The sequence below is a fragment of the Clostridium pasteurianum BC1 genome, from assembly GCF_000389635.1.
Taxonomy (GTDB): domain Bacteria; phylum Bacillota; class Clostridia; order Clostridiales; family Clostridiaceae; genus Clostridium_I; species Clostridium_I pasteurianum_A.
This window is the reverse complement of record NC_021182.1, coordinates 2,881,882-2,939,552: the sequence shown is the minus strand read 5'-3', so window position 1 is coordinate 2,939,552 and position 57,671 is coordinate 2,881,882. Positions and strand designations below refer to the sequence as shown.

Here is a 57,671-nt window from a genome sequence, read left to right as displayed (position 1 = left end):
GTAATCTCTCTATTAGATATAAATTTGCTTTTAGATTCAGAAAAAAGTGAAGCTGAGCAGCAAAGTGTAATAATATTAAAACTTGAGGATGAACTTATAGCTATTTCAGTGGATCAGGTAGATGAAGTTTTGGAAATAGATGAAGATATAATAGAAAATATTAAAGATGATACAAAAAAATCCTATGTAAAGGGAATTATAAATTTTAAAGATAGAGTAGTAACTTTTATTGATATTGATAGATTGATTGCTAAATAAGGCACATTCGAATAAATAACTAGTCAGTATGCTAGACTATTTTGAATCCTACTACGTCAACAGAACCCTCAGATAGCTCACTATCTTTGGAACCTGTTTCCTTGTAAGATTCAAAATATTCGTCGCATCTTTGACTTTATATTTATTTTCATATACCTAAAACTAATTTAGAGAAATGAGGGGAAAAAATGGCAGACGTTTTATCTCAAAATGAAATAGATGCTCTTTTATCTGCCTTATCCTCTGGTGAACTAAAACCAGAAGAAATTCCAAAGGAAGAGGAAAAGCAAAAGGTTAAGCTTTATGATTTTAGAAGTCCTCAAAAGTTTTCTAAAGATCATATAAGGACACTTGAGCTTATACACGATAATTATGCCAGGATTATTTCAAATTATCTTACAGCTCAGGTAAGAAGCAATGTGAAGGTTAAGATTGAATCTGTTGAACAGATAACCTATGAAGAGTTTATTCATTCTATACCAAATCCAACAATTCTTACGATTTTTAAAATGCCTCCGCTTAGCGGCTCTATATTGTTTGAGACAAATCCCCAGTTTGTATATCAGATAATAGATATTCTACTTGGTGGAAATGGCTATGGTAAATATAAATCAAAAGAATTTACGGATATCGATAAAAATATTATTACGAAAATCAATGAAGAATTAATATCCAATTTGAAGCTTGCCTGGGGAGATGTAGTAGAAGTTAAACCAGAAATAGAGGCATTGGAAACTAACCCGGCCTTAAACCAAACTCTAGCACCTCATGAACCTGTGGCACTCATAACTTTTTCTGTTGAAATGGCCGGTAGTAACAGTTTTATAAATATATGTATACCTTATTTGAGTATAGAAAAAGTATTGGATAAACTGGTAGTTCAATATTGGTATCAGGAAAATGATGAAACTATAGTTAATCAATCAAGAGAAAAATTAAAGGACAGATTAAATATTGTAGATGTTCCATTGATTGCGACTTTAGGAAGTGCCAGTATTACAGTAGATGAATTTTTAAAGCTTTCCGTAGGTGATGTAATTACTCTTAATAGTAAGTGTAGTGATCCGGTTTCTGTTTTCATAGATGGAAATGTGCATTATACAGGAAAACCAGGAGTCATAGGAAAAAGCATGGGAGTACAAATTTTAGATATTATTGATAAGGATGTGGAAAATTATGAGTGATGGTTTTCTTTCACAGGAGGAAATAGATTCACTTTTAAATGGTGGAGCTACTTCTCAAAATGAAGAAGAAATAGAGAAGAATGATATTCTTTCAGATATAGAAAAGGATATGCTTGGTGAAATTGGGAATATATCCATGGGATCAGCAGCAACAGCACTTTCTACCATAATAAATCAGCAGGTTAATATAACCACTCCTGTAGTTACTATTACAACTTTGAAGGAATTAAGAACTCAGTTTCATGTTCCAAATATTGCTTTAGATGTACAGTATACCAGCGGTATAGTTGGAGAAAATCTTCTTATAATGAAGGTTACTGATGCTGGAGTAATAGCAAACTTGATGATGGGTGGAGACGGCCATGTTAATACTGTAGAGTTATCAGAGATTGAACTCAGTGCAGTTTCTGAAGCCATGAATCAGATGATAGGTTCTGCGGCAACTGCTATGGCCACTATGCTTCTTAGAGAAGTAAATATTTCTCCACCAACTTCAGAAATAATTAATAGTGATACTCAAAAATTATCTGCAGGAATAACTGAGGATGAACAAATAGTTGAGGTTGCCTTCAGAATAACTATAGGAGATTTAGTAGACAGCAGTATTATGCAGATACTTCCAATATCTACAGGTAAAAAACTTAGTTCTATTATGATGGGAGTACAGTCTGGAGGTACAAAGAATGAGACTGCGGCTGATAATCAAACAGCAGAATTAAAAAGCCAGCCTTCAATGCAGCAGCAACCTGTAAATAATGAAAATTATGAGCCGATTCAAAATAGAATTGTAGAAAAACCAATTGAAACTCCACAGCCTCAGGTAGAAGTACAAAAGGCGAATTTTCAACCGCTGCAGGACAAATCTATTTATACTGAACCAAAAAATATTGACTTAATATTAGATGTACCTCTAGATATTTCCGTAGTTCTTGGAAGAACTAAAAAAAATATAAAGGAAATTTTAAATCTAGGTACAGGTTCCCTTATAGAGCTGGATAAGCTTGCAGAGGAACCAGTAGAAATACTAGTCAATGGTAAAAAGATAGCCTATGGCGAAGTGGTAGTAGTAGATGAAAATTTTGGAGTTAGAATAACCAGTATTGTGAGCAATGATGATAGAGTTAGAAGTTTGGGAAGATAATTTAGTTGAAAACATCTGTTAAGGCAGATGTTTTTTTATATAGGAAATTATAGAAAATGACGAAATAAAAGCAGTTGAGAATTGACAATGGACAGTGGATAGTTAATGGAAAATTGCAATTTAATAAGAAATTTGTTGATAAAGGTCTAATTAATTTAAAAGAGTAAAGCTAAACTTTTATGATATAATAACGATAATAAAAATATGATATAACAGAAAACGTAGGGAGTGTATTAATATGAAAATAAATGGAGTGGGCTTAGGAAAGGTTTTACAGATGTATAACAATAACAGAGTTAATAAAAATGTTTCTGAAAATAAAACCGCAGAAAAATCAACTAAAGACTCACTGGAAATATCAAAACTTGGTAAGAGTCTTAGTGCATACTCCACGGAAGATAATTTTGGAACCTCTAAGGCAAAGCTTGCTGAGATAAAAAAACAAGTAGAGAACGGAACTTATAATAGAGACTCCAAACTAGTGGCACAAAAACTTTTGGATCATATAAAGGGAAAAGGTGTCTAGTATGAAAGAACAGTTAAAGGATGTAATGGTAAAGGAATACAGAGCTTTAAAGGAATTACTTGAATCCTTAGATAGGCAGCATGAACTTTATCTGAAAAATGATATTTTTCAACTTGAAGATATAGTGAAAACTATAGAGAGCAATAACAGGGTTATTGCGGAGCTTGAGGTGGAGAGAAGAAAAATTACTGGTGCAAACTCCATGAATGAAATAGTAAGAGCTTTTGAGGATGAAGAATTAGAAAACAACTACAGAAATATAAAAAGGCTTTTGCAGGAAATTAAGGTTCAAAAAGAAAGTAATGAGCTTTTATTTAGACAGGGCTTAGTATTTACAAACAGAATATTAAATATATTCAGTCCGAACAAGAATTTAAAAACCTATAATTCTCTTGGAAGAATAGGTAAATAAGTGAGGTGTAGTAATGGCAGGATTATTTTCAACATTAAATATTGGAACCAGCGGTATGTCAGCACAGCAAAAGGCAATTGATGTTACTTCACATAATATAGCAAATGCAAATACTGAAGGGTATACAAGGCAAAGAGCTGTTATAGAATCTAATACTCCCTATGACATGCCCTCGGTAAATAATGCAATTAGTGGAGGACAGGTAGGTACCGGTGCTGCGGTAACCGCAGTGCAGAGAGTAAGAGATGATTTCCTGGATTATCAGGTAAGAGCGGAAACCAGTACAAAGGGAACCTATGAAACAAGAGACAATTATTTAAGTCAAGTTGAAAGTATATTCAATGAACCTTCTGATACGGGAATATCCTCTTTAATGGGAAAGTTCTTTAACTCCTGGCAGGATCTTTCAACTCAGCCACAAGATTCTAATGAAAGAACGGTTGTAGCTCAGCAGTCAGCTGCACTAGCTGATGCACTAAATCATTCCTATAATCAGCTTCAGAGTTTGAAGGCGGATTCACAATCCTTTTTAAAAGAACAGGTAATACAGGTTAATGATTATTTAGACCAGATAGATAAACTTAATCAACAGATAATGAGTGTTAAAATTGCCGGCAGTGAGCCCAATGACCTAATGGATAAAAGGGATTTGCTGCTGGATAAATTAAGTTCAGATTTTAACATTACCATTGATAAAAAAAATTATGATGGAATAAATTTAAAAGCTAGAAATAGTGATGGAATCAGCAATGCTTCATTGGTACAGTCGGAAAACAGTGATGATGTAAAGAGATTTTCCTATATAAGCGGCATTGAACAAGTAGGAGATTCCAATGAATACAAAATAACCTATTACAAAAATGGTGATATGACTAACGATGCAAATAAAGTAGAAGTATATGTGGCAAATATAGATGCAGACAAGCTAAAACAGTTGGATGAAAATAGGGTATTATGGGCAAATAAGGATGGATTGGCAATAGGTCTTTCTGCAGATGAATCTGGAGCACTTAACCTCCATGGAAAAAGTCAATATGATCCAGTGGATACTTCACAGATTAAACTGTTTAATCCTGATAGTGGTCAACTTAAAGGTGCCATGTCCGTGCAGCAGGATATTGATAATTATACTGACCAGTTAAATAAAATGGCAAAGGCTTTAGCTTTCACTGTTAATGCAATACAAAGTGGGAGAACTAGTGTGGGTAATCCTCAGAATCCATTGGGAAATCCACCAGATGCAGATTATATGCCGTTTTTTGTAAATTCTGATTCTGCATTATACGATACTGATAGCGATGGAAAAGATACTTTAAATAACTTAGGACAAACTTTAAATAATGAAGTAAATATAACTGCGGGTAATATAAGCGTTAATAGAGAAATCTTAGATGATCCTATGAAGATTAAGACCAATACTCATGACGATGAATTTGCCTATGCCAGTGAGAATGATGTAGATGGTAATGGTGATGGAAAAAGGGCTCTTGCTATTGCACAACTTAGGGACAAGATTATTACTATACAGAATATTAATTCCAGTACCTTAAGAAGCGATTTTATAACAACACTTTCTTCAGATGATAATGGTGTTGGAACTATTCAAAATAGTGCCAATGGCATGACTATGGATAGTTATTATAAAGATACTGTAGATAAGCTAGGCGTTCAGGAGCAGCAAGCACAGAGAGTAGTTCAAAATCAAACTTCCCTGCTTCAAAATTTTCAGCAGTCTAGAGCTTCTGTTTCAGGGGTATCCATTGATGAAGAGATGGCAAACTTAATACAATACCAGCATGCTTATCAGGCAAATGCAAAGATTATATCTACAGTAGATCAGCTGCTGGATGTAGTGATAAATGGATTGATAAAATAATCTAAATAATTTACTTTAGGCATCGTAAAGAAATAACTAGTTAGTAGGCTAGTATATTTTGTATCTTTAACTTATTATTTATTTTCAGATGTCTTAATACAAGAGGTGAAAATATGAGAATTACAAATAGCATGATAACCAGCAATTTTTTATCAGATATGCAGAATAATCTTCAAAATATGCAGAAGATACAACAGCAAATGACTTCAGGAAAGATCATAAGCAAGCCTTCAGATAATCCTTTTATAGCTTCCAGATCCATGCAGCTTAATTCTCAACTGGATGCAAATACTCAATACAGCAGCAATATAAAAGATGCTTCAAATTGGCTTGATACTACGGATACAACTTTAGGTCAGGTGGGAAATGCACTTCAAAGAATAAATGAACTTTTAGTTTCTACTGGAAATCCCGGATACAGTAATGATGAAAATCAATCTGTAAAAGATGAAATAAATCAGATAATAAGTGGTCTTTCTCAAACGCTGAATACCAATTTTGATGGAAAGTATTTATTTGGTGGAACCAGGGTTACTGTTAAACCACTTGGTACAACTACAGATGCAAATGGAAATACACAGTTGGTCTATAATAAGTCCGATGGGAATCCGCTAAATTCCAATGCAGCTTCAGATACTGTGGATGCAAAGCAGCTTAATATGATAAATAAAAAACTATCTACAGAAATATCTCAGGGAGTTACCATGGATTACAGTGTATCTGCTGCAGATGTTTTAAAATATAAAAGTGAACCATCTACTGCTGCTAAGCCTACGGACCTAAGAGATTTACTTCAATCCATTGTAAATCATTTGGATGGAAAAAATGCAGATGGTTCAACACCAGCATCAGGAGCTGCCAGCCCTACAAGTCTTTTAGTAACAACTGATTTACAAGGTATACAGGATGCAACTAATAATGTACTGAGACTTCGCTCTGAGGTAGGAGCAAAGTCAAATAGAATGAAAGATGCAGCTGATAGTAATGATGCTCAAACACAAAATCTCACAACGATACTATCTAAGACAGAGGATATAGATATAACTCAAAAGACTATGGAGTATGCTACGGCTCAAACTGTTTATACCGCAGCACTTCAAACCAGTGCCAGAGTACTGCAACCTTCACTTTTAGACTACCTTAGATAGAAGCAGTGGAGAGTTGAAAGTTGAGGGTGAAGGAAACTTTTTCTCCGCACTCCTAACTAACTATCAACTTTCCACTATCAATTTTTAACTTAAACAGAAGGGTGATTTTTATGGAGCTTATAACAAAATATCATGGAACAATTGAATACAAGGAAGAAGAAATAATATATTTTAAAAAGGGAATTCCAGGCTTTCAAAATTTAAAAAAATTTGTACTCCTTCCTGTAGAGGAAAATGACTTTTTCAGTGTGCTGCATTCTGTAGAAGATAATAATATAGGTTTTATAGTTGTATCATCTTTTAATGTAAAAAAGGACTATGAAATAGAATTGAATGACACTGTTTTAAAGGAACTAAACATTAAAGAAGAGAAGGATGTTTCTATTTTTAATACAGTTACTCTAAATTCAGAGGTATCAAAAATAACTTCTAATTTAAAAGCTCCTATATTAATAAATATAAAAGACAGATTAGGGGAACAGATAATACTAAATGATGAAAAATATGAAATAAAATATCCCCTATTTAAGGAGTGAGTTTATGCTCGTGATTACAAGAAAAAAAGGTGAATCCATACTTATAGGAGACAATATAGAGGTTAAAATTGTAAAAATAGATGATGGCTCCGTAAAGATTGCCATAGATGCCCCAAAGGAAGTAGTAATACTTCGTGGTGAACTCTACAAGGAAGTAGAAGAAGAGAATAAAAATGCAGTAGTTTTTGAAAAATCAATTTTAAAGAATATTAAAAAATAATTTAGGCATAGATAAGAATAGTAAGCAAAGCTAATAGTATACGACCCTTCATTTCTTTAAAGATGCCTTGTTAAATAGAGGTGTGATAATATGGATGTTAAGAGCATTAGTCAGGGAGGACTAACAACTTCAGGAGCGTCACAAACTATCAGTAGTGAAAAAAATACAACTTCAAATATAAATAAGGTTACTAAAAGCGATAGTGGTAATTATCAAAGCCAAAGACATGATAGAGTAATTACGGAAGCTCAAGTGAAAAATGTAGTGGAGAAAATGAGTAAGCTTTTGGATGAAGAAAATACCCATGTAGAATATGAAGCACACAAAGGTATGTGGAATGTAGTAATAAAGATAATGGATAACAAGACAAATGAAATAGTAACACAGATACCAGCAAAACAAGTAGTAGAAGCTATGGAAAATCTCTATAATTCAGTGGGACTTATAATGGATAAGAAAGCTTAGTAAATTGACAATTGACAGAGGACAATTGAGATAAAATTTTTATCATTAATAATTGTCAACTGTTGGCTTTCAATTGTTAAATGGGGTGTTTCTATGGAATTTAAAATAAATAAAATCGATATGGAAATTAGGCAGAGGATCAACGATAAGCGAAAAGAAGGCAAGGTACACAGCAACGGAAATGTAAAAATAAATAAAGTTAATTCAGATAAAAACGATAATAGTAGAAACGATAAATTTGAACAGATAATGTCAAAAATCAAAAAGGGTAAAAAGAAAATTATTGTGCAGGCTACCAAAAGTGAAACTTTAGAAGTAGAAGCATTTAAAGATAACAATATGAGTGATGATGAAAAAGGTAGATATCTGGATATAAAGAAATAGGAGGATGCTAATATGTATACAGCTAATGCTTATAATACCTATAAAAACAACAGTATTAATTTTGCTTCAAAAGAACAGTTATTATTGATGCTGCTGGATGGCTCAGTTAAATTTGCAAAAAAAGCTAGACAAGCATTATTGGATAAGGATGTAAAGGAAGCACATAAATATTTGGTTAAAACTCAAGATATATTTTATGAACTTATGACATCTTTAGATATAAAAAATGCAGGAAATTGGGGAGAAAGTCTTATGGTTCTGTACAATTTCATAGTAAGAAGACTGGCAGAGGCTAATATAAAAAAAGATGTGGGAATTTTAGATGAGGTAATGCCTTTTATTGAGCAGGTAAGAGATATGTGGAGTGAGGCTTATAAGGTGGCAAAGGGAAAACAGTAAAAAACAGTGGATAGTTGATAGTGGAAAGTTGAAAGTGTAGGATGATTTTTAGCTGTGCTAAAAATCTTAAATTAAAAATTTTTCAGAGTAAAACGTAGAAAAATTATCTATAATTGTCTACTATCCACTTTCAACTCTCAACTGAAGAAATGAAAGGAGGAACTATAATGAGTGATATATCTTCAACAACATCTAGTACGCCTAGTGGAATGACCGGTGCTGGCGGTGGACAGATGATTAGAATAACAGGCATGGCATCTGGACTTGATGTAGATGCTATTGTAAAAAAAATGATGACAGCAGAGCAGGTAAAAATTGATAAAGCAAAGCAGGATCAGCAAACAGTACAGTGGAAACAGGAAGCTTATCAGGGGATTATTAAGGATATTAAGGATTTGCAAAATACGTATTTTAATTCGTTGGATTCTACAAATAATGTTTTGTCATCTAGTAATTATGCGGCATTTGATTCCAACGTAACTGATTCTACGATTTTGTCTGCTACTCCAGGTGTTGGTTCGGCAGTTGGAAGTTATAAAGTTGATTTTACGGGAGGTCATTTGGCAGCAACAGCTTCTGTGATAGGGACTGATATTGTAAAGGATACAAGTGATACCGTTAATTTGTCTAATGTATCAACAAATTGGAGTGGAAAGTCTATAGGTTTTAGTATTAATTCAGGTACGGTTGTAAAACTAACTTTGGCTAGTGTAACTGGTAGTGAGAGTAATGTTACTGACTTAGCCAATGATATAAATAAAGATATTAATTCAAATGGAAATTTAAAAGGAAAAGTACAGGCAGTAGCTACTAGCGATGGTAAAATACAATTTCAAGCATTAAGCGACAGCAGTGTGAAAATAATTGATAGTACGGATACAACTGTAACCGAAATAAGTAGCTTAAAAGGTAGAGTTGTAAACCCAAGTTTATCAACTACATTAGGAGATTTAGGATTGTCATCAGCTAGTGATACATTTGATATAGTGTATAATGGAACAACAAAAACTATATCTGTAAAGAACACTGATAAATTAAGTGATGTGATTAATAATATTTCAAATGCCACATCAGGTGCAGTATCAGCTTCTTTTAGTCAATTGACAGGAAAATTTACTATTCAAACTTCCAATACTGGTAGTTCTGAAAATATACAGATTAATGGTGCAGGTACTTCACTTACGGCATTAGGTATAACAAATGGAAGTAGTGACACAGGTCAGGATGCTATTGTAAAGATAACACCACCGGGTGGAACAGCAGTTACAGTAACAAAATCCACCAATAATTTTACTATAGATGGAGTGACATATAATCTTCAAAGTGATAAAGATTCATCAGGTACAGCATTATCTACAACCTTTAACATAACTCAAAATACTCAAAAGGTTTATGATAAAATAAAAGGCTTTTTAGATAAATACAATGCTATAGTTGACGAAATTCAAACTAAATTAGGTGAGAAAAAGAACTATGCTTATCCACCGCTGACTGATGCACAGAGATCTAGTATGAGTGCTTCACAAATTACATCATGGGAAAATAATGCAAAACAAGGTATACTTAGAAATGATAACAATCTTGAAAATCTCCTTTCTTCTATGAGAAGTGCCTTTACAACAGCAGTTTCTAATGCGGGATTGAGTTTTGGACAATATGGTAGTAATTCTATAGGATTGGATACATCAGATGATGTAACCCAAGGTGGAAAGATAACTATTGTAGACCAACAGAAATTTAAAGTTGCCATAGCTCAGCATGGTGATCAAATATTAAAATTATTTACTAATGTTTCATCTTCTACAGATAAAACCACTCAATTTAATGAAAGTGGGATATTTCAAAGATTAAACAGTATATTTGTTGACAATGTTGGATATACAGGTACAACTTTAAATAGTGCAACATTAACAAAGTATGCAAATTATCAGGATAACTATAGCCTTTATGGGGGTGTTGGAAATAATACACTCCCAGATCAGTTATATCAACAAACACAGTTGCTTAAAAATCTTAATACTGAGTTTAGCACTAAACAGGAAGCATATTATCAGCAGTTTTCGGCATTAGAAACTGCACTAACACAGTTAAATGCTCAACAAGCGCAGCTATCTTCGTTAACTGGTTAATAATTGATTCATTAATTGAAAGTTTAGAATTGACAGTGTAGAGTTTAAGAATAAATTAGCAATGAACAATCATTAACTCTTCACCCTCAACTGCTTTTTAGATTGGAGAAGTAAAATGAACACATTAAAAGAATATTTAGATAATTATAAAAATATCACAATAGATCTTATAAATAATCTTTACTGTGATAATTTAGATAATATAGATGAGTTTATGCAGAAGAGACAGAATATTTTAGATGACCTAGGGCACCTAAATTCTTCTAAGAAGGAGTTTAATTCAATCAGTAATGAAATTGAACTAGCTGCTATTGAAAAAAGATTAAAGGATGTAATGATAGAAAAAAAAGAAAAGTTACGAATAGAGATGGAAAAAATTTCTCTATCGAGGAATGCTAATAACACTTACAATAAGAATTTGTATGGGAAGGCATGTGTGTTTAGTAAAAAAATATAGATTTTCTTGATTGACTAATGGATATGATAGGGTGCAATTAAAAACAATAAATTTTTAATTGCAACTCTTTTTTATTTTAAACTCTCAGCTTTCCACTTTCAACTATGTTAAAAGTGGAAAGCTGAGAATTAAGAGTTAAAAGTGAGAGGAATTTTCAAAAAAATTTATAAAGAACTATAAAGTACTAAAAAAAGAGTGCGATATAATAAGCATAAAACAAATATAAAGTTAAATTTAACTATTATATTTATAACTGACTAAATGTTAATTAATCTGTTAAGAATGCAGGTATATTACATTTAGGAGGTTAGGAGTTGAAAGAGAGCTTAGTTTATAAAAAGGCATTTAAGTTTGCTATAAAAAGATAGTTAACTTATACAAGTATTTGTGTAAATAAAAAAGTGAATACACTCTTTCAAAGTTAGTAAACTTCCAAATTAAGTAATAACATAACTACTGTTACTTAATGAAGGAGTTATCTATAAATCAAAACAGGACAAGGATGTCCGTTAACAATCAGGGAGGTAAATATTATGATAATTAATCACAATTTAGCAGCTAATAATGCTATCAGAAACATGAACATTAACTCAAACAATGCAAGTAAATCAATGGAAAAACTTTCTTCAGGTCTTAGAATTAATACTGCAGCAGATGATGCAGCAGGATTAGCTATTTCTGAAAAAATGAGAGGCCAAATTAGAGGACTTGACCAAGCTTCAAGCAATGCTCAAGATTCTATATCATTAGCTCAGACTGCAGAAGGTGCTTTAAATGAAACAAGTTCAATCCTTCAGAGAATGAGAGAACTATCTGTACAAAGTTCAAATGGAACTAACACAGATGATGATCGTACTGCTATTCAAAGTGAAGTTAGTCAGTTAAAGTCTGAAATAACAAGAATAGGTACTCAAACTGAGTTTAATACTCAAAAACTTTTAGATGGTAGCTTTGGTACAAATGTAACACAGGATGCAACAGCAACAACTGCTTTAGCCGTAACTGGAGTAGCTAGTGTAGTAACTAGCGGAGGCTTGGCTGCAGGTACTTATACTATCGCAGATGATGGTAGTGGTGGTTATGATTTAAAGAGTGGTGCTACAATTGTTGCTAAAGCAACAGATATAGCTGCTAATGGAGCAGGAACTATATCTTTTTCTGGATGGGATGCAACTAATGGAGTGGCTACAGGCGTACAATCCCTTACTATTCAGACAAATGCAGCATATACAGCTGGAGATTTAGATACCAAGGATGTTGTAATTGCTGGAACTCAAAACACTTTCCAGATAGGTGCTAATGAAGGACAAACAATAGGTTTATCTATTGCAGATATGACTACTTCTGGATTAGGATTATCTTCAGTAGATGTATCTACAGCTACTGGTGCATCAAGTGCAATAACTTCCATTGATGCAGCAACTAAGACTGTATCTGCTGAACGTGCTAAGCTTGGAGCTTTCACAAACAGATTAGAGCACACTATCAACAACTTAGGAACAGCATCTGAAAACTTAACTTCAGCTGAGTCAAGAATCAGAGACGTTGATATGGCAAAAGAAATGTCAACATTCTCAAAAAACAATATTCTTTCTCAGGCTGCTCAAGCTATGTTGGCTCAGGCAAATAATCAACCACAGCAGGTTTTACAACTTCTTAGATAGTTGATTATTTCAGGGTCTCTTAAAGGGTAATCTTTAAGCACACATTGGGTGAATTGCTGGAACTTCCTTAAGCTGTTTCTCTACAACGAAGTTCGAAAGGACAGGCGTGAAGGATTAAAAAGCAAACAGATTGGATAATCAGCAGCCAAGCTCCTGTACCGAAAGGTTGGAGAAGGTTCAACGACTAAGACGAACGGGTTAAACAGTTAAGAGTTAAAAATGAAGAGTGAAAGGTGAATGAAGAAATTCAATGAATTGAATTCTAACAATAAATATTAACTCTTAATTCATAACTTTTAATTGCAAGTCTATGAGGTCTGTAGGGATGAGGTTTCCCGAAGTGCCCAACCCCGAAACAGAGAACAAAGTATAAATAATAAAGTACAAATATCTCTGTTGGGTGAAGATATAGTCTGGCGATGATTGAAAAATCACTGATGAAACGCAAGCAAATCAGCAACCTCAACAGGTCCTTCAATTATTGAGATAATTGGAAAACTAACAAGAATAATAATTAGGAGTCAGGGTGAAAGCTCTGGCTTCTTTTCTCTAAATATTTGAGAGCTAACAATGGATATAGCATAATTATCAATGGTAATGAGTTAATCAAAGGTGAAAGAATTAGCGGGAATAGCAGTAATGAAGATGACTATGGATACTGATAAAGAAATTGCTACTAAGATGATAGAGATTACGGACAATGTTGCTGAACATCTAAATCTAGGACAGCATCTAGATACAAGAGTATAGACGCAGATGTGAGGGAAAAACTAAAGTAAAAAATGTAACAAGCAATGCTGTTGGAGCCTCAAATACTCTTAGGGTGTAAAATTTGGAACTTGCAAAATTTTACTTTAAGAAGAATAGATTAAAAGTCAGTCTATTTAAACAATAAACTAATTTGATTTTTCCTACACTTTTCCCACACGAGTTTCAGAAATCTTTAGTTTTTGGCAGAAGATAATAGTTAATAAATCTAGTAATAACAACAGTTACAGCAAATTATAGAAAGCTATTATATGCATTTAAACAAAACCATTGGTTAAAGGTTCAAATTAACTTACCATGCTATTTATGGGGTTTTCCAGGGTTTTGGAAAGCCTTTTTTGAATAGAAATAATATATTGGATATTTAATGAAAGATATTATTAGAATAATATGTAATATTGTGGCTGATAATGGTATAATTAACTATAATTATAAATTATGTTATACACACGTATTTTATCTAGGAAAATTATGTCTATAATGGGAAATTCGATAGTTAGGTATTTTATTAAGGTAGTTTACTTATTTGATTTATTTTATTAGAAATAGATACTACGCATTTGTAAAATATTCCGTCGGAACAGTTAGATATAATGATATAATAGATAGAAATATATTTAATTTGTATATTATTTTTTAATTATGTAAAATTGTTTGATTAATTAGTTTTGAAGGAGGTTTCTAAAATGTGCACAAGCTTTGCAGTATATAGTCAAAACAATCCAATTTATGGCATGAATTTTGATTCAAATGACATTGATTTAAAGCTAAATATTTATAATTATGCTGATAGTGATGTTTTTTACTTTTCAGGATTAATGGATAATATTTATAGAGATATTGCTGGTATTAATAGTAATGGCTTATTTATATGTACCCAAGCGCTAGAATATAGCCCAAATTTTCAACCATGTAGTAATGGAAATAATGTATTTGTTTTTGATGTTATTGAAGAATCATTAAGGGTAGGGGACAAAGTATCAGATTTTTTAGATATTCTAAATAATAGAAATGCTTTCTTTTCTACAAACCCTTTTTTTCCCAATATGGGCTTACATACTATAATTGCAGATAAATACGGTGATGCTGTAATTCTCGAAGAGGGAATAAATACTAATGTTATAAGTAAAATAGATGGCAAATTTATTGTTATGACAAATTTCCCAAATGGCAATTTTGAAAATCAAAAATTTGACGAAGTTTACGGATGTGGTGCTGATAGATATATAAAAGCATATAAGAATATAAATGATAAAATTAATAACTTTGGAATAAATGATGCTTTTGACGTCTTAAGAAGAACATGTCAGGATACAACTCTTTGTTCGATAGTATTTGAACCATTAAAATTGGAAGCATATATTTGTTTTAAAATTGATTTTGATAAAAAATGGAAAGTGTCAATAAAAGAAAAAACAATTCACTCTTTGAACGGATTTAATAATAACAATTCAATTATTTTTACGGCTGAAGGAGTAAGTGTTAAACAGCTTTATAAATTTTACGAATAAAGAATCATACCAAATTATTAATTCGTATTCTTCTAAAATGACGTAACTGCAGACATTTTAAAATTCCCATTATCCAACTACCAATTAGGCTAAGTGTGTCATGAAAGAACGACTGTGCAAAGAAAAGAATAGCGTAGCAGTCGGATGTGCTTTGAAAGAGATGGAGGTGGGCCCTCCGGAGCCGGCATACAGGTGCAGGTTTCAAACCACCATTGGGTGCTGCAACCAAAAGTTGTGGTGCTGAGCGCGTATGGAAAAGGCTGCGGTAGCAGTCAGGTGTGCATCGTGAAGCTGAACGAAAGTGAATAGCCCGTGAAGCGTCGTTAATGGGTTCATTGCAGTCAAAACCAGATGATTTAGCCACAACTGGGATAAATTCGGTGGGTGCCTGTTTATTGACCGAATGGCTGTCGGCGTAAAGGCTGCAGGAGCACGATATAGGCTCTTATAAGGAACAGGAGAAAGCTGAACCTTGATGATAAGCGAAAAATCCAAGCGCTGACACGACAAGGATGAAAGTAGCGATGCAAGGTTTAGCTGCGGAAGAATTCGTAGTAGTGATGAAAATGCTGTAATAGCAGTGGAGCGAAGGGATTCTGTTATCTGCACTTCGGAAAATAAACAACCAGAAATGGGAGGATTTAATGTATGCAATGGGATTATTAAATGCTTAGTCGATTATGATAGATACAGTATAAAGGAAGCATACGAGACATTTTTTGTCTTTATGGATCTGACGTAAGGACAGTAAAAAGAGAAAAATTAACATGGAATAAAGTAACATGAAAAAAAGGATAGAAAAAAACATAGCCAAGCCCTAAAATATAAGTTAAATTCGGACAAACAAACTTATAAAAAAGGAGAATTGGCTATGCTTAACAATCAAGAATATATTACCGCAGAATTAGGAAAAATGCTATATGAGATTTTACCCATATCATCCAAGAAACTAAAAAATTTAGTATATATTGTTTTGGGAATATTGTTATCAAAATCAGTTATAATCTCAGAAATATCAGAAAAGCTAAAGGATTACTATACAGAAGCCAATGAAGAAAGTAAAATAAAAAGAATTTATAGATTTTTTTCAAGTTCAACAATAAAGTCAGACTACCTATATTATAATTTTATCGATGAAATTATGATAAATTATATAAAAAGAAGTACCACTAATAAACTGGTTGTAATATTTGACCATACAACACTGGAAGATAAATTTTTAATACTTAAATTTTCGCTGAAAGTGGGAAAAAGAGCAGTTCCACTATGGTATAAAATATTTGAATATAATGAAAAAGATAATAAAAATTTCAAACATATAAAACAGGGAATAGAAGAGATTAAGGATCTTATAAGTTCATATAATTATGAAGTTGTATTGCTGGCAGATAGAGGTTTTAAGAGTATAGATTTATTTAAGTTTATAAATAAAATAGGATGGAAATATTGTATAAGATGTACCAATGATATGCTTGTAAATATAGAAGGGAAAGAAAAAATAAAATACCTTAGAGATATAAAAACTCTAAAAAAAGGCGTAAAAAAGTTTAATGGAATTTTACTAAGTGCTGAAAAATATAGATGCAATTTAGCAGTTTGTAAGGCAGAAGAAGCAGCGGATACCTGGTATATAGTAACCAATCTTGATAGTAAGAATGCTGTTAATGAATATAAGAAAAGATTTATTATAGAAGAAATGTTTAGAGATTTAAAATCCAGTGGCTTCAATATGGAAGATACATGGACAAACAGTCTTATATATTTTGAAAACTTATATTTATGCTTATGTATAGCATATACATGGATGATAATATTAGGAGCAGATTGTTCTAAGAATAAGAAGAGTAAGATAATAGGCGCAACTAAAAAGATAAGAAATAAAATAGTTAGAATATACAGCTTATTCAGCAGTGGATTGACATGGTTTAACAGATGTTATGATTCTAATAGAAAAAAATATGCCTTAAAATTTAATTTGATACTTTATGACATCTAATATGGCAAAAAAAGTAAATATATTCTTTAATAGTAAGGCACCAGTATACCCATTCTCTATTACATTAATTTCATGTTTATGATTATATTATCTTTATAAGCATATTATTGCATTATTACTATTTGGAAATATAATCTTGTAAATGATTTTTATGTTTATTATTCTTATTTAATGCAATTCACTGTCCGTAAGTCAGCTTTATGGATAGCGTTAAAGAACATTTGCTATTTTCGTATATTGAATATACATATCAATTTGAATCCAGCTATTACCGAATACGCCCTACAGAGGAAAATAAGGTTTATTCTTCACAGGAAATGCTTCATATCCCGTATGATAAGCGGCAATATGCAAGCCAAGGACGCTTCAGTTTACCTGGGATTCCATGTACATATATGTCAACTCAGCCCATATTGACTTGGTACGAATGTAATCTTCCTCAAAAATTTAATATTGTAAAGTATCATGTCAACGAAGATGAACACGGCAAGTATAAGATGTTATATCTTAATATCAATCCATTACTTTATTTTCATGATGTGGAATTAAGTATACTAAATCACGGCCCTAATATGGAAGCTTTCAGTGCTATCCGTCGAGCATGTAGAACTATTCCTTTGATTGCTGCCTGCTCACTGATTGTAAAAAACAGGAATGCAGGATTTGTCGAGGAATATATAATTCCCCAAATGTTAATGTCATGGGTAAGGCAAGATAAAGATTTTATTGGAATCAGATATAATACAGCCAATTTTATAGAAGAAGCTAAGTTGTATAATGCCCATAACATTGTTATTCCAGCAAAAGATTACGATGGGGATGGTTATTGTAAATTTTTAAAATCACTTTTTATTGCTAAGGGAGATGCCAAAGTGGTATGTATTGACACAGTGTCTAACCTTAATTGTATTACCAGAGATATAGAGCTTGTTTACCAATATTATGAGAATTTAAAATATGATTTTCAGACCAGTAAGGTTGAGTTACCATATGACGATATTCTAACTATATGCAGAACTCTTCTAAATTGCTGGGAATGCCTAACGCAAAATTATCAGGAAACAGCAATTCTGTCGTTTCAAGTAATGAAGAGTTTGCGGAAATATAGCTTTCAAACTATTAGATGCTTAAAAAGCCAATATGACAGTGATTATAGCGATTTCTTTGTATCTGATCACCAATCACATTTATTGACGTATGACATTAAACAAAGTGTTAAGGAGAAATTAAAATTCTTTGAAAATCATGTAAATTGTAAAGTGTTGGATGCTTTCATTATTTTTGAATCTATTACATTATTTGAGGATTTGTAAAAATACAACAATTCCCCAAATTGGGAATGAAATTTTGGAGGAAACCAAGATGGACTAGTTCTTTATTTCATTATATTTTCAATATGATTAGCTGTGTTAATCTCATAATTTTGAACAGCAAATTTATATATAGTTATATTCGCATTATCCATATAATGCGGAGGTGAAATGTGTTAAAAAAATAATGTATATATATAATTATATAAATTGAAAAAGATACATGTAATGTTAGAGCAATATCACTTTGTTTGCAAGGACTCTCCGGGGTTGTAAATAAATTATGAACCAAAAAGATAGCAAGCTCACTCCGTTCGCAAGGACCCCTGAGGATTGTGAACAAAGTATGAATGAAAAAGATAAGTTAAATAGAATAATAATAAAGGAGAATCATCATTTTCGTGGTGATTCTTTTTTATTTTTAAGTTTAAACTTCTAAAAAAGTGTTAAGAATTAAAGAAAATAACATTATGGGAAGGAAGATTAATTTAATGACTAGTGAGGCTAGAACATGGTATCCTAATGCAGCCTATCACATAACAGCTAGAGGTAATAGAAGTAATGACATTTTTAGAGATGAAGAAGATTTTCAGGTATATCTGACTATAATAGAAGGAGCTATTGAGTATTTTGGAAAACAGTATGAAATTATATGCTATTGTTTAATAAATAATCATGTACATATTTAAAAGGAGAAAAAAGTGGCTTTCTTATTACTGCTAAATTTGCAAAAGGACAAAATAAACAAGTATTTGCTGTTCCTAATAATATTTATAGCAGTGTAAGTATAGAAGATAATGAAATTAAATTGGAATGTATGAGTATGCTTTATGCGTTGCTGGATAAATTTGAAGATAAAATAACTAAGAAAAAGTTAAAGGAGATGGATAAAACTATGACTGAAATAGGAAAAACGATAAGAGAAGAGGGAATTGAAGAAGGAGTTGAAAAAGGATAGGTAAATAGAATTTTTAAAGGATTTAGAGCTTTTAAGTAGAATAATATTTATTGGAATAAAATTATGAATTGGAGTCTTAAATCTTATATTATTTGGATATAACTATCCTAAAAAGAAAGCCGAGGTAATGAATATGAATAAAAAAGAATTAGTTGATTTAAGAAAAGAATTTAAATTAAACAGCTATATGATGTCTATAAAGGAAGTATATAGTATATATTTAAAAAAAGATAATAATGAAATTATAAAGAAAGAACTTAGTTATTTTGATATGTTAGAAGTTGAAATAAAGGAACTTTATTTGAATAATTTCAAAAAGGTTCTTACTGGAACCATAGATACAAAAATATTTGAATTGAATTTTAATAGTGAAAATTTAGAAGAAAGTACACAAGATGTACTATATAAGGCATTGACTTCAGAAGAAAGGGTAGCAGAATATGCTGATAAAATAGTAGAAAAAATATCTGAAAACTATACATATGATACAGATATAGTAATAAACTTTGTAAAAGCTGAGTACTACAAAGGAAGCAAAAAAAGAAGAGAAGAAATAGATGAATCAGTAGAAGATTCGGTACAAGCTATCCAGTTTATTTTATGTAGTATAAACAAAGTAGATATTCCTAAAAGAGTTTTGAAATTTGACTATGAAGAAAGAACTTTTAAATCTAATTCTGCCTTAGATACTACAATAAATTTAAATTCACCTTTAGATGGATTTATGTTTCCCAGCTTTAGTGATGGAAATATGGATGTAAATAAAGTTATATACTATTCTTCAAAATCAAAACAATTGAATTTGAAATTTGTTGAAGAGGTTTTAAATTGTACTATAAAACATACTGCTATAGAAGAAAAAGAGAGATTTAATGCTATATTGAATGATGTAATTGGTGATAAAATAAAAGCTGATGCTATGCAGGAAATTTATGAAAAAATCAATGAAAAATTAGAAGATAGTATGGATGAAGAGGAACCTACTATGAATATGAAAGAAATTAAGAGGGTTTTAGAAGATAGTGGAATAGATAATACTGAAGTTTTAGAAAGTTCTTTTGAAGAAATTTGTGGAGGAGATTACGAGTTTAAGGTAAAAAATATAATTCCGGATTTTAGAAGTAAATCTATAAAAATTGAAAATGAAGAAACTAGTATAAGTATTAATCCAAGAGATTTAAGTTCAGTTAAACAAGTTGTTGATAAAAATGGTACTAGATGTCTTGTAATTGAATTAAGCGGAGATGTAGAGATAAATGGATTTAAGTTGGAAATGGAAGGTGAGGATAGCAGCAAACTCATTCCCTTCGCAAAGACACAGGATCCAGAAGTTGTGAATAATATTCAAAGAGCTTAGAATATTTTGGTATTGATGAATTTGCCCTAAAAAGGACATATAATACAGAAATAAAAGGTTTGGAGTTCTGATATCCTACTTGCACCAATAGAGTCTAATGATATATTACTGGAATATTATATTTTGGTATGTACATGTACCAATAATATTTTTACATAATATTATATTAGTAAAATAATTTTTATATGGAGAGCATCATGAAAATTTGTGTAGTTTATTCAAATGATTATAAAGAAAAACTAATGCGAAAAAATATGGTGGAAAGTGATTTTAGAATTAAGTACGAGAGATTAATTATAATGTTGTCAGTTATAAGAAACATACTTTACATAAATTCTACATCTTCAGCTATATGTATTGGTATTTATTCTATTTTTAAAATTTTGATTAAGTCTATAAATTATATGAATTGATAATATTGCTCATGGAGTTTAAAAGCTAGAAATTGTAGAACTAAGGTTTTGCAGTTTCTTTTTATGTTTAAATTCAGTTTGATATGGTAAAATACTAATATATAAGGGGCGTGAGAAGGCTATGGAAAAGAGATTTAATGTTACGGGTACATGTATACCTGAAAAGCATTATATGGTAGATATATCAGAAAAATTGACGAATATAATGAAACTCATAGAAAATGAGGAGTATTTTATAATAAATAGACCAAGGCAATACGGGAAAACTACAACTTTATACATGCTTGAAAGAAGCCTTGATAAAAATAATGAGTATTTAACTGTATCAATAAGCTTCGAAGGAGTAGGAGATCTAATTTTTCAAGAAGAAGAGCGATTTACTAGAGGCTTTTTGAATTTAGTTGAAAGAAGCCTTTTATTAGAGCATGAAGAATTATCAGAATTTATTGAAGAGCAAAAACCTAAAGTTGAGACTATGGATGATTTATCCTATGCCATAACAAAGTTTATTATAAAAGTTAATAAAAAAGTAGTACTTATGATAGATGAGGTAGATAAAAGTAGCAATAATCAGCTATTTTTGAGCTTTTTAGGTATGTTGAGAAACAAGTATTTACTTAGGAATTCGGGAAAAGATAAAACTTTTCATAGTGTAATATTGGCAGGAGTACATGATGTAAAAAGTTTAAAGTTAAAGATAAGATCAGATGAAGAGCATAAATACAACAGTCCTTGGAACATAGCTTCAGATTTTGATATAGATATGAGTTTTTCAAAGGAAGAAATAGGTACTATGCTTGATGACTATATAAAAAATAGAGGAGTAAAATTAGATAAGGAATATTTTTCAGAAAAAATTTATTTTTACACTTCAGGATATCCTTTTCTTGTTAGTAAGCTTTGTAAAATAATAGATGAAAAAATTATGGACATAAAACAACTAAAGTGGGATAAGGAATATATGGACAGAGCTGTCAAAGAACTTTTAAAAGATAGCAATACTAATTTTGATAGTTTGATTAAAAATCTAGAAAATAATATCACTTTAAAAGAATTGATAAAGAAGATAACCGTAGATGGTAGTGAAATTACTTATAATAAAGATAATCCTACTATAAAATTAGGCGTAATATATGGAATGTTTAAGGATGAGCAGGGAAAACTAAAGATTCATAATAGAATTTACGAACAAAAAATATACGATTATATGAGTTCTTTAATAGAGACTTCTACGAATTTAAGTTTTTACAATGAAAGATCAGAATTTATAAAAAGAGATGGAAACTTGGATATAGCTAAAGTATTATTAAAGTTTCAGGATTTCATGAAACATGAGTATTCAGAGAAAAGAGAAGGCTTCTTAGAAGAAGACGGGAGACTGCTATTTCTTGCATTTTTAAGCCCAATAATAAACGGCACAGGTTTTGCTTTTAAGGAAGTAAAAGGTGGAGAAGAAAAAAGGTTTGATATAGTTATAACTTATGAAAAGAAGATATATATACTGGAGCTTAAAATATGGCGTGGAGATAAGTATCATGAAAAAGGAATTGTACAGCTAGGTGAATATTTAGAGCAGTATGGATTAGAGAAAGGGTATCTTTTAATCTTTGATTTTAGGAAGGTTAAGGGAGTAATAGGAAAGGTAGAAGAAGTAATGGTTAAAGTTCATGAAAAGCAAAAGAAGATTGTGGAGGTTTACTGTTAAAGTTGATAGCAAGTTCTGTAGCTATGGTAACTATGACTTGGAAAATATGAATATTCAAGATGGTGCTTCATTTAGTTTTAAAATCATTTTTACAGAAGAGTCCATTCCTTTAAATGAAGAAATATCACCACTAATTATTTTACCAAAGGGCACCCCTGGAGAATCCATTTTAGGCTGACTTCCAGTACTTACTGGAGTTGGTCCAAAGAAAATACAGAGGGAATTTTCATGATACATTAATAGTTAAAAATAATTGTATTTTTATTAAAGTTTGATAATAATTAATCGATATAATATATATGTAATAGATTTCTGCAGTAGTCACAACTAAACTATTATTATGTTATTAAGTAATTGTATACTGTATGAATTACTTATCAAGGGGAGTGAATTTATATGATAGTAACTCATAATATGATTTATCTAAATACAGCAAATAAATTGACTAAAGATGAAAAAAATAGATCGGAATCAATGAGAAAAATATCTTCAGGATTGAAAATTAACAGAGCTGGTGACAATGCCGCCGGATCTGGTATCTCTACAAGTTTAAAAGCTAAAATTTTATCTTTATCAAGGGCACAGGTAAATGTTCAGGAGGGTTTAGGTGTAACAGGTGCTGTCACTAAATCTTTGGACAACATTGTAAATGATAGTCTTGGCAGATTGAAGGAGTTATCTATGGGGGCGGCTAATGCTACATCTGGACCTTTTGATAAACAAGCTGCCCAGGGTGAAATTGAACAGATTTTGAAAGATATTGATAGTACAGCTGCTGGTACAAAGTACAATGGTAAAAATCTATTATCACCGCCTTTAGAGTCTATATCTTTACAGGTAGGTTTTCGTACAGAAGATACTTTTAAAATAGATTTATTTGATGCTACTGTTGAAAATATTGGATTAAGTGGAATTAATGTACTTTCAAAGGAGAATGCTTTGTCGGCTATGGATAAGATAGATAAAGCAATAGATATGGTGTCAGGCTATGTTTCCAAGGCTGGAGCTTATGAAACAAATCTTTCTTATATGAGTAATTCACTTTCTGACTATGAATTAAAATTGACCAAGAGTGATTCAAATATTGAAGATGCTGATGTGGCTAAGGAATCGCTGGAATTTACTCAGTATAATATAATAACTCAAGCAACTCAAGCTTTGCTTGTTCAGGCAAATCAGAGTCCGGAATCAATTATACAATTGCTAAAGTAGCAAGCCCAGTCACTTCATAAGCAGCACTAAAGTCTTACACCTCTAATTGTGTATAGTACTATAGCAATTAAGAGGTTGAAAATTTGGAAACTGCAGAACTAAGGTTTTTGCGGTTTCTTTTTTGTTTGAATAATTGAAGAGTGACATGACTTTAATGAGAAATGATATACAAGAATTAAAAACAGGACAAAATGAAACTAATAAAAGACTTCATAATATAGAGAATAAACTTGATGCAATATATGATCACACAGCAGAACTAACAGAATTTAGAACTGAAACGAAAGATGGTTTAAAAGGTATAAAAGCTGAAAAATTTAAAATTTTATCCTAATGATATAAAGCTTCATTTAAATCCTTCGATAATTAAAAAAAGTAGAAAACATTTTAGTTGGAGTTGATAAAATGAGATTAAGTCATAACTTAGCATCATTAAATATATATTATGCATATACAAAAAACCTTAGTAATCAAAGTGGCGCTTTAAATAGATTGACTTCAGGAAAGAAAATAAATAGTGCAAAAGATGACCCCAATAATTTTGCTAAAAGTGAAAAAATCAATATGCAAATACGTGGTCTTCAGGCTGGAACGAGAAATTCACAGGATGGAATAAGTATGCTGCAGACAGCTGAAGGTGGACTTAATAATATAAGTGATGATATTCAGAGAATGAGACAGCTTGTTGTATCCTCTGGTGGACCAAGTTTGACAGATGAGGACAAGAAAAATATTCAGTTAGAAATTGATCAAATAAAACAAAATATTAATAGTACAGCAAATAATACTGAATTTAATGGTGTTAAACTGTTAAATGCCAGTCCATCATCAGTTGGAATCACTTATGATAATAAAAATCCATCTTCTACAATAACAGCGGCTGTAGGTGCAGAATCGGGTGATAATGTTGTTATACCTAAATTTAATGTTACAACAGCTATACAAGATTCCACAGGATACACTTTAGATAGTTTAGATGTAACTAAAAATTCTGTAGATGCAAATCTTAGTTTAGTAGATGCAGCTATGGATAATGTAGTACATGCTAGAAGTGTATATGGTGGAATAGAGAATAGATTCAGCGATAGTTTTAATAACACTAATGAAATAGCCGATAAAATTCAGGATGCAGACAGCAGTGTAAGTGATGCAGATATAGCTAACGAGATAATGGAATATTCTAAATCAGGCATACTGGTAGATGCAGGTATAGCTATGATGGTACAGACAAACAAATTTCCTCAGGATATACTCAATATATTAAGTCGAGTTAGATAAGTGTAGTTTTATAATCTAGTTTTTAGTGGGTAGATCACAAGTATCCTAAGGGTTTAAAAGCTTTATTAAATACAAGCTGTTTAATCGTTACTTACATATTTTTCTAAAGGCTTTTGCTTTATCACATAGAATTCTATTGTATAGAAAGGTGGTAATAACTATGCGACTAAATCCTGATTGTATAAGAGATATACTTTTGTACGTTGAAAAAAATACGACTTATTAATATCCATTTATATCTGTTGAAGATTTAATAGCACGTTGAAAAGAATATTATAGAGACACTATTAACTATCATGTTAAAATAGCCGCTGAAGGTAATTTAATAGATAAAGTAAATTATCGTAATAATTTTCCCGTAGATGTTTCGTCTTTATCATGGAAAGGCCATGAATATATAGATAATATTCGTGATGATAAAGTATGGGAAAAACTAAAAGATTTAACTAAAGATATAGCTTCTGTATCATTACCACTTTTAGTTAAACTAGCTGAGGATGTAATTAAAAGCTTTTTAAATTAAGACATTAACCTATTCTAATAATCTAAGGAATTTTTTATTTTCTTAACAAATATTTTACTCACGGGCCTGTAGTAATTTCTATACAGGTCTACCATTGATAGTCATCAAAATTTCCATATTGTATGATTCTTCTCTCTTATTTCTTAAATAAAGTTTTTTATACTATTTATTTTTAATAGTTAATTATAAAAAATAAAATGATTTTCAGCTCATAAAGTTCCACTAAATTACAAAAAATTACACAAAAATCATTAAAATGCCTTAATACGGTAAATTCTTTGTAAAATTTTATTTATATATATATAATTTTAAATAATTATGTAGAATAATCAATGAAAATTTACTATAATATTCCTATGATTTAAATTTTATAATTAAAAATATAATTTAATTTTGAAATCTGTGTGAATAATAGAAAGATTTATTCAATATATGGTGTTGTATTATTTGGTAATACAATTTATTATATAACTAAAGTTATCATATATTAAATAATTCAATCACAATAAATAATTTAGTGACAAAATAGGAGATGGTATTGTGACAATTAATGATATTTCACGACAACAATTTACATATGATTTGATTAAAAAATCATTGGATGCAGCAAGTGCAAGAGGACAGGTTATAGCTAATAACGTGGCAAATGTCAATACTGCAGGTTATAAAGGATATTATGTATCTTTTGAGGATACACTTAAGAACAGTATAGATAATATAAATATGAAAAAGGATAGTCCTTTACATATGGGTGATGGAAGTGGTTTTGGAGAAATCAGCGTGAAACAGGATACTACATCCAGTATGAAAAATGATGGAAATAATGTAGATATTGATGCTGAAATGGCTAATCAAGCGCAGAATACATTAATGTATGAAGCATTAATAAATAGAGCTAATACTATGATTTCCACTAAAAAATATGTAATAACTGGAGGTAATTAATAAATGGGAGCTTTCAGCGCTTTGAATATTAGTTCTAGTGGTCTTTCTGCTGAAAGGCTGAGAATGGATACAATTTCATCAAATATAGCTAATGTGAATACTACAAGAAGTGAACAAACAGGGCAGCCTTATAGAAGAAAGATAGCTGTATTTCAGGAAAATTTGGATAAAGAACTGAATCCAGGTAGCGGTCAATATGAAAATCAGCTAAAGGGTGTTAAGGCTGTTGGAATTGTGAATGATAATTCACCACTTAAACAGGTTTATGACCCAGGTAATCCAGATGCAGATGCTAATGGTTATGTTTCAATGCCCAATGTAGATATATTAAATGAAATGGCAGATTTAATATCTTCCACAAGGGCCTATGAAGCTAATGTAAGCGCTATAGGAGCAGAAAAGAGCATGTTTTCTGCAGCGTTAGGAATAGGAAGGTAGAGGCGATAATTATGAATATAAATCAATTTATTCCAAGCAGCAGCATAGCAAAGCTGGATGGTATGGTAGGATCAAACACAAATAATAATGTGAATACTGACACCAATGGTGGCTTGGATTTTTCTTCCATATTAAAGGATAAACTGGATGGAGTTAATGCCAAGCAGGTAGATGCAGATAATATTACTAACCAATTCATACAAGGTGATAATGTGGATGTACACCAGGTTATGATTTCAGCACAAGAAGCACAGATGTCTCTTCAATTGGCAGTGCAGGTTAGAAATAAAATTGTTGAGGCATATCAGGAATTAAACAGAATGCAAGTGTAATGTAGGGAGCGCATGAGATGAATAAGCTTTTAGAGACTTTTGGTAAGCTTAAAAACAAATGGTTAGATTTAAGCAGAACTAAGCAGATAGTAATTGGTGTTTTAATTGTGGGATTAATAGCAGCTATAACGATATTTGGCATAACTTCAAGTAAAACAAAATATGGAGTGTTATTTTCAAATATGGATGCCAATGATTCTGCCGCTATTATAACTAAATTAAAATCAGATAAAGTGGAATATAAAGTAGATTCCAGTACAAACACTATTTATGTACCAGAAAATAAAGTAGATGATTTAAGATTACAATATGCTACTTCAGTAAAAGGCGGCAGTGTAGGTTTTGAACTCTTTGACAATAGCAGTCAGCTGGGTATGACAGATCAGCAGTTTAATGTGCAGTATCAGAGGGCATTGGAAGGAGAAATGGAGAGGACTATTAAAGGTTTTCCTCAGATTGACAATGCAAGAGTCCAAATAGTTATGCCAGATAATTCAGTTTTTGTTAGAGATGGATCTCCTGCTAAGGCTTCTGTATTTTTAAAGATGAAACCAGGACAAACTTTAACTAAAAATCAAGTTAAGGCAATTGTATCCTTAGTAGCTGGTGGAGTTAAGAATTTATCACCCAATGATGTACAGGTAGTAGATGACAATATGACCTTACTAAGTAGTGATTTAAATAATAGCAGCAATCAAGATGTGTCTGCAACTACTGCGGCAAGAAGTAATACAGAGGCAAAAGAAGAACAACTGCTTCAGGAAAAGGTATTAAATCAATTAGTACCTATTTATGGCAAGGATAATGTTAAAGTGCAGGTTAATGCAGATATGAATTTTGACTCCACTGAGCAGAGTTCTACAGCTATAAGCAATCCAACAGTAATAAGTGAACATAATACTAATGATGTGACTCCTGGCGGTACTAGTGCAGCAGCGGGGGCAAGTCCTACAAATAATAATGTTAACTCTAATCAAATAGTTAATAATAACAACAATAACAATGGTAATGCCACCCATAACGAAACCATTAGAAATTATGATACCAACAGAGTGGAAACAAAGACAGAAGTAGCACCTGGAAATATAAACAGGCTAACAGTTTCTGTAGTAGTGAATGAAGCTAATATAAGCGCAAATGAACAGGCATCTATAAAGAATATAGTAAATCAGGCTGTAGGTTTTAATCAGCAAAGAGGTGACAGTGTAAGTATTGAGGGAATGAGATTTGACACTACACTTCAAAATAATGCCAGAAATGCTATGAATCAGATGAATCAGCAGGCTCAGCAACAGCAAAGAATAAGGCTATATACTGCAATTGGAATAGGGGCCGCAGCTGTAATAGCTGCAATTGCAGCAGGTATAGTTGTGCTGGTGAGAAGGAGAAAAAAAGCGGCAGAAGAACAATATGAAGACGAGACTACCAGCCTTGATGCTGTAATTGATGATACTATAGTGCCAAAGGAACAGGTTAAATATGATCCTATAGATTTTGAACAGGAAGATGAAAAAGCACATGTAGAAAATGAAGTTAAAAAATATGCTAGTACGAAACCAGATCAGGTCGCTGATGTTATTAAGGCTTGGCTTGCAGAAAATGAGAGGTGATAGTATATGGCTAATGATAAAAAATTAACTGGAGTACAAAAGGCTGCTATACTGTTCATAACCTTGGGTCCTGAGACATCCGCAGGAATAATAAAAAAGCTTCCTGAAAGGGAAATACAAAAGATTACATATGAAATAGCAAATATGACTTCCGTTACGAAAGAGCAAAGACAGGGAATACTGGCAGAGTTTATAGAAATGAATAAGGCTAAAGAGTATTTACTTGAAGGCGGAATAGAATATGCAAAAGATTTGCTTTCAAAGGCTCTTGGAAGTCAAAGAGCTAAGGAAATATTAGAAAAAGTTGTAGAGGCTACAGAACAGTATAGACCCTTTTCTATTGCAAGAAAGGCAGATGCTCATCAATTGTTAAATGTAATTAATAGTGAGCATCCACAAACTATAGCACTTATACTTTGTTACCTTCAAGCTGATAAAGCTGGTCAGATACTGTCAGCTTTGCCAGAAGAGCTTCAAGGTGAAGTAGCCTATAGAATTGCAACTATGAGTAATACATCGCCTATGGTAATAAAGGAAATTGAAAAGGTGCTAAATACTAAGCTGTCCTCTGTGGTTAGATCTGATGTAACTGTGCTTGGAGGAGTTGAAACAATAGTGGACATTCTTAATCAGGTGGATAGAACTACTGAAAAGAACATTACTGAAGAACTTGAAAAAGAGGATCAGGAACTTGCCGAAAAAATTAAGCAATCTATGTTTGTATTTGAGGATATTGTTACTATGGATGATGTTTCCATACAAAGAGTTCTTAGAGAACTTGATAATAATGATGTGGCATTGGCACTTAAAGGTTCTTCTGAAGAGGTGGCAAACTGTATTTTCAGAAATCAATCTAAGAGAGCTTCTACTGCATTAAAGGAGGATATAGAGTTCCTGGGGCCAGTAAGGCTTCTTGATGTGGAAAAGGCACAGCAGAAGATTGTTGGCATTATAAGAAGATTGGATGACGCCGGTGAAATAGTAATTGCGAGAGGTGGAGAAGATGCCATTATCGTCTAGTGTTATTAAGAATACTAAAGTAATTGCTCAAGGGAAAAAAGAAATAATTACAGAAAGTAATATAGAAGAGAAACAGCAGTCTTTGGAAGAAATTAAGGACATAATAAAAAATAATGGTAATGAAAATATAGATAAATTTGATGAAATTGCTAAGGCTATTATAGAAAAGGCAAAGTCAGAAGCAGAAGATATAAGGGTTAAAGCTATTAATGATGCTGAGACCATGAAAAATGAAGCTCATAATAAAGGCTACGAAGAAGGAAAACAGCAGGGCTATAATGATGCCTACAATGAAACTATAGGAAAAAGTAAAGCAGAAGCTGATAATATTATGTCTAATGCTGAGAACAATGCTTCTAATCTTGTTAATAGTGCAAAAATTCAATATGAAAAATATCTTTTGGATAAGCAAGTAAATATAAAAGAATTGGCTCTTTTTATTGCTAAGCAAATTTTAAAGAGAGAAGTTAAAGAAGAACAGGGCATTGATGACATGATCTATGATGCAGTGTCTACAGCTAAGAATAGTGCTCTTATAATTATAAAATGCAGCAGTCTCCATTATAATGCACTAAGTGATGCTGTGGAACTTTGGAAGAAACAAATACCTTTAAAGGGTGAGATATTTGTTATAGAAGATAATTTCATAGAGAATGATAGTGCCATTATTGAAAAAGACAATGGCAAGATTGAATTGAGTATAAGTATAGGTTTAGAAAAGATAAAAGAAGAACTTATGAATTAATGCATCTAAAAAAATAAAAACATTAATTGCTTAGTATTTTTTTAGATGCCAAGAGGAGAATACATATGATTTCTTTGGACTTTAATGCATTGATAAAAAAAGTAGAAGAGTGCAGTACAGCCTATATGGAAGGTGTAGTTAGTAAGGTAATAGGTCTTACTATTGAAGTAGAGGGAATCAAAGCCTTTGTAGGTGAAGTTTGTAAAATATATAATGAGAAAAATACTGCTGTAGAATGTGAAGTGGTAGGTTTTAGAGAGAAAAATATAATATTAATGCCCTTAGGGGAACTTATAGGAATAGCACCAGGCTGCAGGGTTGTACCTACTGGAAAACCTCTCAATGTTAAATGTTCAGAAGAACTTTTTGGAAGAGTGTTAGATGGTCTTGGTAAGCCTTTGGATAGTGTAAAAATAGATAGGGGCAGCTATTACAAACTTGACAGCGACCCTCCAGATCCACTTAAAAGGAGAAGAATAAAAGATGTAATGTCTACAGGTGTAAGAGCTATAGACGGATTTTTAACTTGTGGTGAAGGTCAAAGAGTAGGAATATTTGCAGGTAGTGGTGTTGGAAAAAGTACAACTTTAGGTATGATAGCGAGAGAAGCTAAGGCTGATGTAAATATAATTGCCCTTATAGGTGAAAGAGGAAGAGAAGTTCTTGACTTCATCGAAAAAGATCTTGGTGAGGAAGGAATGAAGAAGTCAATTATAGTGTGCGCTACTTCAGATAGACCTGCCTTAGTAAGATTAAAGGGAGCTTTTACAGCTACAGCCATTGCAGAATATTTTAGAGATCAAGGCAAAAAAGTCATACTTATGATGGATTCTGTCACAAGATTCGCTATGGCACAAAGAGAAATTGGACTTGCTATTGGAGAACCTCCAGCTACTAAGGGATATACACCTTCCGTTTTTGCTATGCTTCCAAGGCTTATGGAAAGGTCTGGTATGTCAGATAAAGGTTCTATAACTGCTTTTTATACAGTGCTTGTAGATGGAGATGATTTTAACGAACCTATAGCAGATGCTGTAAGAGGTATTTTAGATGGACACATAGTATTATCCAGGGATTTAGCTGCAAAAAATCATTACCCTGCTATTGATACCTTGAAAAGTATAAGCAGACTTATGTCAGAAATAGCCGATAATGATCACAAACAGGCAGCTTCTGCCGCCAGAGATTTACTTGCGACCTATCATGATTCTGAAGATTTAATAAATTTAGGGGCCTATGTAAGAGGAAGCAATAAAAAGATAGATATAGCAATACATTATCATGATCATATTGTTAACTATTTAAAGCAGGGGATAAACGAAAAGTCGAATTTTGAAGACAGTAGAAATAAACTGGTTGAGATGTTTAGTTGATTTATTTACGAGAGGTAAATATTATGGAAAACTTTAAATTTAGGCTTCAAAAGCTTTTAGATATAAGAAAAGATGCAGAAGAAGAGAGCAAAATTAATTTTAAAAAATCACAACAGGAAAAAATTAATGCAGAGAAAAGTCTTGAAAAATTAAATGATAATTATAAAAAATTTAGCGAAGAAAGAAAATATGGTTCCATTGTTCAGCAAAAAATAACACAGGCTTATTTAAACTCTCTTTCAGGCTGCATTGATCAGGCCAGTAGGGAGCTTACAAATAAAGAAACCCAACTAGAGCAGCATAGGAAAGAACTTAAACAAAAGCAGATAGACAGAAAAACCGTTGAAATTTTAAAAGATAAGCAAAAGGCTAAGTTTACTAGAGAACAGAATTTAGCTGAACAAAAAGCTAATGACGAGTTTGCGTTGTATGGGTTTATAAGGAGTAATAGAGACAGATAGGAGGTGAAAAATGTGAGTGAAATTAAGCTGGATACTAATAGTTTGTTAAATTCAAGTTTTTCAGACAAAGGAGAAAAAAATATTTCTTCAGAGGCAGTGCCAAAAATAAGTTTTAAGGATTTACTTGTAAATAATATTAAACCTGTGAAATCACAAACTGAAATGGCACAAAAGGATATTTTAGTATCAAATTTTCAACAGGAAACAGAGCCAATATCTAAACTTCAAGAAAAAAATGCTTCTATATCAGGATCAGCAGAGGAAAATGTTTCACAAGAAAATAATACTATATTATCAAAGCTGTCACAGAAAATAGATGTATTGTCCAAATTGCTTGAAAAGATTATCTTGGCATCAGGATTAGTAGATGGAAATGCCTCATCGGTAAAGAATGTTCAATTAAATGGAGATAATAACAGTATAATTGCCAATATGGACAATATTACCGATGAAGCTAATGTCATTAATACTGCTAATACTGACATATATAGTAATATAGCGGGCAGCGCTAATGTGAACAATGGTAAGGCAAATGATAATGAACTAAATGCTGATAATATATTACAAATAAACAGTGAAGCAAAGGAAAAAACTAGCAGTGAATTAAATAGTAATAGTATATTACAAATAAATGATGAAACTAAAGAAAAAGCTGTTCCTGATAAACCAATTTCTTTAGAAAATATATATAAAAACTTGCCAGATACAATAACCAATAAAGGTAATAGTAATGGACAAGTAATTAGTAAAGATAGTAAAGATGTGGATAATGGAGATTCCACAGGTAAACTATCTAATGGAAATAGCAGTAAAGAAAAAAGTGTAGAGAGTTTAGCTGATTTAGAATCACAGATAGATAATTTAATAAAAAATATATCTGATAAATCAGGGCTAATAAGTAAACAGGATATAGAAGAAATATCACAATTAACTGCTAAATTAGAAACGGCATCAACTAATAGATTACAATTAAATAATAATCTGGATATGCCGTTAGTCCAGAAAACACAATTGATTAATAAAGAGATAGCATCCTATAAAAATGTTAATTCTAATGATGACAATACTATAGCTCAAATCATTGCAAAGTTGCGGCAGGTAACAGATTTATTATCTAAATTGCTAGAAAAAACTACTTCGGAAGCAGGATCAACAAATGGAAATGCGTCATCAGAAAGTAATGTTCAATTAAATAAAGATAATAAAGATGTAGATGATGATAAGACTAATAGTGAAATAAATGGCAATACAGTAAGTATAACTAATTTGCTTATTAACTTCTTTTCACTGGATATAAAATCCAAAGATGTGGTTGAAAAATTTACTGATAATAAAATACTGCCTGTATCTCAGATAGATAATAAGATAAATAATATAGTAAATGTTTTAAATAATGAAAAACAAAATTTAAATAAAAATAATTTTGCAGATAAAAAAAGTAATTTGCTTAATGAATTAAATGCACTAACAAATGATAATACAGCTAATAATGAAAATTTAGTAATATCACAGGATGATTTTAAGAACACTTCATATGAGAAATTGGATAAGAATGAAGTAAAAAATAGTGAAGCTGCAATAGCAAACTTATTAGATACTAATAGGCAAAATATCAGTAATGAAACTGATCCACAAGAAAACTTAATAAATAAAATTAAGCATGAAATTAAAGAAATTATAGAGTCTTCAATAAAAGACAGTAATAATAAAGAAACATCAAATATAAAAAATTATAATTCTAACACTAATTTAAATAAGGACTTTACTAATGAGATTTTAACTAATAATACTAGTTTATTAGAAAATATTTTAACAGAAAATAAAAATTTACCTAAAGATAAAAATGCTGAAATTTTGGACAAGAACAGTGAAGTTAAAATTTTCAATAAACCAGAAAGTAATCAGGTAAAAGAAAAAATTGTTAATGATAAAGTCAATGTATTAACTAGTGGAAATAAAGATAACAGCCAATTTAAAAATAGCGGCGGCTTCAATACTGATAATGATTTTTTAAAGAGATTATTAGAAGACAATAAGGATACTAAGCTTGATAAGGTAAATACACTAATGAATCAATTTATTGTTCAAAATCAAAATAATAGTCAAGAGATAGCTAATGAGCCAAAGGTAATTAATAAGTCAAATTTTACTGCGGATATAATAAAAAGTATCAGGTACATGGAAAATAAAAATATTAAGGATATGACAGTAAAAATTAATCCTAAAGATCTTGGAGAGGTATATATTAAAATTACTTCCAGCGCTGATGGAATATTGAAAGCCAGTATCAGCACCAATAATAGAGAAACTTTTAATCTGCTAAATGCAAATATTCAGGATTTAAATAATAATTTCAATAATTCTCAAATTAAAATACAGCATATTGATATAAATATATATAATGGTGATACTACATTCTTTAGTAATAGTTTCAATCAAAATCAGAGTAATGAAAATAATTCACATCACAAAACTTATAGTGTTTCTAACATAAATAATGAAGAAGGAGATACATTACCTGGACACATTATTTATGAAGATAATAAATTAAATATATTAGTATAGAGGAGGGATAAAGATGGCAGTTACCAGTAGTACAGCTACAGCGTTAACAGGATATCAGACTACTAGTAATACATCTGGTGCTACAGATAGAGGAACACCAATGATTAAACCGGGACAACAGGGTATAGACAAAAACTCATTTTTGAAAATTTTAACTGCTGAATTGTCAAACCAGGATCCATTGAGTGGCAGCAATCAGGATTCTACCCAATATGTTGCACAGCTTGCACAATTTACTTCACTGGAGCAAATGGCAAATTTAAATAGTACACTTACTCTTAATTCTGCTTCCAACTTGCTTGGAAAAACAGTAATGTTTAATGAAACTGATAGTATGAATAACAATTATATAGGACAAGTAAATTCCATAACAAAACAAGGAGATACAATTACTCTTACAGTAGCTACTTCAGACAATGGAAAAGCTTTAACAAAAGATTTTGATTATGGAGATATTTATCAGATTAATCCTGATACATCTTCAAGTTCTACAGATAGTAGTTCAGACAGCAGCTCAAATGCTAATGTCTAGGTTGAATTATGAGTTATAGAGTAGTAAATGGAAAAATTTGTCCTGTTGAGCCTATTGAGAATTATAATTCAAAGGTAAACACTAATAAAACAACACAAAAACAGAATTTTGCTGACATATTAAATGAAAAAATAAAAAACAACGATACTTTCGTGTTTTCATCTCATGCAGCAGAGAGATTAAAATCTAGAAATATAAGTTTTAATGAAAATGACATGAAAACTATTAATGAAGGTATTAACAAAGCGCAGGAAAAGGGCTGCAAAGAATCTGTAATATTTTATAAAGATACTGCGTTAGTAACCAGCATTAAAAATAGAACTGTTATAACAGTAATGGACAAGAATAGCAGTAAGGGAAATGTATTTACAAATGTAGACAGTGTAGTTACACTTTAAGCTGGACCTTGTAATGAGGAAGCTGAATTTAGCAGAATGACTGAAGCTAAAAAATAGTAGACTACATTAAAAATAAATTATTTTCGGAGGGAAAACTATGTTAAAATCATTAAATTCAGGAGTTTCAGGATTAGGAGCAAATCAGACAAAATTAGATGTTATAGGAAATAATATAGCAAATGTGGGTACTACAGCTTTTAAAGGTTCTAGAGTAAGATTTCAAGATGAATTAAATCAAACAATACAGGATGCCGGTGTGCCAACAACAAATCAAGGCGGATCAAATGCAGCTCAGGTAGGATTAGGGGTTAAACTGGCAGGTATTGATACAATGATGAATCAGGGAGCTATACAAACTACAGGAAGAAACCTGGATGCAGCTATTGATGGTGAAGGCTATTTTGTATTAGGTAGTGGTCCTGCAGTTTTTACAGATAATACAATTAATGTAAATCAATCTACAGGACAGCATAGTGTAGATCAGAATTCATTATCTCAAGCTGGAATGAATCTCATGTACACAAGAGACGGTTCCTTTACTTTAGATGATCAGGGTAATCTTCTATCCTCAAATGGCTTAAGAATAATGGGATACTCATTAACAAACGATAATTCAACGACACCCCCTACAGCAGCAGCTCCAAACAGCGTAATAGCAGGGGGCTTCAGTTTCCAATTCGGACCTGGAGAAGCTTTAAATGGCTATACTGTAGTTTTAGGTAAAATTGGAGAAGGTACCCTTACTTCTGCTTCTGTAGATACTACCAATAGAAAAATAATATTAAATGGTGATTTCAGTGATGCAGGTAAAATTTCATCAGCTTCAGCAGAAAAGGCAATAAATGACGTTTTGTCAGCAAATGGAATAGCTCAAACTGTAAGTGTAGGTGGTACAGCAATTCCGGTATATGGAACATCTTCTAATATTGTTGCAGGCGGTGTTACTGCAGTTGCACCAAGTAATGTTACAGCGGGTGGTTTCAATTTTAGTTTTAATCAGGGCTCTCAGTTAAATGGATATACAGTTAAACTTGGAAATATAGCAGCAGGTACAGTAACTTCAGCAACTATTAATAATACTAATAATGTTATTACATTAAATGCAGATTTAACTACTCTTGGTGCGGTAAGAGCTTTAGATATTCAAACTGAATTGCAAAATACAATACAAACAGCTCAAGCTACTACACCTAGTTTAGCTGGAGCTTCAATTACAGTTTCTGGTTCACCAATTAACATAGGTGCTTCTGAAGCAATAAGTGGTGGAGAAGTATCTTATAGAGGAATGGATTTTAGCTTTGTGGATAGTAATGGTACTCCACAATTAGATGGATACACTATACAGTTAGGAACAATTACAGCGGGAACTCCTACTAGTGCAACTATTGATACTACAAATGAGATAATAACAGTAAATGGTGACATAAATTCAATGACTGCTTTTGATTATCAGAGAGCTATACAAAATGCTACTGGATTATCTTCTGGTGTAATTGTAAACGTGAGTGGAACCCAAACTCCACTATCAAACATTGCTTCAGGCCTAATTGATGGAGGTAAAGCTTCAGTAAATCCTGGGACTGTAACTTCCAGTAACTTTAGCTTTGCTTTTGGACCTGGAGAAGCATTAAATGGGTATAAAATTAAGATTGGAACTATATCCCAGGGTACACAATTGTCTACAGATGTAGATACAGCAAATAAGACAATAACTATAAATGGAGACTTTGTTACTCCAAATGCCATAGGACAAGATCAGCTCACAGCAGTGCTTAACAATTCACTATCTAAAAAGGGAATAAATCAAACTATAACTGCTACTGGTACACCTCTTACTATACCAGGTAGTACATCAAATCCAGTTACAGGAGGTACTCCGCTGCAGAGTATGGGTGCAGATGGAGTTATAGCTTTTGTAGATGGAGATAAAAATTTATATGCCTATGATGGAAACTTAAAGAGTTTAAGAATACCAGATACAGTACATGATGATGCGACTGGAACTGACTTAAAGGTTAAGACTTTTTCTATAGGAAGCGACGGCGTTATAACTGCTACTCTTGATAATGGAAAAATTGCAGCTCTTGGTCAAATTGCCATGGCACAGTTTAAGAATCCAGCAGGTTTAACTAAAGATGGAAATAATTCATATTCAGATTCAATAACTTCTGGTGCTCCAAGTTTTAGAAGCGGTGTAGGAACAAAGGGTGAAGATAACAGTGCATTATATGGAAATGTTAAATCATCTTCATTAGAGGCTTCTAATGTAGATCTTGCTCAGCAATTTACAGACATGATAGTTGCTAGCAGAGCTTTCCAGGCTAATGGAAAAACTATAACAACTGGAGATCAGGTTTTACAGGATATAATAAACTTAGTAAGATAATTTTAAATAAATGCTATGTTATTGGGGGTCTGACCCAGTAGGTCTTGGGGTCTGATCCCCAACAAATTTAATATTATATAAGAAAGCAGGTGAATTTATGATAAAACTCACCGGAATGAATCATAAAGAAATTGTAATTAATTCAGATAATATTGAGAAAATTGAAGAGGTACCTGAAACTGTAATAACTTTGATGAATGGAAACAAATATCTGGTAGAAGAAACTGCAGATGAAGTTATAGATAAAATAATATTATTTAAAAAGAGAATTTATAATTCAAATTATAGATAAATATAAAATTTATTTACTAAATTTATTTGATAAAATAACTGTGATATACAATGGTTTGCAAATAAATTTACAACATTAAGAAAGTCACTTTTAATTTATTTGCAAAAGGAGATGAGTCTATGAGTGAAAATAAAAATGCAAATAAAGCAGATGGAGTAAGTAAAATAATTATAATATTATTAGTGCTGCTTATTGTTTTAATAGGAGCCTTTGGAAGCTATATTTTCTTCTTTGGTGGGGCATCAAAGCTGCATGCAGATAGTGCATCAAATAATACTGTCTCAGCGTTAACAATTACCTCAGCAGATGAAAATACTTATTCACTAGATGAAGCCGTAGTAAATCTATCGGATACTGATGCACAGAGATATTTAAAGGTGAAGGTTAGTTTTGGCTATGATGCTAAAAGCAGTAAACTGAAAAATGAGTTAGAGAGTGAAACTGTAAACAAAAAGCCTATTTTAAGTGATGCAGTTAATGGTATACTGAGAAGCAAGAAATCTTCTGGTTTTACTGTAAAGGGTATAGAGGATACAAAACAGCAGATACTTAATGCAGTAAATCCAGTACTTAAAAATGGAAAAATAAGTCATGTGTATTTTGAAGAGTTAGTAGTTCAGTAGGGAATATGAAAATAAATAGTAAGTCAAAGATGCGACAAATATTTCCAATCATACAAGGAAACAGGTTTCGAAGATAGTGAGCTATCTGAGGGTTCTGTTGACGCAGTAGGATTAGAAATAAGCTAGCATACTGACTAAGTATTTGTTTGAATATGCCAATATAGGATTAGGGTGGTAAACAAATGCCAATATTGTTAATGATTTTAAAGCTTGTAGTAGCACTTTTAGTTATTTTACCTTTAATATATATAAGTATAAAATATGGTGGAAACAAGCTACAAAATATGCAAAATGGAAACTACATGAAGGTATTAGAGAGACTTACGCTTACAAAGGAGAACAGTCTTTTGGTAATAAAAATTGGAGAAAAGGGATATGTTTTTTCAAGCTGCGGAAATAAGCTGGAAATTCTAATGGAATTAGGTAGTGAAGAAATAAAAAAAATTCAAGAATCCAAAACAGTAACTCAATATAAAAATTTTAATGAATTTTATAAGGATTTTAAAGATAAATTCAACATTAGAGATAAAAGTGAGTTTTTAAAAACACTAAAGGATAAAATTATGGTAAAGGAAAAGAAATAACAATCTGATAGCAGTACTATGATCAGAAAATGTTTCTGTATAATACAAAATATAGATAGCATCTTTGAATTGTTATTTATTTTCAGATACTTAAGATTAAAGAGGAAGATTAGAATGAAGAAAAAAGCTTGTATAATATCTATTTTAGTTTTGTTTTGTATACTTCTTATCGGAAATAAGGCATATGCAGCTCCATCTCCGCAAAGTATACCTATACCAAATATAAATGTGTCTGTAAACAATAATTCAGCAACACCTACAAATTATGTAGACAATATAAAACTTCTTATAATGCTTACAGTACTTACTTTGCTTCCATCTATAATTATCATGACTACCAGCTTTACAAGAATTATAGTAGTACTTGGGTTTTTAAAAAATGCTCTGGGAACACAAAGTGCACCACCTAATCAGGTAATAATTGGACTAGCTTTATTTTTAACTTTTTTTATAATGATGCCTACATACACAACAATTAATAATAATGCCATTCAGCCTTATGTAAATAATAAGATAAATCAGCAGCAGGCTATTACTGTTGGAGAAAAACCTTTAAAGGAGTTTATGCTTAAGCAGACGAGAAAAAAAGATCTTCAACTATTTATGGATGCAGCTAAAATGGATCCAAAAACTGATACGGATCATACTCCTATTCACGTTGTTATACCAGCGTTTATAATAAGTGAATTGAAAACAGCTTTTATAATAGGATTTCTATTATTTATACCCTTTATGATTATAGATTTTGTGGTGGCAAGTATACTTATGTCCATGGGTATGTTTATGGTACCTCCTGCTATGGTTTCACTGCCTTTCAAAATTCTTTTATTTGTAATGGTAGATGGTTGGTATTTGGTGGTTAAATCACTTATTTTAAGTTTTTCGTGAGGTGAAAATTATTATGACAGAAAATATGCTTTTAGGAATATTAAAGGATGCTATAAGTACAGGACTCTTAATATCCGCACCAATTTTAATTGTATCTGTTGTGGTAGGACTTATTATAAGCATAATGCAGGCTACCACTCAAATACAGGAACAGACTCTTACCTTTGTTCCAAAGCTTATTGCTATAGCAGTTGTGGGAATAGTGGCCAGCACCTGGATGCTTCATATGATGACTGGATTTACAGAGAGAATATTTGAAATGATAGCAAATATTACTAGATAGGTGTGATGAAATGATAGATGTTTCTTATTTTGCTGCATTTTTTCTGGTGTTTTTAAGGATATTAACTTTTTTTGTGGCATTGCAGGTGCTTTTTCCCAGCGGACTTCCCAATACAGTTAAAATTGCCTTTTCTGCTTTAATTGCTTTCTTTATAATGTCAACTTTAAATTACAGCAGTGTTTCAGGTATTAACAATGGACTGGTTTATATGGAGCAATGTGCCTCTGAAATAATAACGGGACTTGTACTTGGATATTTAACTAATTTGGCTTTTATCTGTGGTAAAATTGCAGGGAATTTTATGGATATTCAAATTGGATTTAGTATGATGTCTATGTTTGATCCTACTACCCAAAGTAACGCCACTTTAATAGAAAGAATTTTAACTATGCTTAGTGTAGTACTGTTTCTTGTAATTGACGGTCATCATATACTTATAACAGCACTTATAGATAGCTATAATACAGTACATATAGGTAAATTTATATTAGTTAATGAATCTGCTATGTATGCTTTACACGCATTTACTGAGTTTTTTATAATAGGCATAAAGATCGCTATGCCTATAGTAATAGTTTTAATAATAACAGATATAGTAATGGGCCTTGTTTCAAGAACAGTACCTCAGCTAAATGTAATGATACTGGGCATGCCTGTTAAAATACTTCTTGGGTTTTCAATTTTTATGCTTATATTGCCTGAAATAGTAAAGCTTATAGTTCAGGGTTTTAGTTTAATACCAGATCTTTGGAAAGGCTTTTACAATATAATACCTGCGGTTATTATATTTGCCTCGGAAGACAAAACAGAGCAGGCAACACCTAAGAAGAAGAGTGATGCAAAGAAAAAAGGACAGGTAGCTAAGAGCAAAGAGGTAGCTCTAGCACTTACACTGATGGCAGCTACTTTAGTAGTAACATATCTAGGAAATTTTTCTTACGATAAACTTAGAAATATGATGTTTTCTTATTTAAATACATCTTTAAATATGGACTTAAATTATAATAATATACAGTATATACTTATATACGCTATGACTAATATAGCTTTAATATTTCTCATATTTGCAGTACCTATAATGATTTTAGGTATAGTTGCAAATTATATTCAATCTGGTTTCATTTTTACTACGGAAACTTTAAAGCCAGATTTAAAAAAACTAAACCCTATAGCAGGTTTTAAAAAGATTTTCTCATCAAGAACTGTGGTAGAGCTTTTTAAGGATATTATACTCATAGTCATTGTTGGCTTTGTAGGATATCAATTTGTGAGGGATAATCTTGATAAATTGCTCATAATGAATACATTAACCTTTAATTCACTTCCCTATGCATTAAAGGGTATTTTTGTGGGGATTTTATTTAGAATTTGTTTAATTATGCTTATTATTGCTATAGCCGATTATATATATCAGAGATTTATGCATAATAAGGAACTAAAGATGACAAAGCAGGAAGTAAAAGAAGAGTTTAAGCAAGACGAGGGAGACCCTCAAGTAAAGTCAAAGAGAAAACAGAAGATGAGAGAAATGTCTTCAAAGAGAATGATGGCAAGCGTGCCGGAAGCAACAGTGGTAGTGACAAATCCTACTCATATTGCAGTAGCTCTCAAATATAAAGAGGGGGAGAGCAGTGCCCCTATTGTAACGGCAAAGGGTACAGATAGAATAGCTCTTAAGATAAAAGAAATTGCAAAAGAAAATAATGTGCCAATTATAGAAGATAAGCCATTAGCTAGACTTATATATGAAAAGGTAGATATTGATGGGGAAATACCTATGGATATGTATCAGGCGGTGGCAGAAATATTGGCTTTAGTATATAAAATGAAAAAGAAGTAAAGGGTGATATAACAAATGAGTAATGGTAATGAGCGTGGCTTTAAATTAAAAAATAATCTGGATGTCATTGTAGCTTTTGGAGTAATGTTTATAGTACTTATGATCATAATACCATTACCTACAGGCATGTTAGATATTTTAATCGTAGTAAATATAACCATTGCTACAATTATAATACTTATAACTATGTTTACTACAGAAGTACTTCAGTTATCTGTTTTCCCAACTTTGCTTCTTATTACAACCTTGTTCAGATTGGGACTTAATATTTCCTCCACAAGACTTATTTTAAGTCAGGCTAATGCAGGAGATGTAATTAATGCCTTTGGAAGCTTTGTGGTTGGTGGTAATTATCTGGTTGGTATAATAATATTTTTGATAATAATAGTAATACAGTTTATAGTAATTACTAATGGTGCTGGAAGAGTTGCAGAAGTAGCTGCAAGATTTGCTCTGGATGCTATGCCAGGTAAACAGATGAGTATAGATGCAGATTTAAATGCAGGTCTTATAGATGATACAGAAGCTAAAAATAGAAGAAGGAAAATTCAGCAGGAGGCTGATTTTTACGGATCAATGGATGGTGCTTCTAAATTTGTTAAAGGAGATGCCATAGCAAGTATTGTAATAGTTTTGATAAACATCATAGCAGGAATTGTAATTGGTGCAGTACAGCTTGGTATGCCAATTGCAGAGGCTGCTCAAACCTATGTAAGGCTTACTATTGGTGATGGACTGGTAAGTCAGATACCAGCACTGTTAATATCCATTGCTACAGGTATTTTAGTAACACGATCTGGTAATGATGAAGATTTTGGTAAACAGTTAGTAGGACAACTTACAAGCTTTCCTAAGGTTCTAGGAATAGCTGCTGCTATACTTTTATTTTTAAGCTTTATACCGGGACTTCCTTTTTTTCCCTTCTTTATTTTAGCAGTTGCCTGCGGTATATGTGCTTATATGCTGTATAGGGAAGAAAAAGCTCAGATGATAATTCAGGAAGAAAACATCAATATGGAATTGACTGAGCAGGAAAATAAGGAACCTGAAAATGTAATGAATTTAATTTCAGTAGAGCCCATGGAAATAGAAATAGGCTATGGATTAATACCTTTGGCAGATGAGGCTTCTGGAGGAGATCTCCTTCAGAGAATTGCTTCTGTAAGAAGACAATGTGCCATAGAAATGGGCATTGTAGTTCAGCCTATAAGAATAAGGGACAATCTTCAGTTAAAGACCAATGAGTATGTGGTAAAGATAAGAGGAACTGTAGTGGCTAAGGGTGAGCTTATGCCAAGTATGCTTTTATCTATGGACTCAAGTGGTGAAGGAGAGGAGATACAAGGTATAAGAACCATTGAGCCTACCTTTGGACTTCCGGCAGTATGGATTAATAAGGATCAGAGAGAGGATGCAGAGATCAAGGGCTTTACCGTGGTAGATCCTACTACGGTAATGGTAACTCATTTAACGGAAACTATAAAATCACATTCCTATGAACTTCTTGGAAGACAGGAAGTTAAAACTATAATTGATTCAATGAAGGAGCGGTATAGTGCTGTAGTAGAAGAACTTATACCAGATCTTATGACTATCGGAGAGGTACAAAAAGTTCTTCAGAATTTATTGAAGGAAAAAGTTCCTATTAAAGATATGGTGACTATACTTGAAAGTCTTGCGGATAACTCAAGAAATTCTAAGGATTTAGAACTCCTTACAGAATACGTAAGAATTGCTCTTGGAAGAAGCATATGTAATCCACTTATAGATGAAAATAACAGAATAGTTGTGGCTACCTTTGCACCGGAAGTAGAAAATGTCATAGCAAATAATATACAAAAGTCTATGCAGGGTTCTTTCCCAGCAGTAGATCCAGATACTACCTCAAGAATTCTTGATTCTATAAAAAATGTACTGAATACTATATATTTTCCAGAAAATCAACCAGCAATACTGGTTTCACCTAAAATAAGGCCAGCAGTGAGAAAGCTCATAGAAATGGTGTTCCCTAATATTACTGTTTTATCCCTCAATGAAGTACCTAATGAAATTGAAATAAAAACTGAAGGAGTTGTCAGCTTATAATGATTATAAAAAAATATATTGTAAATAGTATGAATGAAGCTGTAACAAGAATCAGGTATGAGCTGGGAAAGGATGCAGTAATAATAAGTCAGAGGAAAATAAGAAAAAAGGGATTTACTGGATTGTTTTCGAAGAAAGTTATAGAAGTTACTGCGGCGGTAGATAATGTCGATAAGGCTGCTGAAATAACTGAAGGTAAATTCAAAATTCCACATAATTCTGTTAAGGATAGCTTAGAGGCTATAAAAAAGGCTATGGATGTGCAAATGGATAATGAAAATAGCTTAGGAAAGCTGAATTCGCCTGTAACAAGTGGAAAAATTTCTAAAGAAGCTGCTTATAATATTGATAAAGATGAGTATAAAAAAGAAGATAATCTTATTAAAGAGATGCGAGAGATGAAAAATATATTAAATGCCATTGTAAAAAATAATGGCAATGAAAATTCAAATCATAATAGTGAATTATATAAAACTCTGGAGAAATATGATTTAGAAGATAATGTAATAGAAGAAATTATAAATAGAATAAATTTAGAAAATGATGAAATAGAAGAAATGGAAAAGTTAAAAAAAGTCTTAGGCTCTATGGTTGAGGTTTCTGAAATTAATGAAGAGGGTGTCATTGTATTAGTAGGACCTACTGGAGTAGGAAAAACTACTACCATTGCAAAACTTGCAGGAAGGTTTGCCCTTATTGAAAAAAAGAAAATAGGGCTTATAACTGTTGATACCTACAGAATAGGAGCAGTGGAACAGCTTAAAACCTATGCAGATATTATGAATATACCCTTTAAGGTGGTATTTTCTATAAAGGATATGGAAGCAGCAGTGGAGAGTATGCGGGATTGCGATGTAGTATTGGTGGACACTACAGGTAGAAGTAGTAAAAATAAAATGCAAATTTCTGAACTGAGAGCATTTATTGATAAAACCCATTCTGAAAACTTACATTTGGTCATGAGTTGTACTACAAAAAATAGAGATATAAAGTCTATAGTTGAGGGCTATAAAATTTTAAATTATAATAATATCATAATAACAAAATTAGATGAGACTACAACCTATGGTTCTATATTGAATATATTGAAAGAGGGAAAAAGGCCTTTAAGCTATGTATCAATTGGACAAAATGTTCCAGATGATATTAAGGCGTTGAAGGCAGAAGAGGTGATAAATCTCATTACAGGAGTGGAAAGTATATGTTAGATCAGGCACAACGATTAAGGCAAATGGCTGTAGAAGGAAGCGAAGCTGATAAAGCTAGAAAAACACCAAGGATAATTACAGTTACTTCTGGCAAAGGTGGAGTAGGAAAGAGTAATTTTGTGGTGAATTTGTCTATAGCTATTCAGAAAACAGGAAAAAAGGTATTGATTTTTGATGCAGATGTAGGCATGGGTAATGATGATGTACTAATGGGGTTTTTGCCTAAATACAATGTGTTTGATGTGATTTTTAATGACAAAAATATAGAGGATGGGGTCATTGAAGGACCCTTTGGGGTGAAGCTTTTGCCAGGAGGATCTGGTGTAGCAAGAATAAATGAAATTACTAATTCCCAAAGGAATAGTTTTTTAGATAAATTATCAAATTTGGAAGATTTAGATTATATTATAATGGATACAGGTGCTGGAATTAATAGAAGTGTATTGGGATTTATATCCTGTTGTGATGAATTGATTTTGATTATAACACCTGAACCTACTTCACTTATGGATTCCTATAGTCTTTTAAAGGCAGTAGTTCATTTTAAAATTAAATCTAAGACCAAGGTAGTCATAAATAGAACCTTTGATAAAAGGGAAGCAGAAGAAACCTATAATAAATTTCAAAATGCAGTTAAAAATTTTTTGAAAATGGATATTTCCTATGTGGGAAGTGTGTCTGAAGACAGAAAATTAGTGTTGGCAGTAAAAAGCCAGGAACCCTTTATAATTGGAAGTCCAAATTGTGCTGCTGCTCAGGATATTGTTAGGATAGCAAATAAACTTATTGTTGATTCTGAAAGAGAAAATGAATTAGGTAAATCAGGTATACAGGGATTATTTAAAAAAATATTTAATATATTTTCGTGAGGAGTTATAGTGTGATGAGCGTTACTAATGTGAACTTTAGCATAAATGCAAAATGTGAAATTCTCATAGAGGATAAGGTGTATAAGAGTAATATACAGGATGTAGGTAAGGATTATATAGTAATAAGTATACCAATTTCAAATGGTGAATATGCACCACTTAATAAGAATGATCATGTAACAGTTGTATATTATAATGAAAATAATTTATATGGCTTCAATACTGATGTTATAGGAAGACGCATGGATAGAATACCCATGATACTTTTAACTATTCCAAAGGGTATAAAGAAGATACAAAGAAGAAAATTTTTTAGAGTGAATTTATTAAGGGATGTACAATATTTGAAAGTTGACAAAAATATTTCTGATAGTACATTTAATAGTCTCATAAAAGATTCAAAGGCTTTTACTAAGGCACTTATGATTGATTTAAGTGGTGGAGGCTTCAGACTAAAAACCAAAGAAGAGATTAAATCAGGAGATAGATTTATAATAAAAATTGCATTAGAACATGAAAATATCTTTGTACTCAGCAATTGCATGAGGGCATTTAGGGATATGGATACTAATTTGTATGTCTCAGGTTTTTCATTTTTTAATATTGATAGAAAAGTTCAGGATAAAATTATAGCTTATGTATTTGGGGTAATGCGTGAACAGATGAAAAAAAATTAAGGAGGCAATCCAGTTATGGCTATACCAGAAATTTCTGATACTAGAGAGGAAATAGTTAAGGAATATATTCCATTGGTAAAATATATAGCATCTAGAGTTATAGTAGGTAAAAGTAAATATATAGAATATGAGGATTTAATAGGTTATGGTATGATTGGATTAATGGATGCTCTTAACAAATTTGATAAGAGTAAGGGTATGAAATTTTCGACCTATGCTTCTATTAGAATAAAGGGAGCTATGATAGATGAAATTAGGAAGAATAGTCCTATATCAAAAGGTGCTATGGATAGGCTTAACAAATATAATCAAACAGTAGAAAACTTGCAAAAAAAACTTTTAAGGTATCCTACAGATATGGAAATAGCAAAGGCCTTTGGAGGAACTATAGCAGATATAGCAGAGGTGGAAAATTACATAAATTATATGTCTATAACTTCTTTGGAAAGTTTGATTTTTTCAGAAGATGATGATATGCCTATAATTACAACTATTGAGGATAAAAACAGTCCAAGCCCAGAAAGGGCTTTAGAAGAAAAAGAAAAAATTGAATATTTATCCAAGGCACTAGATATCTTAAACGAAAAAGATAAAACTGTACTTTCCCTATACTATTATGAAGGTTTAACTTTGAAAGAAATAGGCAGCATTTTATCTGTATCAGAATCTAGAGTTTGCCAACTGCACTCAAGAGCTATTGTGCATCTTAGAGAAGCTTTAAAAAAGCTAAAATATGAATAGTGTGGAGGTGCTTGAATGACTACAGTATTACTATTAATTATAGGAATTTTATTGATAGCTGTAAATATTAAGGCTGTAAAAAAAGAAAATACAAGTTTTAAAAATGTATTTCATAAGGCTTCAACTAATGTGAAAGATTATGATGTGGAAATTGGAAAGCTAAGAAAAGAATTTGCAGAAACAATACTGGAGCTTCAAGGCGAAATAGAAAGCCTAAAGAATAAATTACAAAGAAGTCCTGATGTAAATTATAAAAATATACATAATTCAGATATAGAAAATATCTATAATAAAGGTATGGAAGATAATATTTTAGAAAATAATGAATTGGATTCAATAGAAATTTCTCATGGGAAAAATACTGCTGGAGAAACAAGAATTATTGATGAAAATGATAAAATTAATAAAAATAAATACATAGATAATAATGAAATAAATAATGATAAAGTTGATGATATAGAAAAGCTTACGAAAGAAGGCTTATCTGTCGAGGGTATATCAGAAAGATTGGGAATTGGCAAGGGGGAAATACTATTAATACAAAAATTGTACATAAAATAAAAGCTTTTATTGAATTTATTTCACATAGAAGAGTTCTTGTGGGAATTGGTATTGGAATGGTTATAGCAACCTGCTTTATGATTACTGCAAAATCAGCTATAAGTTTGAGTAAAGGTGAAATTGAAACTAAAGCCTCTTCCTATGGTATGAGATACCCACAGGATATGAAAGTAATAAATAATGGAGATGTGAAAAAATGATAAGAAGTTTATATACAACTATTTCAGGTATGATTACTCAAGAAGCTAAACAAAATGTTATAGCAAATAATATGGCAAATTCAAATACCGTAGGATTTAAGAGTGATGATCTTGCCATTAAAAAATTTGATGATGTACTTATTCAAAATAAAAGTAAAATACAAAATGGAATAAATTATACACAGACTATAGGTAGTTTGAGTTTAGGCAGTAGAATTGATGAAACCGCAACGAATTTTACTGAAGGTGATATACAAAATACTGATTCGGATACAGATTTTGCTATTGATGGCAGAGGGTTTTTTACTGTAAATAGAGATAATGGGGCAGGCGGACAAAATTATTATACTAGAGATGGACATTTTCATGTAAATATGCAGGGTTACTTAGTAAATGATACTGGGGACTATGTTATGGGAAAGAATATTAATACGGGAAATCAAGAGAGAATTATAGCTGGAAATGGCAAAATAACTAGTGATGCCTATGGAAATATAAGTATTGATGGAAGACCTTCTTATTCCTTATCAACTGTAGATTTTAATAATTATAAAACCCTTAAAAAAGTAGGGGATAATTTGTACCAAGGACAGAATCCAATAACTAATACAAATGTTTTTGTTAAGCAAAAAGCTTTGGAACAATCCAATATAAATCCAGTGAATGAAATGGTAAATATGATGTCTACCATGAGAACCTTTGAGACACAGCAGAAGGTTGTACAATCCATAGATGAAACTTTAGGTCAGGCGGTTAATGATGTGGGAACTGTAAAATAATTAATTAGATATGAGGTGATTATAGTGATTGGATTGATGTGGACAAGCAGAAGTGCAATGAATGCACAGCAGCAAAAATTGGATGCAATATCAAATAATATAGCAAATGTAAATACTGATGGCTACAAAACAGAGCAGGTACAATTTACTGATCTTTTATATGACAATTTAACAAGAGTAGGATATCCTACCAACACTAATAATAACAATGGCATTAATAGTGACCCTCAAAATGGTACCGGGGTAAAAGCTACAGAGTGGATAAGAGACAATTCTCAGGGAGCTATCACACAAACTAATCAAAGTACAGATTTGGCTTTGGATGGCAGTGGTTATTTTAGAGTAATTCGTCCCAATGGAACAGCGGCTTATGAAAGAAGTAGTGATTTTAATTTAGATACAAATGGAAGATTAGTAGATAAAAGCGGCAATATACTGGAAGTAAATTATACTAATGGTCCTGTAATTCTTACACAAAATAATTTTGTTGTTGCACAGGACGGAACTTTAAGCATAAAGCAGCCCAATGGAGATACAGCTGTAGGAAAGATAAATGTGTATGATACTATAGGTAATGATTCAATGATTTCAGCAGGTGATAATTTATATGTATCTAAAACTGGAGCACAGATATTTGCCACTAATAGTACAAATATAATGCAGGGTTATGTGGAAAATTCCAACGTAGATATTGCAAAAGAAATGACTGATATGATCTCGGCACAAAGAGCTTTTGAACTTAATACCAAAAGTTTAACTACAGCGGATCAAATGTGGCAAATGGTAAACAATCTACAGAAGTAGTAGTTTTAAAACAATCTTGAAAATTTTCCATTTTTACTTAGTCATCTTCATTAAGAGTGTTATGGAAAATGAAAAACACCCGCTTGAGAATGTTAATTTAACGTTCTTAAGCGGGTGTTTATTTATTATTGATTCAATTCTTCAATTGTATTTGTTAGTGGTGGAATAACCTGTTTCTTTCTTGAAAGCACCCCTGGGGCGTAAGCAGAACTATTTTCAAGTTTTACGTCAAAGGCTTTAGAAACAATGTCCTTATTTGGACCTACGGCTATAAGTTGTGAACCACCCTTTAATATATCAGTTAAGAGTAATAAGAGTACATTGAATTTTTCATCCTTGGCTTTAGTTTCCATGTAGCTGATCATTTCAGGTTTTGTTGGTTCAAAGCCTTCCAGATCCATTGTGGTAACCTGTGAAACTCCTACTTTATAATTAGACAAATTGAAAATCTTATAATCCTGATTAAATATTTCAGTTACAGTTTTACCTTCTAAAGAGGTACCGGCCTTAAACATTTTACCTGCAAAATCTTCAGGATCTATTTCAGCAATTTCAGCTAATTTCTTTAAAATAGTTCTATCAGTATCAGTTGTAGTTGGAGAGCTGAATAGTAAAGTATCAGATATTATGGCTCCACATAAAAGCCCGGCTGCTTTCTTTGAAGGAGTTATACCATTTTCAAAGAAAATTAAACCTATTATACTGCTGGAGCTTCCTATAGGTTGATTTCTGAAATATATAGGTGAACCTGTTTGAATATCTCCGATTCTGTGGTGATCTATAATTTCAAGTATTTCTGCATCCTCAAGACCATCTATAGTTTGGGATTTTTCATTGTGATCTACCAATATAAGTTTCTTTTTATCCTTAGAAATAAGATGATCTCTTGAAATTGTACCTACTACTTTATTTGATTCATCTAATACAGGATAACTTTTATATCTTGTTTTTATCATTGTATCCTTTGCATCTTCTACATAATCATTCACATTAAAAGTGATAATTTCAGAATTATTAAGTATGTAGCCTACAGGGATACTTTGCACTATAAGTCTTGCTGTAGTAAAGGAATCATAAGGAGTTAAAATGATGGAAGTACCGGCTTTCTTAGCCTTCTCAAATATTTCTTCACTTAAGTCATGATTACCTGTTACTATTAAAAGAGATGCCTTAGCTTTTACAATAATTGATTGGATATCCTTTCTGTCTCCAGAAATTACAATATCTCCTTCATTAATATACTCTTCAAAACTTTCAGGAAGCATTGCAGCTACTATAATTTTGCCTGGAAAACTAGGATTTTCACTGCTTAAATAAATTGCTTTTGCAGATAGAGCATCTAATATATTATCTATTTTGGTGCTGGATTTTGAAAGAATATTATCATCCCAGTTACTAATATAAGTAGATATTAAATTTGAAATTGAAGCAAGCCCCTTCAATTTCCCCTGATTATCTACTACAGGTAGTGATTTTACATTGTTTTCTTTCATTAAAGACCAGGCTTTCTTTAAAGAAACATCTGCTGTTATTGGTGAAATATTATCAAAATTAACATCTGAAATCTGAAGTTTCATAGTAGTTTTAAGCAGTGGTTCTTCAACATCAAAATAGTCAAGAATAAATTTAGTTTCTCTGCTGAGTTCTCCTTGTCTCAAGGGTATTGCTTTGGTGCTGCCTGTTTTATTTTTAAATTCTGAATATGCTACAGCAGCGCATATTGAATCTGAGTCTGGATTCTTATGTCCTGTTATGTAAATTACATCCTTCATTTTGTAAATGTCCTCCTTAAAATAATTTTCAAATTTTCAGTCATATAAAATTTGAAAATTCTAATAAATGCTTTGGTAATTCTATATTTTAGTATAAATTGTCTTACTATATTTTATAATTTACATTTATAAAAGTAAAGTAAAAGAATTAAAATTTTTTCATAAAGCTTGTATATATTAACATATATTATTTATAGAGATAAGGCATATTCAAATAAATAACTAGTCAGTATGCTAGTCTATTTTGAATCTTACTACGTCAACAGAACCCTCAGATAGCCCACTATCTTCGGAACCTGTTTCCTTGTTGGATTCAAAATATACGTCGCATCTTTGACTTCATATTTATTTTCATATGCCTAATGGACAAGTGTGAAAGTAGGGCATCTGAAAATAAATAACAGAAGGATGTTTAAAAGCTAATAGCTAAGGCAGGAGGAAAGAAAATGATTAATGAAAAGGAAATCTATAATGGACTTAGTAGTCAGGAGGCAGAAGCTAGATTAAAAAAATATGGACTAAATGTACTTGAAAAAAAGAAAAGTATTTCAGCTCTAAGTATATTCTTATCTCAATTTAATGATTTTATAACCTGGGTTTTAATAGGGGCTACAATTATATCTGGACTTATGGGAGAAAAGGCAGATGCCATAACTATAATAATTATAATTATCATGAATGCAATTTTAGGATTTATTCAGGAGTTTAGAACGGAAAAGTCTCTAGAAGCTTTAAAAGAGATGGCATCACCTACGGCAAAGGTTATGAGGGATGGTAATATTCAAGTAATAAATGCAGAAAATCTTGTACCAGGTGATTTGATTATAATTGAAAGTGGAGATAGAATACCAGCAGATGCTATTATTGTTAAGTCATCAAATATAATGGTAGATGAATCTCTTTTGACAGGAGAATCTGTAGGAGTATCAAAGACAAGAAGTAATCAAAATAACAATATATATATGGGAGCTGTTGTACTTACAGGTAAAGGTGAAGGTAGAATAGTTGAAACGGGTATGAATACAGAAATGGGTAAAATTGCAAATTTGCTGCAAAATATAGATGAAGATAAAACTCCTTTAAAGGAAAAATTAGCATCCCTTGGAAGAATACTTGTGATACTATGTATAGGCATATGTGTAATAGTTACTGGTTTAGGTATTATAAGAGGTCAGGATAAATATGAGATGTTTTTATTAGGAGTTAGCCTTGCTGTAGCAGCTATTCCAGAAGGGCTGCCTGCTATAGTCACTGTAGCTTTAGCTTTAGGAGTATCAAGAATGCTTAAGAGAAATGCACTCATTAGAAAACTGCCTGCTGTAGAAACTCTAGGATGCACCTCTATAATATGCAGTGATAAGACTGGTACCCTAACGCAAAATATAATGACTGTAAAGTCTATATATTATAATGGAAAAATGCATAGTGAAAATTCTTTTAATGATAATGTACTAGTGCCCTTAAAGAAGGCTTTCACTTATTGTAATGACAGTGATTTAAACTATAAAGAGAAAAATCTTAATAAGGGCCTTATGGGAGATCCTACGGAGACTGCTTTAATCAAAGCATTTTTTGCCAGTGTAGATGAGTTAAAAAGATTTTTGAATAGGATTAACAGAATAAGTGAGATACCTTTTGATTCCAATAGAAAGATGATGTCTGTACTTTTAAACGAACAGGGAAAAAAGACTGCTTATGTTAAGGGAGCTCCTGAGAGAATTATTGAAAGATGTAAGTATATATTTATAAATGGTAAGGTGGAATTATTTACCACTAATTATAAAAGTAAAGTGCAGTCAGCTGTAGATTCTATGGCGAACAGGGCATTGAGGTGTATAGGAGCTGCTTACAAGAATAATGGAATTATAACTGAAAATAATCAAGAAAAGGATCTTATATTTTTAGGTCTTGCTGGTATGATTGATCCACCAAGGGAAGAAGTTAAACCAGCAGTGCTAAAATGCAAGGAGGCTGGCATAAAACCTATAATGATAACTGGTGACCATAAGAATACGGCCTTTGCTATAGGTAAAGAACTGGACATTTGCAGTGATATATCTGAAGTAATAACTGGTGAGGAATTAGATAGATTAGATGATAAAAAGCTATCAAACGCAATAAATAAAGTGAAAATTTTTGCCAGAGTTAGTCCTGAACACAAGCTAAGAATAGTACGGGCCTTTAAGAAAAAGAACAAAATAGTTGCCATGACAGGGGATGGAGTAAATGATGCTCCAGCAGTTAAGGAAGCAGATATAGGTATATCTATGGGTATATCAGGAACAGATGTTACAAAAGAGGCAAGTTCCATGATACTACTGGATGACAATTTTACAACTATTGTTTCTGCTGTAGAAGAGGGTAGAGTAATTTACAATAATATAAGGAAATTCATACGATATCTGCTGTCCTGTAATTTGGGAGAAGTAATTACCATGTTTTTGGCATCATTACTATATTTAGATACACCCTTATTACCTATTCAGATACTATTAGTTAATTTGGCCACAGATGGATTACCAGCAATAGCGCTGGGAGTAGATCCGCCAGATAAGGATGTAATGTATGAAATGCCAAGAGCTAAAGATGAGAGCATATTTGCCAGGGGATTAAAGGAAAAGATAATTATAAGGGGAAGCCTCATCGGTGTTTGTACAGTGTTGTCTTTTCTAGTAGGCAAACTTTTCCATATGAGTCTTGAAACCTCTAGAACCATAGCTCTGGGAACTCTTATAATGTCTCAGTTAATTCATGTATTTGAATGTAGATCTGAAAAACATTCCATATTTGAAATTAAGTTGTTTACAAATATATATCTAGTTGGAGCAGTAACTTTATCTATAATAATGTTAATGGCTGTAATATATGTACCATTTTTAAGAATAATTTTTCATACAAATGCCTTAAATATAGGCCAATGGCTTATAATAATATTTTTCTCTGGATTTATATCTATGATTAACAGTCTCTATTTATTTTTTAATAAAGGAAATTAAAAAAGTACCCTGTAAGATAGCACAGCCTCTTTTCCGTGTCTATATTACAGGGTACAGTTTAGTTTATGTATACTGTTAGTGCAGCTATAGGATCATTTATATCGTTTAACTTGTCTCACCGTTTTAGGAGTATTTCCATCTATTTTAACTAAATCCTTCTTGGTAGTCATGTTTCTAATGTTCATTATCTCTATAGTTTCGCTATTTTCTTTGCCCTTAGCTCCTTTTACACCCTGTACAATCAAAAGATTTCCTTGATTTATAGTCATAAATTCTGGTTTTTTAAACCATCTGTTTCTCTTATAAGTGCATCGTGTAATATTTTTACTTCTATCAGGTTTTATAATTAAAGTAACTAATAGCCTGTGAAAAATCCATAAAATCGATTTCTCTTCAACTTTAACAGATATTACATTGCCCTGTACTTGTGTAAGTCTATCCCCATATTTCTTCATATAAGATTTGGTATAATAATTTTGTATTTTTTCTTTAAAACCCATTCTTATAGCTCCTTTTTTAGTAGTATATTTTTTGTTATTAATATTGGCTTAATGTGTTATAGAAACAGTATTTACAATAAAAAATTGCAATTATATTATAACATAATATATATTCTTTTAAAACATATATTATAACACATTTATTATTAGTATGTTTATGAATTATTATAATTACATCATATATAAGCTGCAGTTAAAAATTATATCTTTTGTTCTATTGATTTATTTACATTTATAGTATAATTTGTTTATATGGGTAAAAATTTGTCCGTGAAAAATTTTCAATATTTATAAGGAAGTGATTTATTTGAGGTTGCTTTATGAAAATGCTAGATTGGTAAATGAATGGCTTGACCGTTATGGTGTTAAATTTGGTATTTATAAAGATGATAACTTTATTGAACAGCTGTTTCCATTTGATGCTATACCAAGAATTATTAATGAAGATAAGTTTGCTATGCTGGAGAAGGGTTTAATTCAAAGAGTATGTGCACTTAATTTATTTTTAAAGGATATTTACTCCAGTCGCTGTATTTTGAGAGATAAAATAATACCAGAAGAATTTGTTTATTCTTCCAAAGGATTTTTAGCAGAGTGTTGTGGTATTACTCCACCTAAGGGTATATATTCTCATATTTCGGGTATTGATCTTGTGGAAGCTCCTGATGGATGGTATATTCTTGAAGATAATTTACGTATCCCCTCTGGGGCATCTTATCCAATGATTGCAAGAGAGATTACTAGAAGTATAAGTCCTGAAACTTTTGAGAAAAACAAAGTATGCGAAAATCGTGATTATGCTTTTATTTTATCTAAAATGCTTGAAGAAGTAAATTGCGGAGGCATTAATGTGGTGCTCACACCAGGACGATATAATTCTGCCTTTTTTGAACATTCCTATCTTGCAGAAAAAATTGGTGCAGTACTTGCTTTCGCAGGGGATTTGGAAGTGGTTGACGGAGTGGTATATTATAATACCTTTAATGGTAAGAAACAGCGTGTTGGTGCTATCTATCATAGAGTATCTGATGAATATATGGATCCTATGGTTTTTCAACAGAATTCTGTAATTGGAGTACCACATCTTATGGAAGCCTATAAAAAAGGAAATGTAGCTTTAGTTAATGCTCCTGGTAATGGTATAGCAGATGATAAGGGAATTTATTATTTTGTTCCAGCCATGATTTCCTATTATTTGGGAGAAGATGCTATTCTAAAAAATGCACCAACTTATCTTCCATTTTTTAAAAGAGATGAAAAGTATATTTTAGAAAATATTGAAAAATTAGTAATTAAGGATGTAAGTGAAGCTGGAGGATACGGGGTTATATTTG

59 protein-coding genes and 1 pseudogene (2 of these 60 only partly in view) are annotated in these 57,671 nt (G+C 31.7%); 57 read left to right on the top strand and 3 right to left on the bottom strand.

The window, feature by feature from the left end:
• The 24 genes from CLOPA_RS13955 to CLOPA_RS13845 form a co-directional block, all read left to right on the top strand.
• Positions 1–258, top strand: partial view of a chemotaxis protein CheW gene (locus CLOPA_RS13955; protein ID WP_015616094.1) — the 3' portion only. 144 nt of this gene lie to the left of the window's left edge; only the last 258 of its 402 coding nucleotides appear in the window; the start codon falls outside the window, past its left edge; the stop codon is at positions 256–258.
• A 188-nt stretch (positions 259–446) separates the two neighbouring features.
• Complete coding sequence (gene fliM, locus CLOPA_RS13950; RefSeq protein WP_015616093.1) at positions 447–1,442, top strand: flagellar motor switch protein FliM; 996 nt, start codon at positions 447–449, stop codon at positions 1,440–1,442.
• Positions 1,435–2,583 carry a flagellar motor switch phosphatase FliY gene (fliY, locus tag CLOPA_RS13945; RefSeq protein ID WP_015616092.1) on the top strand — a complete coding sequence of 383 codons (1,149 nt, stop codon included), beginning with the start codon at positions 1,435–1,437 and terminating at the stop codon, positions 2,581–2,583. The genes fliM and fliY overlap by 8 nt, the downstream gene beginning before the upstream one ends.
• A 238-nt stretch (positions 2,584–2,821) precedes the next feature.
• Positions 2,822–3,109 carry a flagellar biosynthesis anti-sigma factor FlgM gene (flgM, locus tag CLOPA_RS13940; protein ID WP_015616091.1) on the top strand — a complete coding sequence of 96 codons (288 nt, stop codon included), beginning with the start codon at positions 2,822–2,824 and terminating at the stop codon, positions 3,107–3,109.
• A 1-nt stretch (position 3,110) separates the two neighbouring features.
• Positions 3,111–3,521 (top strand): flagellar protein FlgN, encoded by a 411-nt coding sequence (locus CLOPA_RS13935; RefSeq protein ID WP_015616090.1) that lies wholly within the window; start codon positions 3,111–3,113, stop codon positions 3,519–3,521.
• A 13-nt stretch (positions 3,522–3,534) separates the two neighbouring features.
• Complete coding sequence (gene flgK / locus CLOPA_RS13930; RefSeq protein ID WP_015616089.1) at positions 3,535–5,397, top strand: flagellar hook-associated protein FlgK; 1,863 nt, start codon at positions 3,535–3,537, stop codon at positions 5,395–5,397.
• Positions 5,398–5,510: 113 nt separating this feature from the next.
• Positions 5,511–6,545 carry a flagellar hook-associated protein FlgL gene (gene flgL, locus CLOPA_RS13925; RefSeq protein WP_015616088.1) on the top strand — a complete coding sequence of 345 codons (1,035 nt, stop codon included), beginning with the start codon at positions 5,511–5,513 and terminating at the stop codon, positions 6,543–6,545.
• Positions 6,546–6,655: 110 nt separating this feature from the next.
• Positions 6,656–7,081, top strand: coding sequence for a flagellar assembly protein FliW (gene fliW, locus CLOPA_RS13920; RefSeq protein WP_015616087.1), 426 nt, complete (start codon positions 6,656–6,658; stop codon positions 7,079–7,081).
• Between the two features lie 4 nt (positions 7,082–7,085).
• Entirely contained in the window at positions 7,086–7,301 is a 216-nt protein-coding gene (csrA, locus tag CLOPA_RS13915) for a carbon storage regulator CsrA (RefSeq protein ID WP_010239573.1), read from the top strand.
• Between the two features lie 90 nt (positions 7,302–7,391).
• A complete protein-coding gene (locus CLOPA_RS13910; protein ID WP_015616086.1) occupies positions 7,392–7,766 on the top strand; it encodes a flagellar protein FlaG in 375 nt (124 codons plus the stop codon).
• Positions 7,767–7,859: 93 nt separating this feature from the next.
• On the top strand, positions 7,860–8,150 hold the full coding sequence (locus tag CLOPA_RS13905; RefSeq protein ID WP_015616085.1) for a hypothetical protein: 291 nt from the start codon (positions 7,860–7,862) through the stop codon (positions 8,148–8,150).
• 12 nt (positions 8,151–8,162) lie between these two features.
• Complete coding sequence (gene fliS, locus CLOPA_RS13900; RefSeq protein ID WP_015616084.1) at positions 8,163–8,549, top strand: flagellar export chaperone FliS; 387 nt, start codon at positions 8,163–8,165, stop codon at positions 8,547–8,549.
• 167 nt (positions 8,550–8,716) lie between these two features.
• A complete protein-coding gene (gene fliD / locus CLOPA_RS13895) occupies positions 8,717–10,678 on the top strand; it encodes a flagellar filament capping protein FliD (protein WP_015616083.1) in 1,962 nt (653 codons plus the stop codon).
• 115 nt (positions 10,679–10,793) lie between these two features.
• Positions 10,794–11,135, top strand: a complete 342-nt coding sequence (locus tag CLOPA_RS13890; protein ID WP_015616082.1) for a flagellar protein FliT — start codon at positions 10,794–10,796, stop codon at positions 11,133–11,135.
• A gap of 533 nt (positions 11,136–11,668) precedes the next feature.
• Entirely contained in the window at positions 11,669–12,799 is a 1,131-nt protein-coding gene (locus CLOPA_RS13885) for a flagellin (protein ID WP_015616081.1), read from the top strand.
• A gap of 612 nt (positions 12,800–13,411) precedes the next feature.
• Positions 13,412–13,549 carry a YjfB family protein gene (locus tag CLOPA_RS13880; protein WP_015616080.1) on the top strand — a complete coding sequence of 46 codons (138 nt, stop codon included), beginning with the start codon at positions 13,412–13,414 and terminating at the stop codon, positions 13,547–13,549.
• A 704-nt stretch (positions 13,550–14,253) separates the two neighbouring features.
• On the top strand, positions 14,254–15,078 hold the full coding sequence (locus CLOPA_RS13875; protein ID WP_015616079.1) for a hypothetical protein: 825 nt from the start codon (positions 14,254–14,256) through the stop codon (positions 15,076–15,078).
• A gap of 871 nt (positions 15,079–15,949) precedes the next feature.
• On the top strand, positions 15,950–17,074 hold the full coding sequence (locus CLOPA_RS23850) for an IS4 family transposase (RefSeq protein ID WP_015614406.1): 1,125 nt from the start codon (positions 15,950–15,952) through the stop codon (positions 17,072–17,074).
• Positions 17,075–17,274: 200 nt separating this feature from the next.
• A complete protein-coding gene (locus tag CLOPA_RS13865) occupies positions 17,275–18,387 on the top strand; it encodes a hypothetical protein (RefSeq protein WP_015616078.1) in 1,113 nt (370 codons plus the stop codon).
• Positions 18,388–18,854: 467 nt separating this feature from the next.
• Positions 18,855–19,073, top strand: coding sequence for a hypothetical protein (locus CLOPA_RS13860; protein ID WP_155241916.1), 219 nt, complete (start codon positions 18,855–18,857; stop codon positions 19,071–19,073).
• Positions 19,074–19,207: 134 nt separating this feature from the next.
• Positions 19,208–19,342, top strand: a complete 135-nt coding sequence (locus CLOPA_RS26505; protein ID WP_278245985.1) for a hypothetical protein — start codon at positions 19,208–19,210, stop codon at positions 19,340–19,342.
• Positions 19,343–19,475: 133 nt separating this feature from the next.
• Positions 19,476–20,699, top strand: coding sequence for a DUF4317 domain-containing protein (locus CLOPA_RS13855; protein WP_015616077.1), 1,224 nt, complete (start codon positions 19,476–19,478; stop codon positions 20,697–20,699).
• Between the two features lie 197 nt (positions 20,700–20,896).
• Positions 20,897–21,112, top strand: coding sequence for a hypothetical protein (locus CLOPA_RS13850; protein ID WP_015616076.1), 216 nt, complete (start codon positions 20,897–20,899; stop codon positions 21,110–21,112).
• A 121-nt stretch (positions 21,113–21,233) separates the two neighbouring features.
• The gene (locus tag CLOPA_RS13845) at positions 21,234–22,817 is read left to right on the top strand and encodes an AAA-like domain-containing protein (protein ID WP_015616075.1); all 1,584 of its coding nucleotides are present in this window, start codon (positions 21,234–21,236) and stop codon (positions 22,815–22,817) included.
• Between the two features lie 54 nt (positions 22,818–22,871).
• Here CLOPA_RS13845 and CLOPA_RS24445 read toward each other — a convergent pair whose 3' ends face one another.
• A complete protein-coding gene (locus CLOPA_RS24445) occupies positions 22,872–23,054 on the bottom strand; it encodes a cyclophilin-like family protein (protein WP_080648318.1) in 183 nt (60 codons plus the stop codon).
• 159 nt (positions 23,055–23,213) lie between these two features.
• On the opposite strand from CLOPA_RS24445, the gene CLOPA_RS13840 reads away from it, so the two are divergent.
• From CLOPA_RS13840 to CLOPA_RS13700, 31 genes and pseudogenes are all read left to right on the top strand, one after another.
• The gene (locus CLOPA_RS13840; protein ID WP_015616074.1) at positions 23,214–24,029 is read left to right on the top strand and encodes a flagellin; all 816 of its coding nucleotides are present in this window, start codon (positions 23,214–23,216) and stop codon (positions 24,027–24,029) included.
• Positions 24,030–24,183: 154 nt separating this feature from the next.
• Complete coding sequence (locus CLOPA_RS13835; protein ID WP_041710895.1) at positions 24,184–24,363, top strand: hypothetical protein; 180 nt, start codon at positions 24,184–24,186, stop codon at positions 24,361–24,363.
• Positions 24,364–24,434: 71 nt separating this feature from the next.
• Positions 24,435–25,307, top strand: a complete 873-nt coding sequence (locus CLOPA_RS13830; RefSeq protein ID WP_015616073.1) for a flagellin — start codon at positions 24,435–24,437, stop codon at positions 25,305–25,307.
• 280 nt (positions 25,308–25,587) lie between these two features.
• Positions 25,588–25,830, top strand: a pseudogene (locus CLOPA_RS26145) (DUF2513 domain-containing protein); the annotation flags it as partial.
• A gap of 540 nt (positions 25,831–26,370) precedes the next feature.
• Positions 26,371–26,775 carry a flagellar basal body rod protein FlgB gene (flgB, locus tag CLOPA_RS13825; protein WP_015616072.1) on the top strand — a complete coding sequence of 135 codons (405 nt, stop codon included), beginning with the start codon at positions 26,371–26,373 and terminating at the stop codon, positions 26,773–26,775.
• A gap of 3 nt (positions 26,776–26,778) precedes the next feature.
• Complete coding sequence (gene flgC / locus CLOPA_RS13820) at positions 26,779–27,213, top strand: flagellar basal body rod protein FlgC (RefSeq protein WP_015616071.1); 435 nt, start codon at positions 26,779–26,781, stop codon at positions 27,211–27,213.
• 11 nt (positions 27,214–27,224) lie between these two features.
• Positions 27,225–27,545 (top strand): flagellar hook-basal body complex protein FliE, encoded by a 321-nt coding sequence (fliE, locus tag CLOPA_RS13815; protein ID WP_015616070.1) that lies wholly within the window; start codon positions 27,225–27,227, stop codon positions 27,543–27,545.
• Between the two features lie 17 nt (positions 27,546–27,562).
• A complete protein-coding gene (fliF, locus tag CLOPA_RS13810; RefSeq protein WP_015616069.1) occupies positions 27,563–29,155 on the top strand; it encodes a flagellar basal-body MS-ring/collar protein FliF in 1,593 nt (530 codons plus the stop codon).
• Positions 29,156–29,161: 6 nt separating this feature from the next.
• Complete coding sequence (gene fliG / locus CLOPA_RS13805; RefSeq protein ID WP_015616068.1) at positions 29,162–30,175, top strand: flagellar motor switch protein FliG; 1,014 nt, start codon at positions 29,162–29,164, stop codon at positions 30,173–30,175.
• Positions 30,159–30,920, top strand: a complete 762-nt coding sequence (locus CLOPA_RS13800; protein ID WP_015616067.1) for a hypothetical protein — start codon at positions 30,159–30,161, stop codon at positions 30,918–30,920. The genes fliG and CLOPA_RS13800 overlap by 17 nt, the downstream gene beginning before the upstream one ends.
• A 65-nt stretch (positions 30,921–30,985) precedes the next feature.
• Positions 30,986–32,293: a flagellar protein export ATPase FliI gene (gene fliI, locus CLOPA_RS13795; protein WP_015616066.1), complete on the top strand. Its 1,308-nt coding sequence runs from the start codon at positions 30,986–30,988 to the stop codon at positions 32,291–32,293.
• Positions 32,294–32,316: 23 nt separating this feature from the next.
• Positions 32,317–32,754, top strand: coding sequence for a flagellar export protein FliJ (fliJ, locus tag CLOPA_RS13790; protein ID WP_015616065.1), 438 nt, complete (start codon positions 32,317–32,319; stop codon positions 32,752–32,754).
• A 12-nt stretch (positions 32,755–32,766) separates the two neighbouring features.
• Positions 32,767–35,319 (top strand): flagellar hook-length control protein FliK, encoded by a 2,553-nt coding sequence (locus CLOPA_RS13785; RefSeq protein ID WP_015616064.1) that lies wholly within the window; start codon positions 32,767–32,769, stop codon positions 35,317–35,319.
• A 13-nt stretch (positions 35,320–35,332) separates the two neighbouring features.
• A complete protein-coding gene (locus tag CLOPA_RS13780) occupies positions 35,333–35,851 on the top strand; it encodes a flagellar hook assembly protein FlgD (RefSeq protein ID WP_015616063.1) in 519 nt (172 codons plus the stop codon).
• A gap of 8 nt (positions 35,852–35,859) precedes the next feature.
• Positions 35,860–36,249, top strand: coding sequence for a TIGR02530 family flagellar biosynthesis protein (locus CLOPA_RS13775; protein ID WP_015616062.1), 390 nt, complete (start codon positions 35,860–35,862; stop codon positions 36,247–36,249).
• Between the two features lie 97 nt (positions 36,250–36,346).
• Complete coding sequence (locus CLOPA_RS13770; protein WP_015616061.1) at positions 36,347–38,635, top strand: flagellar hook-basal body complex protein; 2,289 nt, start codon at positions 36,347–36,349, stop codon at positions 38,633–38,635.
• A 97-nt stretch (positions 38,636–38,732) separates the two neighbouring features.
• Positions 38,733–38,927, top strand: coding sequence for a flagellar FlbD family protein (locus CLOPA_RS13765; protein WP_015616060.1), 195 nt, complete (start codon positions 38,733–38,735; stop codon positions 38,925–38,927).
• A 119-nt stretch (positions 38,928–39,046) separates the two neighbouring features.
• A complete protein-coding gene (locus CLOPA_RS13760; RefSeq protein WP_015616059.1) occupies positions 39,047–39,550 on the top strand; it encodes a flagellar basal body-associated FliL family protein in 504 nt (167 codons plus the stop codon).
• 182 nt (positions 39,551–39,732) lie between these two features.
• Positions 39,733–40,134, top strand: a complete 402-nt coding sequence (locus tag CLOPA_RS13755; RefSeq protein WP_015616058.1) for a flagellar biosynthetic protein FliO — start codon at positions 39,733–39,735, stop codon at positions 40,132–40,134.
• Between the two features lie 114 nt (positions 40,135–40,248).
• Complete coding sequence (fliP, locus tag CLOPA_RS13750; protein WP_015616057.1) at positions 40,249–41,022, top strand: flagellar type III secretion system pore protein FliP; 774 nt, start codon at positions 40,249–40,251, stop codon at positions 41,020–41,022.
• Positions 41,023–41,035: 13 nt separating this feature from the next.
• Positions 41,036–41,305 (top strand): flagellar biosynthesis protein FliQ, encoded by a 270-nt coding sequence (gene fliQ, locus CLOPA_RS13745; protein WP_015616056.1) that lies wholly within the window; start codon positions 41,036–41,038, stop codon positions 41,303–41,305.
• Positions 41,306–41,315: 10 nt separating this feature from the next.
• Positions 41,316–43,145, top strand: a complete 1,830-nt coding sequence (locus CLOPA_RS13740) for a fused FliR family export protein/FlhB family type III secretion system protein (protein WP_015616055.1) — start codon at positions 41,316–41,318, stop codon at positions 43,143–43,145.
• Positions 43,146–43,160: 15 nt separating this feature from the next.
• Positions 43,161–45,230, top strand: a complete 2,070-nt coding sequence (gene flhA, locus CLOPA_RS13735) for a flagellar biosynthesis protein FlhA (RefSeq protein ID WP_015616054.1) — start codon at positions 43,161–43,163, stop codon at positions 45,228–45,230.
• The gene (gene flhF / locus CLOPA_RS13730) at positions 45,230–46,438 is read left to right on the top strand and encodes a flagellar biosynthesis protein FlhF (protein ID WP_015616053.1); all 1,209 of its coding nucleotides are present in this window, start codon (positions 45,230–45,232) and stop codon (positions 46,436–46,438) included. The genes flhA and flhF overlap by 1 nt, the downstream gene beginning before the upstream one ends.
• The gene (locus CLOPA_RS13725) at positions 46,432–47,307 is read left to right on the top strand and encodes a MinD/ParA family protein (protein WP_015616052.1); all 876 of its coding nucleotides are present in this window, start codon (positions 46,432–46,434) and stop codon (positions 47,305–47,307) included. The genes flhF and CLOPA_RS13725 overlap by 7 nt, the downstream gene beginning before the upstream one ends.
• 14 nt (positions 47,308–47,321) lie before the next feature.
• Entirely contained in the window at positions 47,322–47,984 is a 663-nt protein-coding gene (locus CLOPA_RS13720; protein ID WP_015616051.1) for a flagellar brake protein, read from the top strand.
• Positions 47,985–47,999: 15 nt separating this feature from the next.
• Positions 48,000–48,725 (top strand): FliA/WhiG family RNA polymerase sigma factor, encoded by a 726-nt coding sequence (locus CLOPA_RS13715; RefSeq protein ID WP_015616050.1) that lies wholly within the window; start codon positions 48,000–48,002, stop codon positions 48,723–48,725.
• A 15-nt stretch (positions 48,726–48,740) separates the two neighbouring features.
• Positions 48,741–49,286 (top strand): hypothetical protein, encoded by a 546-nt coding sequence (locus tag CLOPA_RS13710; RefSeq protein ID WP_015616049.1) that lies wholly within the window; start codon positions 48,741–48,743, stop codon positions 49,284–49,286.
• A gap of 38 nt (positions 49,287–49,324) precedes the next feature.
• Entirely contained in the window at positions 49,325–49,486 is a 162-nt protein-coding gene (locus CLOPA_RS25160; protein ID WP_015616048.1) for a hypothetical protein, read from the top strand.
• Entirely contained in the window at positions 49,483–50,265 is a 783-nt protein-coding gene (locus tag CLOPA_RS13705; RefSeq protein WP_015616047.1) for a flagellar hook-basal body complex protein, read from the top strand. Before CLOPA_RS25160 ends, CLOPA_RS13705 begins: the two co-directional genes overlap by 4 nt.
• 24 nt (positions 50,266–50,289) lie before the next feature.
• Positions 50,290–51,069, top strand: a complete 780-nt coding sequence (locus CLOPA_RS13700; RefSeq protein ID WP_015616046.1) for a flagellar hook-basal body complex protein — start codon at positions 50,290–50,292, stop codon at positions 51,067–51,069.
• Positions 51,070–51,194: 125 nt separating this feature from the next.
• Here the strand turns inward: CLOPA_RS13700 and CLOPA_RS13695 are convergent, their stop codons facing one another.
• Positions 51,195–52,841: a putative manganese-dependent inorganic diphosphatase gene (locus tag CLOPA_RS13695; protein WP_015616045.1), complete on the bottom strand. Its 1,647-nt coding sequence runs from the start codon at positions 52,839–52,841 to the stop codon at positions 51,195–51,197.
• 446 nt (positions 52,842–53,287) lie between these two features.
• On the opposite strand from CLOPA_RS13695, the gene CLOPA_RS13690 reads away from it, so the two are divergent.
• A complete protein-coding gene (locus CLOPA_RS13690; RefSeq protein WP_015616044.1) occupies positions 53,288–55,837 on the top strand; it encodes a calcium-translocating P-type ATPase, PMCA-type in 2,550 nt (849 codons plus the stop codon).
• 92 nt (positions 55,838–55,929) lie between these two features.
• Here CLOPA_RS13690 and CLOPA_RS13685 read toward each other — a convergent pair whose 3' ends face one another.
• Entirely contained in the window at positions 55,930–56,337 is a 408-nt protein-coding gene (locus CLOPA_RS13685) for a hypothetical protein (RefSeq protein WP_015616043.1), read from the bottom strand.
• A gap of 307 nt (positions 56,338–56,644) precedes the next feature.
• Here CLOPA_RS13685 and CLOPA_RS13680 point away from each other — a divergent pair, with 307 nt between their 5' ends.
• Positions 56,645–57,671 carry the 5' portion of a circularly permuted type 2 ATP-grasp protein gene (locus CLOPA_RS13680; protein ID WP_015616042.1) on the top strand. The gene runs 284 nt beyond the window's last position, so only the first 1,027 of its 1,311 coding nucleotides appear in the window; it begins with the start codon at positions 56,645–56,647; the stop codon falls past the right edge of the window.

What these genes read in the sequence shown, in the direction of transcription:
- CLOPA_RS26505 (WP_278245985.1), top strand. Translation starts at nt 19,208, where the DNA reads ATGCTTTATGCGTTGCTGGATAAATTTGAAGATAAAATAACTAAGAAA.
- flhA (WP_015616054.1), top strand. Translation starts at nt 43,161, where the DNA reads ATGAGTAATGGTAATGAGCGTGGCTTTAAATTAAAAAATAATCTGGAT.
- CLOPA_RS13835 (WP_041710895.1), top strand. Translation starts at nt 24,184, where the DNA reads ATGAGAAATGATATACAAGAATTAAAAACAGGACAAAATGAAACTAAT.
- CLOPA_RS13740 (WP_015616055.1), top strand. Translation starts at nt 41,316, where the DNA reads ATGATAGATGTTTCTTATTTTGCTGCATTTTTTCTGGTGTTTTTAAGG.
- CLOPA_RS13935 (WP_015616090.1), top strand. Translation starts at nt 3,111, where the DNA reads ATGAAAGAACAGTTAAAGGATGTAATGGTAAAGGAATACAGAGCTTTA.
- flhF (WP_015616053.1), top strand. Translation starts at nt 45,230, where the DNA reads ATGATTATAAAAAAATATATTGTAAATAGTATGAATGAAGCTGTAACA.
- CLOPA_RS13765 (WP_015616060.1), top strand. Translation starts at nt 38,733, where the DNA reads ATGATAAAACTCACCGGAATGAATCATAAAGAAATTGTAATTAATTCA.
- CLOPA_RS13860 (WP_155241916.1), top strand. Translation starts at nt 18,855, where the DNA reads ATGGGAAGGAAGATTAATTTAATGACTAGTGAGGCTAGAACATGGTAT.
- CLOPA_RS13910 (WP_015616086.1), top strand. Translation starts at nt 7,392, where the DNA reads ATGGATGTTAAGAGCATTAGTCAGGGAGGACTAACAACTTCAGGAGCG.
- CLOPA_RS13770 (WP_015616061.1), top strand. Translation starts at nt 36,347, where the DNA reads ATGTTAAAATCATTAAATTCAGGAGTTTCAGGATTAGGAGCAAATCAG.
- CLOPA_RS13685 (WP_015616043.1), bottom strand. Translation starts at nt 56,337, where the DNA reads ATGGGTTTTAAAGAAAAAATACAAAATTATTATACCAAATCTTATATG.
- CLOPA_RS13710 (WP_015616049.1), top strand. Translation starts at nt 48,741, where the DNA reads ATGACTACAGTATTACTATTAATTATAGGAATTTTATTGATAGCTGTA.
- csrA (WP_010239573.1), top strand. Translation starts at nt 7,086, where the DNA reads ATGCTCGTGATTACAAGAAAAAAAGGTGAATCCATACTTATAGGAGAC.
- CLOPA_RS13800 (WP_015616067.1), top strand. Translation starts at nt 30,159, where the DNA reads ATGCCATTATCGTCTAGTGTTATTAAGAATACTAAAGTAATTGCTCAA.
- fliG (WP_015616068.1), top strand. Translation starts at nt 29,162, where the DNA reads ATGGCTAATGATAAAAAATTAACTGGAGTACAAAAGGCTGCTATACTG.
- CLOPA_RS13695 (WP_015616045.1), bottom strand. Translation starts at nt 52,841, where the DNA reads ATGAAGGATGTAATTTACATAACAGGACATAAGAATCCAGACTCAGAT.
- CLOPA_RS13720 (WP_015616051.1), top strand. Translation starts at nt 47,322, where the DNA reads ATGAGCGTTACTAATGTGAACTTTAGCATAAATGCAAAATGTGAAATT.
- fliQ (WP_015616056.1), top strand. Translation starts at nt 41,036, where the DNA reads ATGACAGAAAATATGCTTTTAGGAATATTAAAGGATGCTATAAGTACA.
- CLOPA_RS13755 (WP_015616058.1), top strand. Translation starts at nt 39,733, where the DNA reads ATGCCAATATTGTTAATGATTTTAAAGCTTGTAGTAGCACTTTTAGTT.
- fliE (WP_015616070.1), top strand. Translation starts at nt 27,225, where the DNA reads ATGAATATAAATCAATTTATTCCAAGCAGCAGCATAGCAAAGCTGGAT.
- CLOPA_RS13780 (WP_015616063.1), top strand. Translation starts at nt 35,333, where the DNA reads ATGGCAGTTACCAGTAGTACAGCTACAGCGTTAACAGGATATCAGACT.
- CLOPA_RS23850 (WP_015614406.1), top strand. Translation starts at nt 15,950, where the DNA reads ATGCTTAACAATCAAGAATATATTACCGCAGAATTAGGAAAAATGCTA.
- fliW (WP_015616087.1), top strand. Translation starts at nt 6,656, where the DNA reads ATGGAGCTTATAACAAAATATCATGGAACAATTGAATACAAGGAAGAA.
- CLOPA_RS13905 (WP_015616085.1), top strand. Translation starts at nt 7,860, where the DNA reads ATGGAATTTAAAATAAATAAAATCGATATGGAAATTAGGCAGAGGATC.
- fliM (WP_015616093.1), top strand. Translation starts at nt 447, where the DNA reads ATGGCAGACGTTTTATCTCAAAATGAAATAGATGCTCTTTTATCTGCC.
- fliI (WP_015616066.1), top strand. Translation starts at nt 30,986, where the DNA reads ATGATTTCTTTGGACTTTAATGCATTGATAAAAAAAGTAGAAGAGTGC.
- CLOPA_RS13850 (WP_015616076.1), top strand. Translation starts at nt 20,897, where the DNA reads ATGAAAATTTGTGTAGTTTATTCAAATGATTATAAAGAAAAACTAATG.
- CLOPA_RS13855 (WP_015616077.1), top strand. Translation starts at nt 19,476, where the DNA reads ATGAATAAAAAAGAATTAGTTGATTTAAGAAAAGAATTTAAATTAAAC.
- fliJ (WP_015616065.1), top strand. Translation starts at nt 32,317, where the DNA reads ATGGAAAACTTTAAATTTAGGCTTCAAAAGCTTTTAGATATAAGAAAA.
- fliF (WP_015616069.1), top strand. Translation starts at nt 27,563, where the DNA reads ATGAATAAGCTTTTAGAGACTTTTGGTAAGCTTAAAAACAAATGGTTA.
- CLOPA_RS13890 (WP_015616082.1), top strand. Translation starts at nt 10,794, where the DNA reads ATGAACACATTAAAAGAATATTTAGATAATTATAAAAATATCACAATA.
- CLOPA_RS13830 (WP_015616073.1), top strand. Translation starts at nt 24,435, where the DNA reads ATGAGATTAAGTCATAACTTAGCATCATTAAATATATATTATGCATAT.
- CLOPA_RS13865 (WP_015616078.1), top strand. Translation starts at nt 17,275, where the DNA reads ATGGATAGCGTTAAAGAACATTTGCTATTTTCGTATATTGAATATACA.
- CLOPA_RS13715 (WP_015616050.1), top strand. Translation starts at nt 48,000, where the DNA reads ATGGCTATACCAGAAATTTCTGATACTAGAGAGGAAATAGTTAAGGAA.
- fliP (WP_015616057.1), top strand. Translation starts at nt 40,249, where the DNA reads ATGAAGAAAAAAGCTTGTATAATATCTATTTTAGTTTTGTTTTGTATA.
- fliY (WP_015616092.1), top strand. Translation starts at nt 1,435, where the DNA reads ATGAGTGATGGTTTTCTTTCACAGGAGGAAATAGATTCACTTTTAAAT.
- fliS (WP_015616084.1), top strand. Translation starts at nt 8,163, where the DNA reads ATGTATACAGCTAATGCTTATAATACCTATAAAAACAACAGTATTAAT.
- flgM (WP_015616091.1), top strand. Translation starts at nt 2,822, where the DNA reads ATGAAAATAAATGGAGTGGGCTTAGGAAAGGTTTTACAGATGTATAAC.
- flgC (WP_015616071.1), top strand. Translation starts at nt 26,779, where the DNA reads ATGGGAGCTTTCAGCGCTTTGAATATTAGTTCTAGTGGTCTTTCTGCT.
- CLOPA_RS13690 (WP_015616044.1), top strand. Translation starts at nt 53,288, where the DNA reads ATGATTAATGAAAAGGAAATCTATAATGGACTTAGTAGTCAGGAGGCA.
- CLOPA_RS24445 (WP_080648318.1), bottom strand. Translation starts at nt 23,054, where the DNA reads ATGTATCATGAAAATTCCCTCTGTATTTTCTTTGGACCAACTCCAGTA.
- CLOPA_RS13775 (WP_015616062.1), top strand. Translation starts at nt 35,860, where the DNA reads ATGAGTTATAGAGTAGTAAATGGAAAAATTTGTCCTGTTGAGCCTATT.
- CLOPA_RS13845 (WP_015616075.1), top strand. Translation starts at nt 21,234, where the DNA reads ATGGAAAAGAGATTTAATGTTACGGGTACATGTATACCTGAAAAGCAT.
- CLOPA_RS13725 (WP_015616052.1), top strand. Translation starts at nt 46,432, where the DNA reads ATGTTAGATCAGGCACAACGATTAAGGCAAATGGCTGTAGAAGGAAGC.
- CLOPA_RS13875 (WP_015616079.1), top strand. Translation starts at nt 14,254, where the DNA reads ATGTGCACAAGCTTTGCAGTATATAGTCAAAACAATCCAATTTATGGC.
- CLOPA_RS13885 (WP_015616081.1), top strand. Translation starts at nt 11,669, where the DNA reads ATGATAATTAATCACAATTTAGCAGCTAATAATGCTATCAGAAACATG.
- flgK (WP_015616089.1), top strand. Translation starts at nt 3,535, where the DNA reads ATGGCAGGATTATTTTCAACATTAAATATTGGAACCAGCGGTATGTCA.
- flgL (WP_015616088.1), top strand. Translation starts at nt 5,511, where the DNA reads ATGAGAATTACAAATAGCATGATAACCAGCAATTTTTTATCAGATATG.
- fliD (WP_015616083.1), top strand. Translation starts at nt 8,717, where the DNA reads ATGAGTGATATATCTTCAACAACATCTAGTACGCCTAGTGGAATGACC.
- CLOPA_RS13840 (WP_015616074.1), top strand. Translation starts at nt 23,214, where the DNA reads ATGATAGTAACTCATAATATGATTTATCTAAATACAGCAAATAAATTG.
- CLOPA_RS13760 (WP_015616059.1), top strand. Translation starts at nt 39,047, where the DNA reads ATGAGTGAAAATAAAAATGCAAATAAAGCAGATGGAGTAAGTAAAATA.
- CLOPA_RS13705 (WP_015616047.1), top strand. Translation starts at nt 49,483, where the DNA reads ATGATAAGAAGTTTATATACAACTATTTCAGGTATGATTACTCAAGAA.